We start from the raw sequence: 56,818 nt of genomic DNA, 5'->3' as shown, positions 1-56,818 counted from the left end.
GCGCACGAACCCGTTCGCACCCAGGTCGGCTACACGCCGGCCATGGCACCTGCCGAGAGCGTGAAGGTGGTGAAGCCTGCGCCGATGGCGGCGCGTCCTGCCGCCGCCGAATTGCGCGCCGAAGCAGCGCCACAGCCCGTGCCGGTGGCACAGCCGGCATCGCGCGTCACCACGCAGCGCATTCCGCCCATCGAAGACTTTCCGGTGATCGCGCAGAAGCAGATCGCCGCACAGCAAAGCCGCATCGAGGACATCGCCGAGCATGCGCAGAAGCGCAAGAAGGGCATCTTCGAACGTCTCGCCACGGTTGGCCTTGGCCGCCGCGATGAGACCGCACCTGCGCCCCAGCCGGCACCGCGCCGTGCCGAACCGAAAATGACTCCTGCTGCAGCGGCCCGCACGGCCACGCGCCCGCAGCCGCAGCCTGACCCACATGCCCATGTGGAACCGCCCTACGAGGACGACCAGCTTGCCATTCCGGCGTTCCTGCGCCGCCAGGCCAGCTCGTAATCCTGCCCGGCAATCTTGCCTGTTCACGGAACCCGGCGGTCACACTTCCGCCGGGTTTCGTTTGTCATAAGCAACCTGTACACGACCCTTCACGGCAGGGGTGACACAGGCTAGAACCCCGCAGCACATGACCCACCGTAGCTTTCTTTCCCACACGCGCCATGCGCTTGCCCTTGCCCTGACACTTGTCGTCTTGGGTGGCTGCGCCTCATCGGGTGGTTTCAAGCGCCTGCTGGACCGGGGCGACGGGGACACCGGTACGACCAGCAATGTGGTGCCGCGTGGTGGCGTGATTGCTCCCGACATGGCTTCGGCGGACGAGAAGGCCGTGGCGACACTCTACAACGGCGGCCTCGCCGAGATGCAGGCCGGCAACTACAGCCGCGCCCAGAAGAAATTTGCCGAAGTCGAGCGGCAGCATCCCTATTCCAAGTGGGCCACCAAGGCGATCCTGATGCAGGCCTTCTCGGCCTATCAGCGCCGTTCCTATGATGACGCCGTGAATGCCGCCAAGCGGTTCACCACACTTCATCCCGGCCACAAGGATGCGCCTTACGCCTACTACCTGATTGCACTCTCGGAATATGAGCGCATCGCCGATGTGCGCCGCGACCAGAGGCAGACCGAAAAGGCCGTCGAGGCCCTGGAAGAAATCGCGCGCCGCTATCCCGATACGCCCTATGCCGCCGATGCCAAGCAGAAGGCGAAGCTGGGCTATGACCGACTCGCCGCGAAGGAAATGGATATCGGCCGCTATTACGTGAAGCAGGGCGATTATCTTGCCGGTATCAACCGCTTCAAGAAGGTCATCATCGATTACCAGCAGACGACGCAGACGCCGGAAGCGCTCTATCGTCTCACGGAAGCCTACATGGCACTGGGCATCGTTTCCGAGGCGCAGACCGCTGCGGCTGTATTGGGCCAGAACTACCCCAACAGCGAGTGGTACAAGGATGCCTACCAGCTGGTGACCACCGATGGGAAGCAGCCTGTTGCCAGCGAGTCCTCCTGGATCGTGAAAGCCTTCCGCAGCGTCACGGGCTGAAGTCCGGGCTGACGTTCCCTCTCGCAAGGTTCGCGGAGACTCGGCTATAACACCGGGATGCTGACCGCTCTCTCCATCCGTGACATTGTTCTGATCGAGAAACTGGACCTGACGCTTGAGGCCGGGCTTACCGTGCTGACGGGCGAGACAGGCGCGGGCAAATCCATCCTGCTGGATTCGCTGGGCCTCGCACTGGGCGCGCGGGGCGATTCCTCGCTGGTGCGCGCGGGGCAGGCCAAGGGCATGGTTTCGGCGGCTTTCAATCTGCCGGACGGCCATGCCGTGCGGAGATTGCTGCGCGACAATGACGTGGAATGCGACGGCGAGATCATCGTGCGGCGCATCCAGAATGCGGATGGGCCGAGCCGCGCCACCATCAACGACCAACCCGTCAGCCTCAACCTGTTGCGGCAGGTGGCGGCCGAGCTTGTCGAAATTCATGGCCAGCATGCGGACCGTGCGCTGGTCGACGTGTCGGCGCACCGCCGGCTGCTCGATGCCTTCGGCGGGCTTCAGGCGCAGGTCGAGGCTGTGTCGGGGCTTTGGCGGCAGTGGAGCGGTGCGGCCTCGGCGCTGGAAGACCATCGCGCCCTGATGGCAAAGGCGGAAGCGGAGCGCGACTATCTGGAACATGCCGTAGCCGAGTTGGCCAAGCTCTCGCCCGAGCCCAACGAGGAGCAACAGCTTGCGGAAGCGCGGCAGCTGATGATGCAGTCCGAACAATACATCGGTGCGCTGGATGAGGCTGATACTGCGCTCGCCGGAGATGGCGCGGCGGAATCGAAGATCAACGCGGCGCTGCGGCGGCTTGAGCGGCGCAAGGATAGCGCACACGGACGCCTTGATTCCGTCGTTGCGGTGCTGGACCGGCTGCTCGCTGAATATGCGGAAGCAGGGCGCGTGATCAGCGAGGCGCGCCGGGCCTTCGATTATGATCCGCGCGAACTGGAACAATCGGAAGAACGGCTCTTTGCACTGCGTGCCGCGGCGCGGAAGTATCGATGCACGGTTGACGACCTCGCCACCGTGCGGGGGCGCTTCGAAAACGAGATGCAGGCCCTGACCGACGGTGGCGCGAAGCTGGCGGTGCTGGAGAAGGTCCATGCCGAAGCCAAGCTCGCGTTCGAGGCTGCCGCCGACAAGTTGTCTGCCGCGCGCCGCAAGGCGGCGAAGGCGCTGGACAAGCAGGTTGGGGATGAGCTTCCGGCGCTGAAACTGGAAAAGGCGCGCTTCGAGACGCAAGTCGCCTCTGATGGCGCGCGCCCAGGGGCCCATGGGGTGGACAGGGTGGAATTTGTCGTGGCCACCAATCCCGGCACGCCGCTCTCGCCACTGATGAAGATTGCATCGGGCGGCGAGTTGGCGCGCTTCATGCTGGCCTTGAAAGTGGTGCTGGCGGCCAAGGGTTCGGCACCCGTGCTGATCTTCGACGAAATCGACACGGGGGTGGGCGGCGCGGTGGCGGACGCCATCGGCAAGCGTCTGGCGCGGCTGGCCGGGGGATTGCAGGTGCTCGCCGTCACGCACTCGCCGCAGGTTGCCGCGCGTGCGGCCCAGCATATGCTGATCTCCAAGATGGAAGACGTGAAGGCCAAGCGCATGGTCACGCGCGTGCAGCCGCTCTCGGCGCAAAGCCGCCGCGAGGAGTTGGCGCGCATGCTCTCGGGTGCCATTGTCACGGACGCAGCGCGCGCGCAGGCCGACCAGCTGCTGGCCGGGCAGGGCTGAGAATGGCGAAGAAGCCCGTTGCCGTGGAGGGCTTGTCTCCGCTCGAAGCAGCGGCGGAACATGCCGCGCTGGCGGAAAAGATTGCAGCCCACGACATCGCCTATCACCAGCAGGACGCGCCGACCATTTCGGACGCGGACTACGATGCGTTGCGGCGGCGTCTCGCGGCGATCGAACACAATTTTCCGGATCTTGCCCGCGCGTCGGCAGTCTCGCGCAGTGTGGGGGCAGCGCCTCTCGGCCGTTTCGCCAAGGTCAAGCATCGCGTGCCGATGCTGTCGCTCTCCAATGCCTTCGGCGATGAGGACGTGACCGATTTCCTGGACCGCATCAGGCGCTTTCTCCGTCTGGGGGAAAATGCCGACATTGACGTCACGGCGGAGCCGAAGATCGACGGCCTTTCCATTTCGCTCCGCTACGAGAAGGGCGTGCTGGTGGAGGCCGCCACGCGCGGGGATGGGGCCGAGGGCGAGAACGTCACGGCCAATGTGCGCACCATCGGCGACGTGCCGGAGCGGCTGAAGGGTCACGCACCTGATGTGATCGAAGTGCGCGGCGAAATCTACATGGCTCATGACGATTTCGAGACGTTGAACGCAAAGCAGGAGGCGGCGGGCGAGCGCACCTTTGCCAATCCGCGCAACGCTGCGGCGGGTTCCCTGCGGCAGCAGGATTCAAGCATCACTGCCGCGCGGCCGTTGCGCTTCTTTGCCTACGCCTGGGGCGAGGCGCCCGAGCTTCCCGCCGAGACGCAATGGGGCGTGGTGAAAGCCTTCAAGCAGTGGGGCCTTCCCGTCAATCCGCTGATGAAACTTTGCCATACGGGTGCGGAATTGCTTGCGCACTACAGGCTGATCGAGAGCCAACGCGCCGATCTCGGCTATGACATCGATGGCGTGGTCTACAAGGTGAACGACATCGCCCTGCAACAGCGGCTGGGATTCGTGTCGCGCAGTCCGCGCTGGGCCATCGCGCACAAGTTTTCCGCCGAGCAGGTGAAGACGGTGCTCGAAAGGATCGACATCCAGGTGGGGCGCACGGGTGCACTCACGCCCGTTGCGCGGCTCAAGCCCGTGACGGTGGGCGGCGTGGTCGTGGTCAATGCGACGCTGCACAACGAGGATGAAATTGCGCGGAAGGATATTCGCGTCGGTGATACCGTGGTGGTTCAGCGCGCGGGCGACGTCATTCCGCAGGTGGTCGAGGTCGTGAATGAGAAGCGCCCCGCCCATGCCGAACCCTACGTCTTCCCGCATGTGTGCCCGGTGTGTGGCAGTCACGCCGAACGTGAGGAAAAGGGCGGCAAGGCGGATGCGGTGCGCCGTTGCACGGGAGGTCTCATCTGTGCCGCGCAGCGCAAGGAGCGGCTCAAGCATTTCGTGTCGCGCAATGCCTTCGACATCGAGGGGCTGGGCGACAAGATCATCGAGGAGTTTGCCGATGAGGACTTGCTGAAGGTGCCGCAGGACATCTTCACGCTGGAAGACAAGATCGGCAGCAGCCTGAGATCGCGCGAGGGCTGGGGCGAGACGAGTGCGGCCAATCTCTTTGCGGCCATCAACGCGCGGCGCGACATTGCGCTGGACCGGTTCATCTTTGCCCTCGGCATCCGTCACGTGGGAGAGACGACGGCGCGCGTTCTGGCACGGGCCTATGGTTCGGCGGAACGTCTGCGGGACCAGGCCCGCGAGGCCAAGCCCGGAACGGAAGCCTGGGACGAACTCACATCCCACGACGGCATCGGCGACGTGGTGGCGGAGGCAATTTCGCAGTTCTTCGACGAGCCGCACAATATTGCCGTGGTGGATGCGCTGCTGGGTGAAGTCCGGCCGCAGGCCCTGGCCGCTGTGGCGAGCGGTTCGCCCGTCTCGGGCAAGACGGTGGTGTTCACCGGCGCGCTGGAGCGGATGACGCGCGAGGAGGCCAAGGCCATGGCGGAGCGTCTCGGTGCGAAGGTTTCTGGCTCCGTTTCGAAGAAGACTGATCTGCTGGTCGCCGGTCCCGGCGCGGGTTCCAAGCTCAAGGATGCGCAGAAGCATGGAGTCGAGGTGATCGATGAAGCCGAATGGTTCAACCGCGTGGGTGAGCTCTCGGCATGATGCGTGATTTCTGGCGGGGGTTCGGCGAAGTGTGGCCCATGCTGCTGGCCTATGCGCCCATCGCTGCGCTGTGGGGCGCGGTGGCAGCGGGGCAGGGCTTTTCTCCCCTCGAAGCCGTGCTGGTCAGCAGCATTGTCTATTCCGGCGCGGCGCAGTTTGTTGCTGTTGACCTGGTGAAGGTCGGCACGCCGCTGTCGCTCCTTGTGTTCACCATTGCCACGGTGGGCTTGCGGCATGTGCTCATGTCGGCGTCCATCTCCCGGCATGTGCAGCACTTCCCGAAATTGAAGAGTTCGATCCTGATGTTCTGGCTCACCGACGAGGCCTGGGCCATCCTTGAGCGGCGCGCCCTGCATGAGAAACTGACGCCTGCCTATTTCCTCGGTGCCTCCATGCCGCTGTGGCCGAACTGGATCCTGTTCACGGCGATTGGTGCAATGATCGGCAACAAGCTGGGCGATGGGGCCGCGATCGGACTCGACTTCGCCTTTGCTGCCATGTTCATCGCCGTGCTCGCCGGGTTCTGGAAAGGCCCGCGGACGGGGGCCATCCTCGCGGCCAGTGCGTTTGCCGCGTGCATGGCAAAGCTGTTCGTTCCCGGCGCGTGGTACATCCTCATCGGCGGAGTCGCCGGCATGGCCATGGCGGTGGGATTGCACAGCGAGCGCGAAGCATGACCGTCGATCCGTACTTCTTCCTCGCCATCGTGTTGATGGGACTTGCCACCTATGGCACGCGCCTGTCGGGCTATCTGCTCCTGCGCGGCCTGAAGATCGAGGGCCGGGTGAAGGCAGCGATTGATGCAGTGCCGCCCGCCATTCTCACCGCCGTCATTGCGCCTGCGGTTTTCCTGCAGGGCTGGGCCGAGATGATCGCCGGGGCGGTGACGCTCGGCGTTGCCCTGCTGCGCGCGCCGCTTCTCGTCACCATCGGTGCGGGTGTGGCCAGCGTCGTGGCGCTCCGCCATATCCTCATGTGAGGGGGGCGCAGGCGTCCTTCAGCCAGGCTTGTGTCGCGGCATCCACCTGCGGTGAAATCTGTTCCAGCACGCGGGCATGATAGCCGTTGAGCCAAAGCAGTTCTTCGCGCGTCAGCAGCCGCGCATCGATGAGGGCGCGGTCGATGGGGGCAAAGGTCAGCGTCTCGAAACCCAGCATCGGCCGGTCGCCGCCCTCGATTTCCCCGGCCTCGGTGACAAGCAGCAGGTTTTCGATGCGGATGCCGAAGGCGCCCGCCTTGTAGTAGCCCGGCTCGTTCGACACGATCATGCCAGGTTCGAGGGCCGTGTGTCCGGCCTTGGAAATGCGGGCGGGGCCTTCATGCACCGAGAGATAGCTGCCCACGCCATGGCCGGTGCCATGGTCGAAATCCAGTCCCGCCTTCCACAGCGCGGCCCGCGCCAGCGCATCAATGTGAGCGCCAGTGGTGCCCTTGGGAAAGCGCAGCACGGAAAGTGCAATCATGCCCTTCAGGACGCGGGTGAAGCGGTCTTTCATTTCACCGGTCGGCGTGCCGATCATCAAGGTGCGTGTGACATCGGTGGTGCCGTCGAGATATTGCCCGCCGGAATCGATGAGGTAGATCTCGCCCGCCGCGAGGGGCCGCGCGTCATCGGGTGACAGATGATAGTGCGGGATCGCCGCATTGGGGCCGGAGGCCGAAATCGATTCAAACGAGAGCCCGCGGAGCATGTTCGACTCCGCGCGCATCTCGCGCAGTACCTCCGCCGCCGTCGCTTCGCTGTGACACCCTTTGGTGGCATTCTCGCTCACCCATTTGAGGAAGCGCGTGAGGGCACCGCCATCACGGCGCTGCGCCGCCCGCGCGCCTTGGCGCTCCGTCTCGTTCTTGCGCGCCCTGGGCAACACGCACGGGTCTTGCGCCTCAATGACTTTTGTGCCCGCCTTGACGAGGGCGAGGCGCGCCGCCTCAGGCGCAAGGGCCGGATCGAGTGCCACGGTCTTTCCAGTCAGGGCGGCGAGGCGGGCGGGCAGGTCGCCGGGTGGCTTGCACTGCACGATGTCCTTCAGGGCTTTTCGCGCGTCGGGCGTCAGGCGCGCGATGTCGGCAAAAAGCTCGGCCTTGCCCTTGCGGCGGAGCAGGGCATAAGCGAGCGGAAAGGGCGTGTAGGGCACATCGCTGCCGCGGATATTCAGGGCCCAGCACACCGAGGCGGGATCGGCGAGCAGCACGGCGTCTGCTCCCTGCTTCAGCAGTGTTGCAGCAATGGCGCTGAGCTTCTCCGCTGCCGCGACGCCGGCATGTTCGATGCCATGGGACTCGATCGTGTTGGCGGGGCGGGCGGGTTGGTCTGGCCACACCATGTCGATGGGGTTGCGAGGCAGGGGGACCAGCTTGGCGTGAACGGCTTCGGCGGCGGCGCGCAACTTGCGGGCCTCGGCGACCGGCGTCACCCAGGGATCAAATCCGATTTTCTCGCCCTTTTTCAGGTTCGCCGCAATCCAGTTGACCGGCGGATCCTCCATGAGATGCCGGGGCTCGAACAGCGCGGTATCCGTCTGCTGGCGCACCTGCAGGGTATAGCGGCCATCGACGAAAATCGCCGCCTTGCGCAGACCAACGATGGCCAAGCCCCACGACCCCTTGAAGCCCGTCAGCCATTGCAGGCGCTCCGCATAGGGTGCCACGTACTCGCCCTGGAATTCGTCCTGACGGGGAACGATGACGGCGGCGAGGCCGCGCTGCTTCATCAGTGTGCGGAGCGCTTTGAGGCGGGTGCTGTGTGTGTTCATCTGTTTTCTTGCCGATGCAAATGTATCAATTGGCGATCGATTGTGGTCGGTGGCCACGAATCTCGCAAGTCCTTCGGGACAAAGGCTCTTGCGCAGGGAAGTTGGGTGTATCATAACGTCGCACATCGACGATTGGCCGGACGTTTGGCCGCTCTCGCTTGCCTTCACGCATGCGCTTGCACGACGCCCCTGATTTTCGACTGGTTTGTGAGGCGTCGAAACTTCCAATCAAGCCAACTGCAACGCAACTGAAGGACTTTAACTAATGGCCACCGGCACAGTGAAATGGTTCAACACCCAGAAAGGCTTTGGCTTCATTCAGCCAGACGACGGCGGCAAGGACGTCTTCGTCCACATCTCCGCCGTAGAGCGTGCGGGTCTCAAGGGTTTGAAGGACGGCCAGAAGATCACCTTTGAAATGATTACCGACAAGCGGACGGGGCGCACGTCGGCAGGAAACCTCGTCGTCTCCTAACGGCGCGAGCGATACATTCATTCGGAATGCCCGGCTTTGCCGGGCATTTTCATTTTGCGCCGCAACATTTTTGCCGCAAGTCCTTCCAATCCGTTATGCGGATTCGCCGCATTTCGATGTCCCAAATCCGCCATTTCGTGAAAATGCGACATACGCTGGTGAGATCGCGGCATGCCATCCCTTTCGAAGACTGTAGAAAAACTGCCATATTTCAAGGCTATTTGAGTTTTCGTCGCTGGCCGTGAAGGTTAACCGAGAGTGAACAGAGATATGCGTTGAACGCATATCGAACTGCTGAAAGCAACTCTGGTTGACGGGGGGTCCAACGCATAGATGTGCACTGCAATTGTGCAGCGCACAAAGAATTTGGGCAGGCGCGGAAATGTTGCCGCTGCCGCCGCAATCAGGAGAGAAGACAATGACAACGATTTCGATGGGCCGTGAAACGATCCGCAACCAGGGCTTGGGCGCTGCTCCGGGTCTCATGAACACGGTGAAGGCCTATTTCGCCCGCACCCGCGCCGAGCGTCAGCTCCGCCAGCTCGATGACCGCCTGCTGGCCGACATCGGCCTGAAGCGCGCTGACATCGCCCGCCAGGTTTGGGGCCACTAAGCCCCTTTATCCAAGCTAGGCATCCAGCTCCCAGCCGGGGGCACGGGATGTGATTTGCAGACGTCCGGGTTTTCCGAAACCCGGGCGTTTTGCTTTTGTGCCCGGCCGCCGCATCACCAGGGCCACCCAGTTGCCCATCACGATGGTGCGGGCGTGGACGAGACCCCGCGCGGTGTAGCAGGCCTTGATCCAGCGCAGCTGATCCCGCGTCAGTCCCGACAGGATGAGGTTTCCGCCCGGCGCCAGCAGGGTGGACAGGCCCTGCGCCAGCGCGGCGAGGGGCGGGCGAGGATGTTGGCGAAGACCAGATCATAGGGTGCCGATTGGCGGATTACCGGGTGGTGCAGCCCCGCGGCGGTGCGGGCGCGCGTCAGGGGACCGAGCGCATTGAGCTTTGCGTTGGCGATGGTGACGCGCACGGCCTCGGGATCAATGTCGGTCGCGAGCACCGCTTGCCGTGTGGCGCGCGCGGCGGCGATGGCCAGCACGCCCGTGCCGCAGCCCAGGTCAAACATGCGGCGGGGCGTCTGATGTTTCAGGATACCGTCGAGCGCCAGGAGGCAGCCCGCCGTGGTGCCGTGGTGGCCCGTGCCGAAGGCCGTGCCTGCGTCGATCTCGAAGGATTGTCCGCCGGCGCGGCGGCGGGCGCGGTCGTGGGAGCCGTGCAGGAAGAACCGTCCCGCCGTGACGGGCGCCAGTCCCTCCAATGATTTGCGCACCCAGTCGACGTCCGGCACAGGCGTGATGTCGCCCCCCGCACTCATCACATCGCGGGCGGCGCTGGCACTGGCTTCATCGGGGAAATAGGCCGCCGCACACCACAGGGCTTTCGCTTCGTCCGTCTCGTTGACGGTGACGGCGAGGGCATCAATGGCAATGTGGCCGTCGATCGCATCGGCGAGCGCCTGGGCTTCATCCAGCGAGGCGGACGGGAAGGTGAGGATGAAACGGGCTTCAGTCATGCCCCGCTATGGCGGGACATGGCGTTGCGGGCAAGGGTGTGCGTGACTTACGTCAGCGGCTGGATGGTGATCTCGACGCGGCGGTTGCGGGCCTTGCCTTCGGCGGAAGCGTTGGTGGCAATCGGTTCTTCCTCGCCACGGCCTTCCACGGAGAAGCGGTTGGGATCGAGTTGCTGGGCGGTGAGGTAACGAGCGACCGACGAGGCGCGGCGGCGCGAGAGATCGTCGTTGTAGTCGGCCGAGCCATCGGAGTCCGTGTGGCCGACGACGTCGATCAGCGTCTGGTTATACTCCTGGAAAACGATCGCCACGGAATTGAGCGTGTCATAGAAGGCGGGCTTCACGTCGGACTGGTCGCTGTCGAAGGTGATATTGGACGGCATGTTGAGGACGATCGAGTCGCCCACGCGCGTCACCGAGACGCCGGAGTTGGCGAGGCGCTGGCGCAGCTTGGCTTCCTGGTTGTCCATGTACATTCCGATGCCGCCGCCCGCCAGCGCACCGAGCCCAGCACCCACGAGGGCGGCCTTGCGCGTCTTCAGGGAAGTCGTGTGGCCGAGCAGTGCGCCTGCCGCAGCACCCACGGCGGCACCCGTTCCGGCACCCAGCAGGCCCTTCGAGACCTGCTGCTCGCCCGTGTAGGGATTGGTGGTGCAGGCCGAGAGCAGCAACGCCGCAGCGGTGGCGGAAACAATGGCAAATTTCATGAGTCGGAACCCCCTTCGCATGGGTGGCTGAATGTTGGGGGCATGTGGCGGCATTTAGGTTAACGGGTGGTTATTGCGTGGCGGGGAGGGTCACTTCCCTCAGCCGTCCCATCGTCCCGTCAACCGGGCAGTCATGTTCAGAACGGAATTGCGAGTTGAGCCTTGAGTGACTTCGCAGTCGCGCCGTGGTCGAGGCCAAGGCCGGAAAGTTCTCCCAAGGCGCTGGCCGTCACTCCGCTGGATCCCCGGACATCGAAACCGAGTCCAACACGCGCAGACATCCCGTCCACCAGCGACTCAATCGTGGCGTCACCGCTCGAGAATCGATAGTCGCCGAACCCGGTGATGAAGGGTGATATACTCGCGCCGCCGTCGATGTCGAAGCGATGCATGATCTTCGCCCCTGCCGATACGCGACCGAAGTTGAAGTCCCGCGCGGCATGGGCCACGGCGGCGGAATCCGTATAGCCATCCTGCCACTCCCAAGTGCCAGAAAAGCGTGCTGTGGGTTCAATTGTCAGAGGTCCGGCATCAAGTGCATGCGCAAGCCCCCCGCCTACGATCAGGCGAGTGCCCTCCGTTGCGCCGGTCACGGCACCTGCCGCAATGTCGTAGTCAAGGAATGAGGCATGGGCCTGCGCGTCAAAGCGGAGACCGTTGCCCAATGCGCCGCCCAAATATGCACCGACATTGATGCCTTCGCCCTTGAGAGTGGCGCTCACAGAATCTTCGTAGTCCTGATTCTCGTAACCGGCGGCCAGACCTGCAATGAGGCCGCGATCAAGGAGCACGGACGCACCGATCATTGCGTTGATCTGCTCTCCGTCCAAAGCATTGGAGTCGAATTCGCTGTAACGCAGGCTGCTCCAGATGCGCCATGTGGCCAGGCCTGACTCACCTGATGTGATGTCGGCCGTTGGAGTGATGACCGTTCCCTTGCCCATGCCGGGGGCATAGACAAATCCCACTTTGCCATCAGAGGCCGACACGACTTGAATCTGGCCGGAAATGGCCGATGCGATCTCCTCGGAAACGCTGTCGGTGATGAGGTCCGTCGCCAATTGTGCGGCGACACCGGTGGCAGCCTCCTGCACGTCACTCAACTGCTGGCTCTCGTCTGTGACGGGGCCAGAAGACAAATACGTCACTGTATTGTCTGTGCTCGTGGAGGCCCCGTTCAGGATGCCGCTGCTGGAGGCCTGCGCAACTCCGGCAGTGACGACGGCGATGACATCGCCCGGGCCTGTCATGCCCGTCACTGTCACCGTGTAGGTGTCGCCGGAACCTGCAACTGCGGCAGTTGTCGCGCCCGCCGACCCCGAAAGCGTCAGATCGGATTCCGTAAAACCGGTTACAGGTTCGCTGAAGAGGACCGTGAAGTCCACGGACGGCGTGGTGGTGGGGTCAGGCTGACTGCCGGCCTGGTTGATGGTGACGGACAACGGAGTTGCTGAAAATATTACCGTGTTGTCCGTGCTTGTGGATGCCAAACTCAAATCATTCAACGCAGACTTTGCGACACCTGCGGGAATGGTTGCGACCACGTCACCGGGCCCGGTCATGCCGGTGACTGTTACGGTGTAGCTTGCGTTTGAGCCGGAAACCTGGGCTGTCGTCGCGCCTGCGCTTCCCGACAGAACAACATCTCCCGTCGTGAATTCGGTCACGGACTCGCTGAATGTGACATCGAAGACAATCGAAGGTGTTGTTGTCGGATCTGGCTGGCCGCTGCCTTGTTCAATTGTCACTGTCGGACCGACGGGTTGGGCGATGGCGCCTCCGCTTGTCATCACGAACCCGAAAATCAGGGTCCCGGCCAGACCGATCGACATGCGCGAAAAACGTGTCATCCCAAGCTCCGCTACCTCTGGCCTTGCAATATCACTGACAGGCGTACCTCGCCCGCGTTGCGCCCGTCAATGCAGGTTGAATGAAAGGCGTAGCAACCTCCAAGAAGAGGGCAAATTCAGAGTTGCATTCCTGAGAAGTTTTCCCGATTTGCGAGAGGCGCAGACTCCGAAGACGCGCGTCCTCACTCCGCCGCTTCCGCCGCCTTGATGTCTTCCGGGATGAGAAAGCCGCCGCTTTGCCTCGCCCAGAGGCTCGCGTAGATGCCTTTTTTCCTTTTCAGCAGTTCGGCGTGGGTGCCTTCTTCCACGATGCGGCCCTTGTCCATGACCACGAGGCGGTCCATGGCGGCGATGGTGGAGAGGCGGTGGGCGACGGCGATGACGGTCTTGCCTTCCATCAGCGCGTTGAGGTTTTCCTGGATCGCGGCTTCCACTTCCGAATCCAGCGCCGAGGTGGCCTCGTCGAGGATGAGGATGGGCGCGTTTTTCAGCAACACGCGGGCGATGGCGACGCGCTGGCGCTGGCCGCCGGAGAGTTTCACGCCACGCTCACCCACATGGGCGTCATAACCCTTGCGGCCATTGGGATCGGTGAGGTTGGCGATGAACTCGGAGGCGTGGGCCTTGTCGGCGGCGGCTTCGATCTCCGCCTGCGATGAATCGGGACGGCCATAGCGGATGTTGTCGCGCACCGAACGGTGCAGCAGTGAGGTATCCTGTGTGACGACGCCGATCGCCGCGCGCAGGCTTTCCTGCGTGACGTCAGCGATGTTCTGGCCGTCGATGTCGATGTGGCCTGCACCCACGTCGTAGAAACGCAGCAGCAGGTTGGCGATCGTTGACTTGCCCGCACCGGAGCGGCCCACAAGCCCCACCTTTTCGCCGGGCTTGATGGTGAGGGTGAGACCGGAGATGACTTCGCGCTCATCGCTGACGGGCTTGCCATAATTGAAATGGAGATCACTGATGGTGATCTTGCCATGCGTGACGGCGAGCGGCTTTGCGCCGGGCTTGTCCTTCACCGCATGTTCGCGCGCCACCACGTCCACGCCGTCTTTCACCACGCCGAAATCCTCGAACAATCCGGCGATTTCCCACAGCATCCAGTGGGCCATGCCGAGCATGCGATAGATGAGGCCGACGGAGAAGGCGATGGCGCCCACGGTGATGGCGTTGGTGTACCACAGCCAGGTGGCCAGTGCCGCCGTTGAGGTGAGCAGCAGGCCGTTGATGAGGTTCAGCACCAGGTTCATCATCGTCGAGGCGCGCATGGAAGCGTAGACGCTCTGCAGCATCCAGCTCATGCCTTCGCGTGCGTAGTCGTCTTCGCGGGAGGCGTGGGCGAAGAGTTTGACCGTGGGCATGTTGGTATAGGTATCGACGATGCGGCCGGTGACGACCGAGCGCATGTCTGCCTGCTTCTCCGACAATTTGCCGAGGCGCGGCACGAAATAGCGCATGGTGATGGCATAGAGGACCAGCCAGACGAGCAGGGGAATGCCGAGGCGCGGATCGTAAATGGAGAACGAGGTGATCGCCGTGATGAGATAGACGACCACATAGGAAATGACCTGTGTGAGCTTCATCACGACGTCGCGCACGCCAAGTGCCGCCTGCATCACCTTGGTGGCGACGCGGCCGGCGAACTCGTTGTGGAAGAACTCCATGGACTGGCGCAGCATGTAGCGGTGCGCCATCCAGCGGATGCGCATGGCGTAGTTGCCGCGCAGGCCCTGGTTCTCGATGGCGTCGGTCAATGCCGAGAGCAGGGGTTGGATCAGAAGGGCGAGGGCGCCATAAAACAGCAGGGCGCCCTTGTTGTCGGCCCAGAAGGTGGCACGGTCGGCGCCGGTGAGCGTGTCCACGAGGCTGCCCACAAAGGCGAAGAGCCGGACTTCGATCACGGCAATCACCACGGACAAGGTGAGCCCGGCCACGATCAGCGGCAGGAAGGGCCGCGAGTAATAGCGGATGAAGCCCCACACGCTGGGCGTGGGCTTGTCGGGAAGATCGGTGGGGAAGGAGGGCACGCGGCTCTCCAGCCATGTGAACAGCCAGTTGAACATTCGTATCTCTGTGTGGGGAGCGAGGGCACCGGCGCAACCCGACCGGTGCTGCACCAGTTGGGCCGGTGCAGCCCTCCTTTCTAGCCGAGGCGGCGCATGACAGCAATGCGGGCGGGCGGCATTCGCGGGAATGTGACTGGCGTGTTACAGGAGCGTCCATGTCTTCCACGGCGTCCTTCAATGCGCGAATCCTGCCGCTGGTCATCGCTTCGGCGCTGTTCATGGAGCAGATGGATTCCACCATCATCGCCACCTCGCTGCCGGCCATTGCGGGCGACCTGGGCGTGAGCCCGGTGGCGCTGAAACTCGCCTTCACCACGTATCTGCTCGGCCTCACCGTGGTGCTGCCCGTGAGCGGCTGGCTTGCCGACCGCTACGGCGCCAAGACCGTGTTCCGCACGGCGATCGTGATCTTCACGGCGGGTTCGGCGGCCTGCGGCTTTGCCGAAAACCTGCACTGGCTGGTGGCGGCGCGGGGGCTGCAAGGCGTGGGAGGGGCACTCATGGTGCCTGTGGGGCGCATCATCCTGTTGCGCTCGGTGCAGAAATCGGAACTGCTGGATGCGATTGCCTGGCTGACCATTCCGGCGCTCGTCGGGCCGGTGATCGGACCGCCCATTGGTGGTTATATTACAACAGTTTATGACTGGCGGTGGATCTTCTGGATGAACCTGCCGTTTGGCGTCATTGCCTTCGGGCTGGCGAGTTGGCTGATGCCCAACCTGAAGATGGAGACGCCGCCGCCGCTCGATGTGCGGGGCTTCCTGCTGTCGGGCGGCGGCTTGACGCTCGCGGTGTTCGGGCTGACGGTGGCGGGGCGGGGTCTCTACACCGACACGCAAGTGGTGGTGATGATGCTTGTGGGCGGCTTGCTGCTGGTGGCTTATGGCCTCCACGCGGCGCGCGTGCCCGATCCGATCCTCGATCTCCGGCTGTTCCGCATCCCGAGCTACCGCCATTCTGTGAGCGGCGGAAACCTGTTCCGCATTGCCGTGGGGGCCATGCCCTTCATCGTGCCGCTGATGCTGCAACTGGGCTTCGGCTTTTCCGCCTTTGCCAGCGGCATGATCACCTTCGCATCGGCGCTGGGGGCGGTGTCGATGAAGTTCACGGTGGCACGCCTCGTCCGCCACTTCGGCTACCGCAGCCTGCTCATCGTCAACGGCATCCTGTGTTGCGTGATGTTTGCACTGCAAGCACTGTTCACGCCGCAGACGCCGTACTGGATGATGTTTGGCGTGATCCTGGCGGGCGGTTTCATGCGCTCGCTGCAGTTCTCGTCGCTCAACACGCTGGCCTATGCGGATGTGGAGCACGCCGAGATGGCGAAAGCGAATACGCTTTACACGGTGCTGCAGCAGCTTTTCCTGGCGCTCGGCGTGGCGGCGGCGGCGTTCCTGCTGGATGCGCGCATGTGGTGGTATGGGCGCAACAGCCTGGAGGCGTCGGACTTCTCCTTCGTGATCGTGGTGGTTGCGCTGATTTCCGGATTCTCCGTCATCACCTTCATGAAGCTCGATACGGATGCCGGGGCCAGCATCTCGGGCCGCGAGAGATAACCCCCGCCTTCACGGCAGCTTGAACAGGTGTGAGTGCACTTCCGGTCCGCAAGGGCGTATCTGTTGCATACGGGAGACCAGAACCATGAACCGCCGCACCGCTTTTACCTTCGCCGCCTTGTCGGGCCTGTCACTTGTTGCGCTCGGGGCCGCGCGCCGCAATTCCCGCGCCGAGGAAGGCAGTTTCGAAATCACCAAGACGCCGGAGGAGTGGAAGAAGATCCTTTCACCCGCCGCCTTCGCCGTGATGCGCGAGGAGGACACAGAGCGGCCGTGGACATCCGCGCTTCTCGACGAACATCGCAAGGGCACGTTCAACTGCGCGGGCTGTGCCCTGCCGCTTTATGCCTCCGAGACCAAATTCGATTCCGGCACGGGCTGGCCGAGCTTCTTCGACGTGCTGCCCAGCGCCGTGGGCAAGAAGGACGACAACACGCTGTTCACCACGCGCACCGAAGTGCATTGCCGCCGCTGCGGCGGGCACCTGGGCCATGTGTTCGATGATGGCCCGCAGCCCACCGGCCTCCGCTATTGCATGAACGGCGTGGCACTGGCCTTCGCTCCCGCTGCCGCTTGAGTTGCGCCAGCCACGGAACAGTTGTGCACCCATGGGCGTTGTACCCCGATCAGGAGGAGCAGCGCTTCATGGAACAAGAGATCATCACGCTTGAGCATGCCTTTTGGCAGGCGATCGTCGAGAAGGATACGGCCACGTCCATGTCCATGATGGACGGCCACAGCATTCTCACGGGAGCGCAGGGCGTGAACGTGCTGACGCGCAGCGGCTATGCCCGCATGGCGGCGCACTCCGATTTCACCATCCATGGTTTTGCGCTCGACAACATCCATGTGATCTTCCCCAGCCCGGAGGTGGCAGTGATCGGCTACACGGTGCGGGAAGACGTGACGGTTGGTGGAAAGCGCATGACTCTCAACGCGGCGGATTCGTCTGTCTGGGTGAAGCACGACGGGCGCTGGCTCAACGTGCATCACACCGAGGCAGTGATGGGCGATCCCTTCGCCCGCACGCAGCAGGCGGAGCCGGCGCGCCGCGTGGCAGCGGAGTAGCGGTGCCGGACACGCCCGCTCTTGCGTCCCGCCCGGAGCGTGGCAGACTCACGCCATGAACAGTCGCGCACCCCAGTCCCCACCCGCCGGAAGCACACCGCCGCAACAAGCCCTGTGGTGGCTGAAGCAGGGCGGGTTTTGCATGGGGCCGGAATGGCAGAAGGCCCACATGATCTGCCAGCAAGACGAGGGTGAATTCGCCCATGACCTTGTGCACGCACTCTGCCACTGGATCGAAGGCGACCTCGGCAACCGGGATTACTGGTACCGGAGGGTCGGTCCGGACTGGACGCCCGCTGCAACGATTGCTGCGGAATGGGAGAAGGTGCAGGCGCGGCTGGGGTGAACTATTCCGGCCTGCGGTGTTCAGGCCCCGGCAGGCCAGACCCTATGACCGGAAACATTGTCGTCACACGAGCGCAAAAAAATACGGCCCGCCGAAGCGGGCCGTACATCAATCCGTGATGGATTAGAAGTTCCACCAGGTCACGAAGGCAGCGTGCATCTCGGTTTCGTCGCGGGTCAGGACGCTCGAGTCGATTTCGACCCAGCTGGCCTGTGCACCGATCTTGAGCTGGGACACCGGCGACCAATAGATGCCACCGGCAATCGCCGTGGTGTCGACTTCGTCTGTCGACGCGGCGTTGGTGGTGCCATTCCAGTCAGCGTCATACGACGAGATGCCTGCACCCAGTTCGGCGCTGATCGAGTCGGACAGCGAGGCCACGACGGCACCGCTCAATTCCCAGCCATCGCCAATGTAGGTCCAGCCCACGTTGTCCGAGAACCAGATGTTGTTGCCGATGCTGCCGGCCACCGAGATGTCGAACATGTCCGAGAGCTTGGCGCCGAGGCCGAGGCCGATCTGCGACTGCGTCACCTTGGACGCGGCGACAACCGGGCTAATAGCCGGGTCAGCATCACGCACGAAGCCAGCGATTTCAGCATTGAACATGTCACCCGAGTAGGTCACTTCGGCGGCAACGCCGAGCGGACCACCCGAGACGCCAACCGGCGTATTGCCGCCTTCATCCGTGTGCTCGAGAGCGATGGCAACGCCAACCGGACCCGAGTTGTACGACAGCTGCAACTGCGTCATGTCGCCGCCCTGCACTTCGACGTCGCCGTCGTTGATGTAGGTGTCGGTGACCTTGGCCATTCCGTAGCCGATCGTGGCGAGCGAGCTGTTGTAGCCGCCGGCGAACGTCAGTTCCGGCGTCATCTTCCACCAACCCCAGGCGTAGTCCATGAAGACCGACGCTGAGTTCGACGTGAAGCCGGTACCGCCCGCCATCTTGTTGTTGAAGTCGCCAGCGAACGAAACGCTGGCGCCCACTTCGCCGACAGCCGTGTCGGTCGTGCCCGTCACGGACAGACGGCCGCGTGCCTTCAGGTGCAGCTCGTTGTAGTCGACGAGGCCGCCGGGAGCACCGACGTCGAAGTCATGGTCCGTGTAGGCGATGGCGGCGCGGACGCTGCCTGACCACTGGATGATCGTGGAGGCCGGAACGTCAGCCGTCGGCAGCACGCCGATGGTCGTGGCGGTCGGTGAAACGGCGTTCTTGTCCTTGATCATAAGGCCCGGAACGACGATGGTCGGAGCTTCCGACATCGTGAGGAGCGAATAGCCGGCGGGAACCGACGGGGCGGCCTGGAGGGCGGCGACGTCAGCCTGGAGGGCTTCAATCTGTGCCTTGAGGTCCGAGAGGTTGTCGGCGCGGGCGCTCACCGAAACAGCCGCGAGAGCAGCCGTACCGAGAAGAGCGAGCTTGATAACTTTCATTTGGTTTCTCCCAAATCTGTTTAGGTTCAAAATGCGTGCCCCCAATCCCCTGCAGGAAAATGCGTGCACTCATCCATCGAACTGACAGCCAGTTCGTGAGTGTGGTTCCCACGCGTGTTTGCTTATCGACAAATAAGCGGAAGCAATTCCGCAGGCGGCGTGGGCGCCGGACCGGACACGTTAGCTGCTGTAAAGGCGGGGAAATTTTCAATTGCTCGGCTGAGGAGTCTGGGCCACGCCATGCCGCACCTGTTTGAAAATGAAACCGGTGTTGCGCAATGGCCACACAAAATGAATGGGAAGTAAAAGAATATCCGCCTTCACAGCGGTGCGGATATTGGTTTGCGGGATGAGAAGGTTTCCGAATCGGATCATTGGGTGGCCCGCCTGAAGCGGGCCATGACGGAAACCTGGAAATTGGCCGTCACTCCAATCCCGTTCTCCGCTGTATGTCTTGGCCCGCCTCAGGCGGGACAGTCCAAGCGCTTGCTGGTTGAGATGAGGAACGACGATCACAAAAAAGCGCAGGCAACATTTCTGTTGCCCGCGCTAACACTCAATGCCCGGAAACTTTTGCAGGGGATCGCGGGCTCCAAAGTTTGGGTGTCGTCCCCAGACAAGTTGGTACCCACCTCCCTGAAAGCGACGCCATTCCATCGCTCCAATCGGACCTAAACTGCAAATTACCGGAAACGTCCGTATCCGAGGTTCGGCAATCGCACCGCGACGGTGAGATTTTCCCTACTGAAGTGACATTAGTTCAGGGAAATATTATATCTTGGCTTATCTGTGCTTGATTTATTTGCAGATTAGCATTTTGCTATCCCATATTGATTAAAGAGACTAAATCTCATCGGGGTTGCAATGGGACGGTCGACCAAGTCAACAGGTGGTGCTGGGCTGACGTTGGGGATGATCAGAGCGGTCTCTGAGGCTGTCCGCACGCGCAGCATGACCGAGGCCGCTCTTGTGCTGGGCGTGTCCCAATCCGCTGTCACCCAGCAAGTCAACAAGTTCGAAGTATTGACCGGATTGAAGGTTCTCAGCCGGGTGGGCAACACACTTTTCGTGGAACGTGAAGATGTTGCCAACCTGATGGAGCGGATTTCGGTGCTTAGCGCCCATATGGACCGCATTCTGCAGGATGGCTCGAGAAAGCAGACGCTGGCACTGCCCTATTCGATTTCGGCGCTGATCACCGTCGATCCCGCACTCGCGGCCTGGACGGCAGACCGCTTCCATTGCGAGGCCATGGGGTTTCGCGACCTCGCCCATCATTGCGGCCAGAACGCCTTCAATTTCGTGCTGCGGCCCTTGCGCCCGCGCGAGACGGAATTTGACTACCAGTTCGAGTGCCAGTTCCAGATGCTGAGGCCTCAGCCCGGCGCATTCCATGGCGACAACCACGAAAAGCTGCCTGTGATGCTGCCCGGTGGCGATTGCCCGACGCGGGATGCGGCAATCGATTTCCTGCAACGGAACAATCTGCCGTTCGGTGAAGTCGGCCGCTCGGAAGACCTCACGTCACGGGCCCTCAATCTTACCCTCGGGCTGAGCGCCACATTGCTGCCCAAGGGCTTTGCCGACCACAGCACCCATTTTGCCGGCTTCGCAAACTGCCCGCGCGTGGGCGAACCCTTCGGCGTCCGCTTTGGACTGCAAGGGATCCAGACCGGCTATGGCAGGTCCATGGCTTCCGCATTCTTCGAGGAATTCTGCGGGAAGCTGAACGGTCATGGCGTTGCCATCAACGGCTGATGCCGCACCCGCCTCAACTGCGTTCCACAAAGCTGTCGATCACGCGCTTTTCGCCGGCCTTTTCGAAATCGACCGTCAGCTTGTTGCCTTCCACCATGGTCACGGTGCCGTAGCCGAATTTCTGGTGGAAGACGCGGTCGCCGCTGGCGTAGTGGACTTCGCCGGTGACGACGGTTTCGCCTTCGATGAATTTGGGTGAGGTCTTGAGGCCGGCGCCCTTGGCATACGTGTTCTGGGCGCGCTGCCAGCCGGGCGTCTGGTAAGTGTTGCCGCTGCGGAAAGTGTTGGCGCTGTCGAAGCGGCTCTGGCCGTAGTTGCCGATGCCATAGCCGCCATAGCTGGTGGTCATGGCGACGACCTCCACGTGGTTGGCGGGCAGTTCGTCAATGAAACGCGAGGGGATGGCCGATTGCCAGAGCGCGTGCACGCGGCGGTTCTGGGCGAAGGAGATGGTGGCGCGGCGCTTGGCGCGGGTGATGCCGACATAGGCGAGCCGGCGTTCCTCCTCCAGTCCGGCGCGGCCCTTTTCATCGAGCGAACGCTGGTGCGGAAAAAGGCCTTCCTCCCAGCCGGGCAGGAACACGGTGCCGAACTCCAGGCCCTTGGCGGAGTGCAGGGTCATGATGTTCACACGGTCCTCGGCATCGCCCGCGTCACGGTCCATGACCAGCGAGACGTGCTCGAGGAAGCCGGTGAGGTTTTCGAACTCACCCATGGAGCGCACCAGTTCCTTGAGGTTTTCAAGGCGTCCCTGGGCTTCCGGGCTCTTGTCGTTCTGCCACATCTCGGTGTAGCCGCTTTCGTCGAGCACGATCTCGGCCAGTTCGGTGTGAGGCAGCACGTCGATGTGCTTGCGCCAGCGAATGAAACTCTCCAGCAGAAGCCGCAGCGCCGTGCGGGCCTTGGCCGGCAGGTCGTCGGTCAGCGCCATCTGTTCGGCAGCGCGGAAAAGGGACAGGCCCTGCGAGCGTGCCACGTCGTACATTTTCTTTACTGATGAATCGCCGATGCCGCGTTTGGGTGTGTTGATGATGCGTTCGAAGGCCAGATCATTGTCCGGCGATGCCACGATCTTGAGATAGGCCATGGCGTCCCGGATTTCGGCGCGTTCGTAGAAGCGCGGTCCGCCTACCACGCGGTAGGGGATTCCCAGCGTCAGGAAGCGGTCTTCGAAGGCGCGCATCTGGAAGGAGGCGCGGACGAGGATCGCCATGTCGTTCAGGCGTTCGCCCTTGCGCTGCAGCGTTTCGATGTCGTCGCCGATGGCGCGGGCTTCCTCGTCGCCATCCCAGTGGCCGCGCACGATGATGGGTTCGCTTTCATCGCGGCTTGTGCGCAAGGTCTTGCCGAGGCGCGCTTCGTTCTTGGCGATGAGGCCTGAGGCAGCACCGAGGATGTCCGGCGTCGAGCGGTAGTTCTGTTCCAGGCGGATCACCTTGGCGCCGGGGAAATCCTTCTCGAAGCGCAGGATGTTGTCCACCTCCGCGCCGCGCCAGCCATAGATCGACTGGTCGTCGTCGCCGACGCAGCAGATGTTGTGGTGGCCGCCCGCCAAGAGGCGCAGCCAGAGGTATTGCGCGATGTTGGTGTCCTGGTACTCGTCCACCAGCATGTAGCGGAAGCGCTGCTGGTAGGTCTTCAGCACGTCCGGATGGTTCTGGAACAGGCGCAGGACTTCCAGAAGCAGGTCGCCGAAGTCACAGGCATTCACGGTCTTCAGGCGCTGCTGGTAATCGGCGTAGAGCTTGCCGCCGAGGCCATTGGCGAAGGCGTGGGCTTCACCGGCGGGCACGCGGTCGGGCGTCAGGCCCCGGTTCTTCCAGCCGTCGATCAGGGCGGCGAGCTGGCGCGCGGGCCAGCGCTTCTCGTCGATGTTCTCGGCCTGCAGGAGCTGCTTCAGGAGGCGCACCTGGTCGTCGTCATCAAGGATGGTGAAGCCGCTGCGGAGGCCTGCGAGTTCGTAGTGATTGCGGAGGATCTTCACGCCGATGGAATGGAAGGTGCCGAGCCACGTCATGCCTTCGACCATGCCGCCGATCAGCATGCCAATCCGTTCCTTCATCTCGCGCGCCGCCTTGTTGGTGAAGGTGACGGCGAGGATCTGGTTGGGGAAGGCCTTCCGTGTACTGAGGATATGGGCGAGCCGCGTGGTCAGCACGCGGGTCTTGCCGGTGCCGGCACCCGCAAGCACGAGGAGCGGGCCGTCGATCGAGAGCACCGCGTCGCGCTGTTCGGGGTTCAGGCCCTTGAGATAGGGAGGCTCGGCCCCCGCCATCGCGCGCGCGGCAATGCCGCCCGGCACGACGCCCGTGGGCGTCGCCGGTGCGGCGAGGTCGTCCTCGTTGAAGTTGTCGAGGTCGAGCGGATTTCGTGAGTTGGACATGGGCCGGGCAATGATTCCTTGTCCGGCCTATATAGGGCAGCAGGCCTCAGGCGGCGAGGCAATGTTTCTGCTTTGTACCCGCGATCGATACGGCTTTCACGTGATCCATGGCACGGCGCCAGCGGCCGGCGGTTTCCATGTCTCCGGCGCGCTCGCAGAGTTCCGCATGGCGCGCTGCCTCGGCCAGGGCCTTGTGGCCGTGAACGAAGACGAGGGCGTCCGCGAAATGGGCAAATCCGTTCTGTGTCATCATCAGCCTCCTTTCCGGGTCCGGCTCTCTTGTCCGGCTGAACCCATTATGTCGGCAAAATATGCCCCCAGCTTTACAGCCATGTGACGAGAGTGAGGCAGTTTGCACAATTTGGCGATGCAAATGCACGGCGCGACGCGAAGTGTATCGGAATTGGGGGCCGGGGCATCGTCCCGGCACGTCCGTCACGTCTTCCGCGGAATGCCAATCCTGTGGCCGACCTGAGCCGGAACGGGCAGGGCTTTGTGGGCCAGGGCGATTTCGGCGATTTTCCTGGCCACCTCGGGCGGAAATTCGGAGGTCTTGTGGGTGGTCAGGCTGACGTGGCTTACCATCACCTCGAGCACGCAGGAGACCCAGCCTTCCGTGGCGTGGCGCATCACTTGCACGTAGTGCACGCGCTTGTGGTCGTGGTCCAGAAACTGGATGTCGATCTTCACCGTGTCGGTGGGCGCGAGTTCACGAAGGTAGGAGGTGTGTGTTTCCAGAGTGAAAAATGAATTGCCGGTCTTCACGTAGTCAGGCCCAAGGCCTGCGAGGGCGAAGATCTCGTCCGCGGCGCGATCGAACAGCACGTTGTAGTAGGCCATGTTGAAGTGGCCGTTGTAATCGATCCACTCCGGCTCGATCTTCATTTCGCGGGAGACGTAGGGGGCGGGAAAAGGCATCGCGTTTGGCACTCGCTGTGTTAGCTTCGCGCCATGACTACACCACGTTTGAAGAACAGCACAACGGATGCCATCGGCAAAATCCGTGACCTCCTGGGTGAACGGCTTTCAACGGCGCAGGCAGTGCGCGAGCAGCACGGAAAGGACCAGACGTGGAACGAGGGGGCTGCCCCAGATGCGGTGGCCTTCGTCAGGACGACGGCCGAAGTTTCCGCCATCGTCGGCATCTGCGCGGCCCATCAGGTGCCCGTCATTCCCTTCGGCACCGGCACCTCACTGGAAGGGCACTTCTCCGCTCCCTTCGGTGGAATATCCATTGATCTCAGCGGGATGAATCACATCCTTGAGGTGAATGGTGAAGACCTGGATTGCCGCGTGGAAGCGGGCGTGACGCGCAAGACGTTGAATGCGCATCTGCGGGACCAAGGCCTTTTCTTCCCCATCGATCCGGGTGCCGATGCGAGCCTGGGCGGCATGGCGGCAACGCGTGCCTCGGGAACCAATGCCGTGCGCTACGGCACGATGAAGGAGAATGTGCTGGGCCTCACCGTGGTGATGCCCGACGGCCAGGTGATCCGCACCGGCACGCGCGCGCGCAAGTCGTCGGCCGGATACGACCTCACGCGGCTCATGGTGGGATCGGAGGGCACGCTCGGCGTCATTACCGAGGTGCAGTTGCGGCTCTACGGCATTCCGGAATCGATTGCGGCGGGCGTGTGCGCCTTCCCCTCGGTGGAAGCCTGTTGCAAGACGGCGATCGAGACGATCCAAATGGGCATTCCCGTGGCGCGGATCGAACTGGTCGATGCCGAACACATCAAGGCCATCAACGCCTACTCCAAACTCACGCTGCCCGTGTCACCCACACTGTTCGTCGAATTCCATGGCACCGACGCCTGGACGGAGGAACAGTCGGAACGCTTTGCCGAGATTGCCGCGTCTCAGGGCGGTGGGGCTTTCGACTGGGCCACGAAGGAGGAGGAGCGGGCGCGGCTGTGGCAGGCACGGCACGATGCCTTCTGGGCCACCAAGAACATCAAGGCCGGAAAATCCGAAAGTTTTGCCTCGGACGTGTGCGTGCCGATCTCGCGCCTTGCCGAATGCGTGGAGGAAACGCGCAAGGATCTTGAGGCCAACGACATCTATGGCCCCATGATCGGCCATGTGGGCGACGGCAATTTCCATGTGGTACTGTTTGCCGACGTTGAAGATGCAGCGGAAGTGAAGCGGGTGAAGCTGGCTTATGACCGGCTGATTCACCGGGCGCTGGCGATGGGCGGCACCTGCACCGGGGAACACGGCATCGGCTCCGGCAAGCGGGCCTATCTGGCACTCGAACACGGCCCCGCACTTGCCACCATGCAGGCGATCAAGCGCGCCCTCGACCCCCTCAACATCATGAACCCGGGGAAGAATGCGGCCATTTGAAAACCATGATGCCTGGACTAACGTGGGACAGAGGTCGGCATGAGCGTCTGGAAATCACCGGTTTTCTATTTTGGCGTCCTGCTGCTGGTGGTGGTGGCGGCGTTGCTGGCGGCGCCTTTTGTGGTGAACTGGAATGGCTACAAGGGCAATCTTGAAGCCTATGGCCACCGCATCACGGGCCGCAACGTGCAGATCGGCGGCGATGTGCAGATCCGCCTGTTCCCGTGGCCGAAGCTCACCGCGCACAATGTCGCCATCGGCAATCCGGATGGCATCGAGGGCGCGCCGCTCATCCATGCCGACACGCTGACGCTGTCGCTGCAGCTTGGCGGCCTCCTCAATGGCAATCTCAATGTGGAGAGCGTGGAACTGCTGGAACCGCGGGTCACCCTGATCCGCACCGATGCAGGCGCGGTGAACTGGCTTCTCTCGCCGGATGAAGACCTGCGGCGCTCCAGCCTGCTCGCCAATGTGCGGCTGGACCAGATCCGGTTGTTCAGCGGCACGATCCGCCTGGATGACAGAAAGCAGGGACTCGTCACCGACATCTCCACCATCGATGCGGACATGTCAGCGGATGCAATCGAGGGGCCGTGGCGTCTGCGGGGCACGGGCTATTGGCGGGAAATGCCGATGGCCTTCACCTTCTCGAGTGGTGCCTACACCGACGCCGAGCCCTTCCGCTTCGGCATCAAGGTGACACCGGGGGATCCGTCGCTTCCTGTCGCGGCCCTGGATGGCGGCTGGAAGGATGGCGCCTTCGAGGGCGACCTGAGTGTTTTGGCGCAGGAGGCGGAAGGCCAGAAGGGCAGCGTGGAAGGCGGCCTGCGGCCACTTGCGCTGCGGGCCAAGTTGAAGGCCTCGGCTGAAAGGGCGGAGCTCAGCGAGATCAAGATCACCCCGGCGGATGCGCGGGACTCGGGCACGCTTGTGGAAGGCACGGCGGGCATGGACCTTGGCAACGCTCTCACGGGCAACATCGCTCTGAAGGCTCCGCGCGTGAACCTCGACACCATGCTCGGTGCGGAAACGCTGGCCGCCTGGCGGAGCGGGGGGGTGCTGGCCGTTTCCCATTCGTTGCTGCGAAATCTGCCGGAGAAGCTGGACGTGCGCTTTGGCCTGGATGTGACGGTGCTCACGGCGGGCGGCGAGACCATGAACGACGTGCAACTGGCCGCGCATATCACGCCAGCCGGCATCGACATCGAGAATGCGCGCGCCGGATTGCCAGGCCGTTCCGCCATGCGCCTCACCGAAGGCAAGGTGGCGCGCAAGGATGGTGACACCGAGCTTTCCGGTGTGCTGGCCTTTGAGAGCAGCGACCTCCGCGCCTTCGCGGGCTGGGCCATGCCGTCGCGCAAGTCGGGATTTGACAGCTGGTGGAAGGGCAGCCGGGGCCGCCTGAAACTGCAAGGCGCCCTGGCGTGGTCGCCGTCGCAGATGTCGCTCAAGTCGGTGCGCTATGAACTGGAAGGATTGCCGGGCGAGGGCGAGGCCGTCCTGCGGCAGGGGCAGGTGCCATCGCTGACCACACGCATCACCACGCCGTCGCTGGACCTGGATTCGCTTGTGACGGTGGAGGCAGGCGGCGGCGCGCAGGCTCATGCCTTTGACCTTTTGGCCATTCTCGATCCGCTGCTGCATGGTGCGCAGACGCTGGAGAACCATGTGGTGCTGGATGCGGGCACCGTCCTCCTCAATGGCGTGCGGGCGCAGGATGTGGCGCTTGACGTGGGTACCAGCCAGAGCGGCTTCGAGATCAAGGCCTTCGACATCGGATCGGTGGGAGGAGCGCGCGTCAAGGCGGATGGACTGATCCTGAGCAATGCCGAGGGGCCATCGGGCGATGTGACGGCCACGCTCGTCGCTGATGATCCGCGCGGTTTCCTCCGCCTTCTCGGTCTGACGGACTCGAGCGCGCAATGGACGCGCGCGCTGGGCCAGAGCAATGTGGCGTTCACCTTCAATGCGAAGCCCGATTCAAACGGCCCCATCCTCACCTATGCGCTTACGGGAACGGCGGCACCGTTCACTCTGAAATTCACGGGCGGCATCACGGAACTTGAGCGCGGTGCGGATGCCCGCGTGTCGCTGGAAGGAACTGTCGATGCGCCGGATGCGGCCCGCCTCATGGCGCTCGCCGGTATCGACAGCAAGGCCATGGCCGCCAGTCCCGGCAGCGTGGCGCTGTCGTTCTCCGGATCGAAGAGCGGTGGCTTTGCCAGCAAGATTGAGGCGCGGGGCTATGGCGCGCGGTTGTCATTCGATGGCAGCCTGAAACCCGCCGAACCCTATTCAGCCATGTCTGGCGCGGCGAGCCTCTTTGCCGACGACGTGGGGCCGCTCCTGCGCGCGCTGGGCGTGCCGCAGGTGGAAGGACCGGGCGGACCGGTGCGCCTTGCCTTCAAGGTGACGCCGAAGGACGGCGGGATCGCGGTCACGGATGTGGTGGGAGATCATGCGGGCTTGTCGCTGGCTGGCGAAGCCGCCTTCGACAAGGAGGGCAAGCTCGCTGCGGATTTCAATGTGGGCGATGTGGCGCTGTCGCGCCTGCTGGCGCTGACCTTCATGCCGTGGCGCGGCATCGATGTTGATCTTTCGACATCATTTGCCGGACCCGATGACGGATTGTTCGAGGGCGAGATCTGGCTCCGTCCGCGCACCCTCGCCCTGCCTTTCGGCGAGCAGTTGAAGGAGACGGCCGTGGGCATCGCGCTGGGCAAGACCCGCAAGTTCGATCTTCTGGCACCCACCGTGCCGGAGCTGGAATTCGAAGTCGAGGTGACGGCGAATGAAGGCGTGTTCGATGCCAAAGCCAAGGGCAAGCTGCCGATTGACGTGGGCCAGGTGCTGACCTCCGCAAAGGGTGAACAGCTGGGTTCCGGCCATATCGTGATCAGCGGCGAACTGGCGGGCACGGGCCGCAGTCCTGCTGCGGCGCTGGCAGGGCTGGAAGGCAAGGGGGCTTACACGGGCACCGACCTCGTGTTTGCCAAACTCGCGCCTGAAGCCTTTGCCGCCAAGGTCGCAGGCGTGAAGACGGCGGATGACTTGCGCGCAGCGCTTGCCGCTCTCGAAGGAGACGCCGGCCTCAAGGCGGAATCAGCAGGCGGCAGCTTCGAGGTAAAGAAGGGCATGCTCACCTCCACGCCGACACGGGTGAGCGGCATCGGCACCTTGAGCGAGATTGCGCTCACCGCTGATCTCGCCGACCGCCGCATCGACCTTGCCACGGCCGTGACGCTGACGGAGCGCCCCGAATTGCCGCCGGTGACGATCACCTATTCAGGGCCGCCCGGCGCCTTCGACCGGCGTTCCAGTTCCGCCGCACTGGCCTCCAAGCTCGGCCATGAATTCCTGGCGCGCGATCTTGCTGAGCTGGAACGGTTGAAGACGGAAGAAGAGAAGCTCGCGGTGGCGGAAGAAGAGCAGCGCGTGCAGGACCAGGCGAAGTTCGAAGCCTACCAGGCGCAGCGCGCGGAAATCCGCATGCGCCAGCGCGAATTGAAGGTGCATGCGGCTTCAAGGGCGGCGCGGGCCGCGCAGGACGAGGCGCAGTTCGCGGCCTTCGTTCCGATCGGTGATGCCATGAACAAGATGGACCTTGTGAAGCAAAAATTGGCGGGCGGATTGAAGGCGCAACTTGCGGCCTATGCGGCGGAGAACGCGCGCAAGGCGAAGATCGAGGAAGAGCGCAAGCGTCAGGAAGAGGAAAAGGCCCGGCGCGAGGAAGAAAAGCGTCTCAAGGCGTTGGAGGATGCAAAGGCCAAGGCCGAGGCCGCGCGCCTGAAAGCGCTGGCGGACGAGCAGGCGCGCATCGAAGAGGCCCGGCGCAAGGCTGAGGAAGACGCACAAAAGGCCGCTGCCGCCAAGGCGAAGGCCGATGCGGAAGCAAAGGCGCTGGCCGATGAAGTGGCGCGTCAGGCCGAGCAGAAGCGGCTGGAGCAGGAGGCGCTGCGGAAACTCCTGGAACAGCAGCCGGTGCCCAACATGCTGCCCAAGCCGCCCGTCGATGCGCCACCCGTCCCTGCGCAACCCAAGCCCAAGGGCGGTTGCCTCAACCCGCTTTATTGCTAGCGCGCTTCAACAGCCACACGCGGATCGCCGAAGAGAGGTTGCGCTCGCCCCGCGAGGCATCGATCTCGCCCGCGAGACTGGCGACACTCTTGTTTTCAGACTTTGCCGCTTCTGTCAGCGCCGCCCAGAACTCAGCCTCCAGCGACAGCGAGGTGCGATGTCCGGCAATGGTGAGAGAGCGCTTGAGATCGTGGGGCATCACGTATGGCCTTGCGGCAAAACTTTCGAGGCCGCCTGCGGCAGCACCTCAGGGTGAGGGAGAGATGGATTGTTCCTCATGCTGGGGTGCATTGCGCAGCAATGCATCGAAACATGTCGCTCAATCCTCAATCTTGTGATCATCCAGCTTTCGCTCGGCCAGGTCCTTTTCCGCCTCGCTCAGCTTCTTCTCCGCTTTGGTGCGGCCGTACTTGGCGCGGTTGGCGTCGGCGACCTTGGCGCGCTCTTCGCGGGCCTTCTGCTTTTTGAAGCGGTTGAAGTTGACGACGTCGCCCATGTGTTTACTCAGCCCGGACCGATCATTTTCTCAGGCCGCACGATGGCATCGAAGTCTTCCGCCGGGATGCCGAGCTTCACCGCTTCCTCGCGGAGCGTTGTGCCGTTCTTGTGGGCTGTCTTCGCCACTTTGGCGGCGAGGTCGTAGCCGTATTTTTCCTTGAGCGGCGTCACCAGCATCAGCGAGTTGGCAAGTCCCTGCGCGATGTTGTCGAGGCGGGGCTCGATCCCCACCACGCAATTGTCGGTGAAGCTCACGGCGGCATCGGCCAGCAGGCGCACTGACTGCAGGAAGTTATAGGCCATCACCGGATTGTAGACGTTCAATTCGAAGTGCCCTTGCGACCCTGCAAAGCTCATGGCGGCGTTGTTGCCATGGATCTGCACGGCCACCTGCGTGAGTGCCTCCGACTGGGTGGGGTTCACCTTGCCCGGCATGATGGATGAGCCCGGCTCGTTTTCCGGCAGGGACAACTCGCCAAGGCCGGCGCGGGGGCCGGAGCCGAGGAAGCGGATGTCGTTGGCGATCTTGAAACAGCTCATGGCCACGGTGGTGATGGCACCGTGGGTCATCACCATGGCGTCGTGGGCCGCCAGCGCCTCGAACTTGTTGGGGGCCGAGGTGAACTTCATGTGGGTGATGGCGGCGATCCGTTCCGCCACCCTCTCGGCAAAGCCGATCGGTGAAGCGAGGCCTGTGCCCACCGCCGTGCCACCCTGGGCCAGTTGCATCAGGTCCGGCATGGTCATCTCGATCCGCTTGATTCCCATCTCGATCTGCTGGGTGTAGCCCGAAAATTCCTGGCCCAATGTGACGGGTGTTGCATCCTGCGTGTGGGTGCGCCCGATCTTGATGATGTCCTTCCAGGCATGGGCCTTGTCGTTCAGTGCGTTGCGGAGCTTTTGCAGGGCTGGCAGCAGGCGGTGGTGGATTTCCTCCGCGCAGGCAATGTGCATGGCCGTGGGGAAGGTGTCATTCGACGACTGGCTCATGTTGACGTGGTCGTTGGGGTGCACGGGCTTCTTGGAGCCCATCTCGCCGCCCAGCATTTCGATGGCGCGGTTGGAGATCACCTCATTGGCATTCATGTTCGATTGCGTGCCCGAACCCGTCTGCCAGACGACAAGCGGGAAGTGGGCGTCGAGCTTGCCTTCGATCACCTCCTGCGCGGCGCGGATGATGACTTCGCCCAGCTTCGCATCCATCTTACCGAGGCCCATATTGGCTTCGGCGGCGGCGCGCTTGACGATGCCGAGGGCGCGGATCACCGGCTGCGGCTGCTTCTCCCAGCCGATCTTGAAGTTCTGCAAGCTGCGCTGCGCCTGCGCGCCCCAGTATTTGCTGGCGTCCACTTCGATGGCGCCGAAGGTGTCGGTCTCAGTTCTCGTGTCCGTGCGGGGCGTCTTGCTCATGTCAGGTCTCAAATCGCGGAATGTTGCACCGCAATAGCACGGGGCCGGAGCGAGAGCGAGTCAGTGATAGCGCCAAAAGGCATAGGCCGTGAGCAGGATGGACCAGCTCAGGATGGCGGTGCGGACGATGTGTTGGGGCATGCGGCGGGCGACCTGCGCCATGCCGAAGCCGCCCACGACCGCGCCCATCATCATCACAAGCGAGGGCAGCCAGGGCATGATGCCGCGCGAGGCGAAGACAACGATGCTGATCACCGTCATGAGGGCGATGGTGGCATTGCGCAGCGCCTGGGCGTGATGGATCGTCATGTGGCTGAAGATCGAATAGATGGCGAGCAGGATGATGCCCATGCCGAGCCCGAAATAGCCGCCATAGACATAGACGATGAACTCCAGCAGCAGCGACAGCCACAGCCAGCGGTGCGGGTCGAAACCCTTCTGGCGTTCCAGCCAGTTCTTGATGAGGGGGCCCTTGCCGAAAGACAGGGTGGCGAAGAGCAGGAGCCAGGGAATGGCGACCTTGAAACTGTCGGCCCCCAGCCAGACGAAGAGAAGCGACCCCAGCGTGCCGCCGATGGCGGCGAGGATCAGGCGGAGGGGCAGGTTGCTCCGGACTTCGCCCAGTTCACGGCGATAGACGGCCGTGCCTACGATGTTCGCCGGAATAAGCGCCACGAAGTTTGCGGCATTCGCTTCCATCTCCGAAAGGCCCGTGGCGATGAGCAACGGGAAGGTCATGAATCCGGCACCGCCCGCCATGACGTTGATCATGCCGGCGACAACGCCGCCCGCGAAGAGGAGACAAAAATTGGTGAGGTCCAAAAGAAGTAACTCGTGTTATTCCCGCATGCCATATCATGCCGTCTGCTGACGCGTCAGGGGTGTCATAGGGGGTTGCCATTTCGAAGCGCGCAAAATTGCCGGCCGGCGTGTGGATGCTCGGGTTCGTGTCGCTGTTCATGGACATGTCCAGCGAGATGGCGCACGCGGTGCTGCCCATCTTTCTCACCGTGACGCTTGGCACAAGCGTTGCCACGGTCGGTTTCATCGATGGCGTTGCCGAAGCCGTCGCACAGGTGATGAAACTTGCCAGCGGGTCGCTGAGTGATGCCCTGCAGTCACGCAAATGGCTTGCAGTGCTGGGGTACGGCCTGTCGGCGCTGGCCAAGCCGCTTTTCCCCATTGCCGTGAGCGTTGATGGTGTGCTGGCGGCGCGCATCGTGGACCGGGTGGGCAAGGGGATCCGCGGCAGCCCGCGCGATGCCATGGTGGCCGACATGACTCCGCCTGAGCAGCGGGGTGCCGCCTACGGCCTGCGCCAGTCTCTCGACACGGTGGGCGCGGTGATGGGGCCACTGCTTGCGATCCTGGCGCTTGGACTGTGGCAATGGGATGTGCGCAGCGTCTTGTGGCTGGCGTGCCTGCCGTCTGTCGCTGCGGTGCTCGTGCTGATGTTTGCCGTGGCCGAACCGGAGCGGCGCGTGAGCGGCCCTGCGCAGGACATGGTGCGGACGGGCTGGACGCACCTGGGCAATGGTTTCTGGCTGGTGCTGGCGCTGGCGGCGCTCGTCTCGGCGGCGCGGCTGTCGGAAGCGTTCCTGGTGCTGAAGGCGCAAACCGTGGCGATGCCGTTGTCTCTCGTGCCGGCCGTCATGATCGTGATGAGTGCCGTCTATGCCGCGTCGTCCTATCCCGCCGGTGTCATTGCGGATGCAACGGGGCAGCGCGGGCTGTTCGGCGGGGCACTGGCCGCACTGTTTGCCGCCCATGGACTTCTGGCCCTTGGCAGTGGCGTCGCGGCCGTCATTGCAGGTTCAGCGCTGTGGGGCCTTCACATGGGGTTGTCGCAGGGCCTGTTATCCAAGATGGTCGCGGACACTGCGCCCGTGGCGCTGCGCGGGCGGTGTTTTGGTCTCTACTATTTCGCATCCGGCGCTGCGACGCTGGCCGCTGCCACGGCAGCGGGAATGCTCTGGGACAGATCAGGCCCGGTGCTTGCCTTTGGCTTCGGCGCGGTGCTGACAACATGCGCGCTTGTCGTTCTGTTGTCGCAGCGGCGCGCGGCGTAAGGGCGCGGCGCTCAGCGGATCCAGCACCAGAGTTTGCCCTCGTCGGTGATTTCGACGCGGATCAGCGCGCCCGATCCCCGCACCTTGCGGGCCATGCACATGGCTTTCGCCTTGGGCATCAGGGCGGCCTTCTGAGCGGCTGTCAGCTTGCGCTTGGCCTTGCTTTTCTTGGCCGCGGCGTCCGCGCCCGATGCGCCCGCCAGTGCCAGGCCCGCCATCAGTGCTGCCGCCAGAATTTTTCCTGAAAATGTCATCGCCGCCCCCCGTGAGTAAGCTGTAACCGTAATGCACAGCAAGGCGGTGGCGCAAGCGCAAGCTGTGGCGAAACTTGTCGCAGCGGGAGGCGGGGGTTCGAGACTAGTCGAACCAGATCGGGTTGCTCCAGGCGCGCTTGCCGGCATTGTCGATGGCCGTGACGCGGAACCACGGGCTCTTTTTTTCCAGCAGCCAACCCTTGTCGAGGCTGGACAAGTCGAAGCTCGCCGAAGTGATGGCGCGGCCGTTGGTGATGCAGGTGCGGGAGGTGCCGCACACCACCGTGATGCTATCGACGGGCGACGTGTCGATCTCGATCAACTTGCCGTTCATGCGGATGTCGTTGATCAGGGGGCCTTGTGAGGAATAGTGGTGGCCCGCCTTCAGCGCCGCCAGCAGCGCATCGGGGTCGAGGCTTTCCGCCTTCACATGCACCCAGCCGCCGAAATGGTCGGGAGTCTTGAAGTGCGCGTCGTCGGTGGCGATGGCGGTGAGGCGGTGGCCTTCGTTCAGCATCTGGTCAAGCAGGTAAAAGCCTTCGCCAAGGTCGTTCTCGATGGCACAGCCGTGATTGTAGATTTCTACCGCATGGGCGAATGAGAGCGCGCGGCCATCTTCGATCGTGTAGCGCGACCAGGACGGGTGCGCGATGGCGAGGAAAGCGCCTGCATCGATGGCGCGCTTGGCGATCTCGGGGCCAGTCTCGCCTTTCTTCGCAGCGGGAAAATCCAGCGGAAGTCCTGCGGCGACGATGTGCCAGAGTTCACCGGCCGAGGTCACGGGGGCATGGAGTTCGGCGCCCAGGATGGTGGTGAAGGTGTTGCCGCGCAGGTGCCGCGTGTCGGCGATGGGCCAGTCGAAATGGTCGATGAAGTGCTCCGAGATCAGTACGAAATCATAGCCCACCGCCTTGTAGCGGTTGACCACTTCATCCAGCGGCAGGGCGCCGTCGGAGAGGTCGGAGTGGGTGTGAAGGTTGCCGCGCCAGAAACGGCCGGGGGCGGAGAAGGGGGCGATGGATTTCATGGCCGAACTATATCCATTGGCGATGTGTCACGCCAGTGACCAGCCGAGATCCCTGCCATGGGCCACGCATGGACCCGGAGGTGCAACAGGTGCTATCCGTCCGCCATGCTTGCGACGGCGGCCCTGATCCTGGATTGGCTTGGCATTGTGGTGTTCGCCATCACGGGCGGCCTTGTGGCATCGCGCAAGGAGATGGACATCGTCGGTTTCGCACTGCTCGCCAGTGTGACCGGAATTGGTGGCGGCACCATCCGCGATCTCCTGCTCGGGTTGACGCCCGTGTTCTGGGTCAGGACTCCCGCCTATCTGTTGGTCTGCGTTCTGGCGGGCGTGGTCACGTTCTTTCTTGCCCATCACTTTTCCGCCCGCATGCGCCTGTTGCTGTGGCTGGATGCCGTGGGTCTTGCGGTGTTCACGGTGACGGGGGCCCGGGTCGCCATGGACAGCGGGGCAGGTGCCAGCATTGCCATTGCCATGGGAGTAGCCACGGCAACTTTTGGCGGCGTGATCCGCGACGTGCTGGGGGCGGAGAGCCCGGTGATCCTGCGGCGGGAAATCTACGTGACGGCTGCCCTGGCAGGAGCGATGGCCTATGTCGGACTGCGTTCCTATGCAGGTCTTGGCGATGTGGCGATCGCGATCGGATTTGCCGTGGCGCTTGCCATCCGTGCGGCAGCCCTTGCCTATGACCTCAGCCTGCCGCGCTACCGCGCCACCGGCACCGGTTGATCACACGCTCATCTGCAAGCCGAGTTCCACCACGCGGTCGGGCGGAATGCGGAAGAACTCGATGGCGCGGGCGGACTGGTTCGCCAGCATGATGAAAATGCGCTGCTGCCAGAAAGGCATGGGCGAGCGCGGCGAAAGGCGGATGGTGCGGCGGCCGAGGAAATAGCTGGCCTGACGCGGATCGATCTCCAGGCCCTGATCCTTGCAGGCGCGGAGTGCTGCTGGCACGTCCGGTTGTTCCATGTAGCCGAAGCGGGCCTCGACGATCCAGGCGCCCAGGGCCGTCTGCTTGCAGGTCACGCGGTCGCCCTCGTTGCGCGGCTCGTCGGTCGTTTCCACGGAGATGAAGACGAGAATGTCGTGCAGCACGCGGTTGTGCTTGAGGTTGTGCATGAGCGCCGAGGGGGCGTAGCGGATGTCCGTCTGCATGAAGACGGCCGCCCCCGCAACGCGGGTCGGTGCGCGGCGTTCGAGGGATTGCAGCAGGCCTTCCAGTTCGATCGATTCCTTTTCCAGCTTCTTGGCCAGCAGCATGCGGCCCTTCAGCCACGTCACCATGAGCAGGATGATGGTGGCGCCGATCAGCACCGGCATGTAGCCGCCGTGCACGATCTTGAAGGCATTGGCCATGCCGAAGGTGAGTTCCACGGCAAGGATCAGCACGAGCGCCGGGACGGCGAACCAGCGCGGCAGCGAGCGCGCCTTCCAGAAGAAGATGAGACCGAGGATCGAGTCCACCACCATGGAGGTGTTGACCGCAACGCCGTAGGCCGAGGCGAGATTGGACGATGACTTGAACACCAGAACAAGCAGCATCACGCCGAAGAGAATGAGCCAGTTGATCTGGCCGATGTAGATCTGTCCCTGTTCCTCTTCCGAAGTGTGGGTGATGTTCATGCGCGGCAGGAGGCCGAGCGACATGGCCTGCTGGGCAATCGAGAAGGCGCCCGTGATGACGGCCTGCGAGGCAATGACGGTGACGGCCGTTGCAAGGATGACAAAGGGAATGAGAGCCCATGCCGGAGTCATGAGGAAGAGGGGATTGGAGACAGCGGCAGGATGGGACAGGACGAAGGCGCCCTGGCCCAGATAGTTCAAGATGAGCGACGGCAGCACGACGGAGGCCCAGGCGATGCGGATCGGCGTGCGGCCGAAATGGCCCATGTCGGCATAGAGGGCCTCGCCACCTGTCACCGCCAGGAACACGCCGCCGAAGACGAGCAGCGCCAGCGCCGGCTGTTCCACAAGGATGCGGAAGCCGTACCACGGGTTGAGGGCGAGGAAGATTTCGAAATTGTCGAAGATGTGGATGAAGCCGATGATGCCGAGGATCACGAACCACGCCATCGTGACCGGCGCAAAAAGCGAGGCCACGCCTGCCGTGCCCTTGTACTGGAAGACGAACAGCGAGATCAGGATCGCGAGGGTGAGCGGCACGACGACCGGTTCGAAACCCTTGTTGATGACCGACAGTCCCTCGACGGCCGAGAGCACCGACATGGCGGGCGTGATCATCGCATCGCCGAAGAAGAACGCCGCGCCGATGATGCCGAGGGCGAGAACGATGCCACCCTTCTTGCGCAGCAACGTTTCAACGAGCACCACGAGCGAGAGAATGCCGCCTTCACCGCGGTTGTCGGCACGCATCAGCATGATCACATACTTGAGCGTCACCACGATGAGCAGGGCCCAGATCAAAAGCGAGACGACGCCCAGCACGGCGAGCCGCAAGTCACCGCCGGCGCGCACCACCGGATGCAGCGCTTCGCGCATGGCATAGAGCGGGCTCGTTCCGATGTCGCCGTAGACAACACCGAGCGTGGCGAAGGCAATCTTCAGGCGGTTCGGGCTTGTCTCGCCGCCGGCAGTAGCTGCATGGCTCATGGAACCCACCCCCAGCGGGCCTTCGCAAGTCGCAGTCTGTCACTCGGCTGCGACAACGGCGCGGCATTCAGCAGGTAGGCCCGAGAGAGTCAAGGGCGGCGGCGGCTTGGGCTTCGGCTTGTTGGGATCGACGGGCTTGGGGTCCGGTTTCTTCGGCTTCCACGGCACGTCGCTCATCCAGTAGGCCAGTTCCTCGCCACAACCGGTGCCGTCCTTGGGGTGGGGTGTCCACTGGTCCTTGCAGCCGGCCATGCCTTCCGGGCACTTCATGCGGATGTGGAAGTGATAGTTGTGGCCGTAGAGCGGGCGCACCTTGGCCAGCCAGGAACGGTCGCCCGTCGCCCACTTGCACAGTTCGGCCTTGATGGGCGGGTGCACGAAGATGCGGGCCACGCGGTCATACTTCGCGGCACGCTGGATCAGCTTGGCGTGATTGACGGTCCAGACCTTGGGGTCGATCTCCTTGCGGTTCTTCACCACGATGGTGGCGGAGATGTTCTCGCGTTCCGATTTGCTGAGAATGCGGTCCGGCATTTGCGTCAGCCAGACGTCGGCGTCGAGGCCGATCTGGTGGCTGGCGTGGCCGGAGATCATGGGGCCGCCGCGAGGCTGCGAAATATCGCCGACGAGCAGGCCGTTCCATTCGCCCGCGGCACGGGCTTCCTTGGCGAGGCGCTCCAGGAGCGCAATGAGGTCGGGGTGGCCCCAGTTGCGGTTGCGCGACAGGCGCATCACCTGCCAGGCGTCGCCATTGATGGGAATGGCCTTGCCGCCGGCGAGGCACCCCTTGGCATAGGTGCCGATGGCGCGGGCCTTGAGGTTTGCGGGCAGCTTCTGGCGGCCGAACAGTTTCTTGGCCGGGATCTTGTAGGCGTCGGTAGGCAGGCCGCCAGCCGAGGCAGGCTGCACCTGCTGGCTTGCCATGTTGGCCAGCGCATCCTTGTCGGCGGCACTCTGCGCCAGCGCGCCGGGCAGCAGGGCCAGCATGCCGAGGCCCAGCAGCGCTGCGGGGAAGAGGCTATTTCTTGCGGAACGCATCAAGTGAGACAACCTTCGTGGTTTCGCCAGCAGGTTCAGGGTTCGTCTCGTCTGACTGGTAGCTTGCGGCGGCGGATTTTTGTCCCTCCGCTTCCGCTGCCGGGGTCTCCGCCGGCTGCTCTTCCACCGCGACCACCTCGAACTGCAATCCGAATTGAACCGCAGGATCAAGGAAACCCTTTATCGAATTGTAGGGAATAACCAATTTCTCCGGAATATTGTCGAACGACAGCTCCACCTCGAACCAGGTGTCCATCACCTTGAGGCTCCAATACTGGTGCTGGAGAACGACCGTCATCTCGCGCGGGTAGCGTTCGAGAATCCGGTCGGACAACAATACGCCCGGATAGCGCGTGTTGAAGGCGATGTAGAAATGGTGTTCGCCGGGAAGACCATCGCGCTCGACGCGGCGCAGCGCTTCGCGCACGACTCCGCGCAGGGCCATCTGCGCGAGGTGGTCGTATCGCATCAGGTCTTCAGGCATCTTGTCCTCAGGATTATCAGGCACGCGGAGCTTACTCTCGATTCGAAGGCGCAGAATAGCGGCCAAACCGCCCATCTGCCATGGGAGTTCCATTTCTCATAACCGGGACGGGCTTCTGTCGTGAACGGTACAAAAATGGCGGGAAAATGCCGCAACCAGAACGCTTGATGGCGATGCCCCAGATTGTCAACCGAAACAGCCCTGGGTAGAGTTTTCAGTGTACGGCATCCACCGGATGCTGGCTCTGGCAAGGGGAGCATTGCTCAGGAGACGTACCGTGACAGGGGAAAACATCAGCGTATTTGCGCCCGAACTGAGTGAAAATGCTCTCTGGGAGAGGATGCTCGCCATTTTCGGCGATCGCCTCAAGATCACCAGTGCGATGTATGGTTTTGTGCCCAGCGTCTTCTGGGTCGCTGAGGGCACAATGACCCGGATGCTCACTTACCGGCACAACCATTCCCCCGAGGTCCTGGGAGAGGCCCGGCCGGACGCGCTTCTGGATGACGACCCGTGTGCGCTGCGCTTGAAGGCGGGCGAGCCCTGGTTCCTGTGGCAGGACGCGACGCTCTGGAGTGGCGTGACACCTGCTCAGGTGATCCGGCAAAATTCGGGTGATCCGGCGGCCAATGTCGGCATCACCATCCGCTTCTCCTTTTTCGATGACCGGGCTGTTGCCGGCCTTGGCCTGTGCGCTCGCGGTTCCACGCCGGAGGAATTCAGGGAGCGTTGGCTGGCGGAGGTGGACGGTCATCTGGCCTTGGCGCGGGCCTTTGATGCGGCCATGCGGCCCCGCATGATCGCCAACCGGTTCAAGCTGTCGCAACGGGAAATCTCCGTGGTGAGCCTTCTCGCCAGCGGGCTCTCCGCCAAGCTGGTGGCGGCACAACTGGGACTGCAGACCAAGACGGTATTCAACGTCATGGACAAGGCACGCAAGAGCCTCAACTCCGAGACGACGCTCGAAGCTGTCACGAAAGCCATGGCCTACCGGATCATTTGAGGGAAAGTGCCGGCTTCTGTTGCCAGGTGCCGGCGAACCCCGCCTCAAGCGGCTAAGCCTGAGGGCTTGAATCCCAGTTCTCGCACTGCCTTAAGCAGCGAGAGCGACCGGAGCATAGTTGTCATTGGCAACTATAAAATAGCCCGATAACGCCGGTACAATCGCGGGCAAAAAACCAACCTTTACGCCCTTGTCGATCCTATTTCGCCCCCATCACAGCCACTCGCAATGCGAGCGGCTGTGGTGGAGGCGCCGGGTACTGCCCCCGGGTCCAATGGGTTTATTACGTCAGCCGTTTATCACCATAGTCCGCCTTGCGGTGGACAGGCCGAATATAGGCCCCCGGGCGCCACTTTCAAGCGCGGACTTGGGGTTGGCGGCAACCCAATCCGCTCTTTTGTTTGCAGCCGGAGAGCGCTATAGAGGCGGGCGCATCCACGTCCGGGTGCATTAGATTGGGGGACTACGCAACATGGCTGACTATGCAGCTGATATTCAGAAATACACGTCCAAGGTGAACGCCGCGGCGGTCGAATCGATCGTCAAGTTCTGCGGCATCGCGCTCAAGGGCAAGGATTCGCAGTGGGTGTCGGTGACCGACCCGGCGGAAGTGAAGCGCGTCGTGGACGGCTTCTGCGCCAAGAAGCTCGGCCTTGATGCCAAGACGGCCGAAGCCGCGGTGAAGGCTGTCGGCGAAAAGATGAAGGCCGACAAGACCAAGCATCGCGTCACGGTCTATTATCTTGTTGCCGAGCACACGGGTACGCTGGCCAAGCTCGGCTAAAACGGCGAAACATTTTGCAGAGCGGCGGTGTCTGTGGACGCCGCCGTTTTCATTTGGGCGGACTCGTCACCCCGGGATATGAGGGGCCATGCAGCAATATCTCGATCTCATGCGGCTCGTCCGCACCACGGGCGTGAAGAAGGAAGACCGCACCGGTACCGGCACCCTTTCGGTGTTCGGGCACCAGTCGCGCTACGACCTGTCGGCCGGCTTTCCGCTGGTGACAACGAAGAAGCTGCACTTGCGCTCGATTATCTATGAGCTTCTGTGGTTCATCCGCGGTGAAACCAACATCAAGTATCTGCACGACAACAAGGTCACGATCTGGGACGAATGGGCGGACGCGAATGGCGACCTCGGCCCCGTCTACGGCGCGCAATGGCGCTCGTGGCCCAAGCGCGATGGCGGCACCATCGACCAGCTTGCGGATGTGATCGCGCGCATCAGGAAAAGCCCGGACTCGCGCCGTCTCATGGTAACGGCGTGGAACCCTGCTGACGTGGACAGGATGGCGTTGCCGCCGTGCCACTGCCTGTTCCAGTTCTATGTGGCCAACGGCAAACTGTCGTGCCAGCTCTACCAGCGTTCGGCCGACATTTTCCTGGGCGTGCCCTTCAACATCGCATCCTATGCGCTGCTCACCCACATGGTGGCGCATGTGTGCAAGCTCGACGCGGGTGATTTCGTGCACACCTTGGGTGATGCGCACATCTACCTCAATCATCTCGAGCAGGCCGGACTGCAATTGTCGCGCACGCCGAAAACCCTGCCGAAGCTGGTGATCACGCGCGATGTCGACAGGATTGAGGACTTCCGCTTTGAGGATTTCCGTATTGATGGCTATGAACCGGACGCGGCCATTTCAGCGCCGGTGGCGGTGTAGCGATGGCGCTGTTCGGAGAAGACTTCCGCAAGGCGCGGCACAACTGGCTGTATCAGGCCCGCAACAGCCAGCCGCTGTGGTTCGCGCTGCTGGCGTTTGCGTTGCTCTTCGCCATCAACATGATCTTGCAGGCGGTGGCGGCTGTTTCCATCGCACCATTCATGGAAGGCGGCATCACGGACCCGCATGCGCTGGTGAAGGGAACCATCATCGGCATGCTGCCGGTGGCGGTCGTGACTGCGCTTGCCTGCTATGGGCTGGCCTCGGTCATGGCTGGACATGCGCGCACGTCCACCGCGCTGCGCTGGCCGCATCTCGGCCTGCTTGGCTGGCTTGCCGTCACCCTGGGATTCCTCATCGTGATGTATGCAGTAATCATGGCGATCGTCGCCGGCTTCAACGTCGATCTTGCGCAATACACGCCCGGCGCAAACGGCGAATCTCCCGACACAGGCACGGCGGGGCTGGTGAAGGAGGCGATGTTCGACCTCGCCAACGAGCCGCGCCTCTACTGGATCGCCATCCTCTCGGTGGCGCTGGGGGCGCCACTGGCGGAGGAATTCATGTTCCGCGGGCCGCTGTTCGCGTCTCTTGCGCAAACGCCTCTGGGGCGCTGGGGAACGGTACTTCTCACCAGCGCGGGATGGTCGGGCATGCATCTGACCGAACCCTATTTCTCCATCGCGCTGATCTTCGTCATGGGGCTCGTGCTGGGGGCGTTGCTCCTGCGATTTGGCAGCCTGTGGGTGACGATCGCCTGCCATGGTGTGTGGAACCTGATGTTCTCGATCATCACGCTGGGCGTTGCGGGGCAGTCATGATCACGGTGCGTCCGGCACGGCCCGGTGATGGCGCGGCCTTGTGGCAGACGACGCGGGCGCTGGCGGAGCACCATGACTTCGTGGCGGGCTTCGTCGCCCAGCCGCAGGATTTCGAGCGCGACCTGTTCTGCGACCATCCGGTAATCGGCGCGCTGATCGCCGAGGATGACGGCGCGCTGGCGGGCTCCGCGCTGTGGCACCGCAGCTATTCCACCAACCGGGGCCGCGAGATCATGTATCTCGAAGACGTCGTTGTGCTGCCGGAACATCGCCGCAAGGGTGTGGCGCGGGCGCTGCTCAAGGCGGTGGCGCAGACGGCACTGGCGCGCGGTTACGGCAAGATCTACTGGATGGTGATGGACTGGAATGGGGAAGCCAAGGCGCTCTACGCGTCGCTGGGGGCGGACATTGATCCCGATCACCGCCTGTGTACCATCGACGGCGAGGCGCTGAAGGCGCTGGCGCAATGAGCATCATCTCCTTCGTCGTCGCGGTATCGCGCAATGGGGTCATCGGCCGTGACGGCGGATTGCCCTGGCACATTTCATCCGATCTCAAGCGCTTCAAGGCCATCACCATGGGCAAGCCCGTGATCATGGGGCGCAAGACCTGGGAGAGCCTGCCGAAGAAGCCGCTGCCCGGCCGCCGCAACATCGTGGTCACGCGGCAGGCGGATTTCTCCGCCGAGGGTGCCGTCGTTGTCGGCGACGTGGATGCGGCACTGGCGGTGGCGGCGATGGAAGCGCCTTCGGAAATCTGCGTGATCGGAGGCGGCGACATCTACCGGCAACTCCTGCCGCAGGCCAACCGCATCTATCTCACCGAAGTGCAGGCCGATGTGGAGGGGGATACGCACTTCCCGCCACTCCCCGCCAGTACATGGCGCGAGCTGTCACGCGAGGTCGTGGAGCAGGGTCCGCGGGATACGGCTGGCTTCGTGCTGCGCGTGCTGGAACGGGTATAAGGCGGACCCCGCTCACCTTTCAAAACCGTAAGGTTTGCAGCCGGTTGCCGCACATGGACAATCAGTTCCCTCGTCCCTATATGCCTGAACATTATTGCTTTGAGAGGGTGCAGGATGCCGTGGAACAGGGATGAAGGTGGTGGCGGCGGCGGTGGGCAGGGTCCATGGGGCCAACCACCCGGCGGTGGCAACCGCGACAACAATCCGCGCAACCGCAACAACTGGGGCGGCGGCAACAGGGGCGGTGGACCTGGCAACCTTCCTCCTGAACTGGAAGACATCATCCAGCGCAGCAAGGATCAGTTCAAGAACGCCATGCCGGGTGGCGGGCGTTTTTCATGGCTGCTGCCCATCGCGCTCTTCGGCGCCTTCGTGCTCTACAATTCCGTCTACCAGGTGCAGCCGGATGAGCGCGGCGTTGTGTTGCGCCTTGGCAAGTATTCGCGCACCGTCGATCCGGGCCTGCAATTCGCGCTGTGGCCCGTCGAGAAGATCGAGAAGCCGCGCGTCGGCACCGTGCGCCAGATCAACATCGGCAGCGAGCAGAGCGAAGGCCAGATGCTGACGGGCGACAAGAACATCATCAGCGTGCCGTTCACCGTGCAGTGGTTCATCGCCAACCCGAAGGACTTCCTCTTCAACGTGGCGAACCAGGAAGCGACCATCCGCGCGCTGGCCCAGAGCGCCATGCGTGAAGTGGTGGCGCAGAATTCCGCTCAGGCCGTTCTTACCACCAAGAAGAGCGAGATCGCCACGCAGGTGCGCACCATCACGCAGACACTTCTCGATGAATACAAGGCGGGCGTCACCATCACCGCCCTCAACCTCGGCCAGACGCAGCCGCCGCCGGAAGTGGCCGATGCCTTTGCCGACGTCGTGCGCGCAGAGCAGAACCGCAAGCAGCTTGAGAACGAAGCGCAGCAATACCGCAACCAGAAGAACCAGCAGGCTGATGGTGAAGTGGGCAAGCTGGTGGAAGACGCAACCGGCGACAAGGCCGCGGCTATTGCCGTGGCCAAGGGCGAAACCGCGCGCTTCCTCGCCGTCTATGAGCAATACAAGCTGGCAAAGGACGTGACGCGGCGGCGTCTCTTCCTCGAAACCATGGAGCAGGTCTTGTCGCAATCCAACAAGGTGGTGATCGAGCAGGGGCAGAATGGCTCCGGCGTTGTGCCTTACCTTCCGCTGCCGGCGATCCAGCCGAAGCCGGCGAATTGAGGGGGGACGGAACATGACATCCATTCGCAACATACTCGGCGCCGTCATCGCGGCAATCCTGCTTGTCGCCTACCTCAGCTATTTCGTTGTCGATGAACGCCAGAAGATGATCGTCCAGCGCCTGGGCGAGATCAGCCGCATCGTCGAAGCACCTGGGCTCTATTTCAAGCTGCCCATCATCGAGACCGTGACGCCTATCGAAGACCGCATCATCGTTTGGGAAAAGAACGACAGCTCGGTGCAGGACAAGGCGAGCCAGGTCTATATCGTCGATGCCATCACCTTTGCCCGCATCCAGGACGCGCGTCTCTTCCGCGAAACGCTGGGTGCCGACCTTGAGCAGGCCGAAACCCGCGTGGGTGCCTTGCTCGACGCGGCGCTGCGGCAGACCTACGGTTTGCGCTCCTTCGACGAAGTCTTGTCGTCCGACCGCCAGACCATGATGACGGAAATCAAGAAGAAGGTGGAACAGGAAGCGGCGAGCCTCGGCATCGACATCGTCGACGTCCGCATCCGCCGGACCGACCTTGATGGCGCGGTGCTGCAAGCCACCTACGAGCGCATGCGTTCCGAGCGTAATGCCATCGCCCAGCAGGCGCGGTCCACCGGTGATGCCTTCAAGACCAAGATGAATGCCGAGACCGACCGCCTGTTCATCGAAAAGACGGCGGATGCCCGCCGCCGCGCGGAAGTGATCCGCGGCGAAGGTGATGCCGAGCGCAACCGCATCTATGCGGAAGCCTTCCAGCAGGACCCGGAATTCTTCGCCTTCTACCGGTCGCTGCAGGCCTATGGCAAAGCGCTGGCCAACAAGGACACGACGCTGGTGCTGAACCCGGATTCGGAATTCTTCCGCTACTTTGGCTCAGATGGAAAAGACCGCGAACAGGTACCGGCGTCCAAGGATTAAGGTGCCGCGCGGGATTTCGGGGAACGGGACGTGCTTGACAATGTCGTGATGGCGATCGGCCTTGTGCTGGTGATCGAGGGCCTTCTTTATGCCTTTGTTCCGGGGCATTTGCGCAACATGGCCAGCAAGTTGCGGCACCTCACGGACGAGCAGATCCGCGTGATCGGGATGGCGGCGCTTGCCGCTGGCGTGTTGCTGGTCTGGGTGGCGCGTGTCCTCTTGGCGGGATGACGGCGCGCCAATACGGAAATTCGAGTCGGGGCTTTTGGGAGAAGACAATGATACGGCATGGTTCAGCGGCCCGCCTTTTTTCGGCAGTGGCAATTCCAGCTCTCGTGGCGTTCGGCTTGGGGCTTCCTGCCGTCACCGCACCTGCATCGGCGCAGTCGCTCACAACACTCCCAAATGTTGCCGACCTTGCGGACAAGCTGCTGCCGGCCGTTGTCGAGATTTCAGTGGAGAGCAAGGTGGCTGGCGGTCCGCAGGTGGATGTGCCGCAGCTTCCCGATGACTCGCCCTTCAAGGATTTCTTCGACGACTTCTTCAAGAAGCGCCAGGGTGAGGGCGGTGGCGAGCGCACGGTGAATTCCATGGGCTCGGGTTTCATCATCGACTCCTCGGGTGTGGTCGTGACCAACAACCATGTTGTGGAAGGTGCCGAGAGCATCGAAATCCGCATGCAGGACGGCACGACGATGAAGGCCGAACTGAAGGGGCGTGATCCCAAGACCGATCTCGCCGTGCTTCTGGTGAAGCCGGAAAAGCCGCTGCCCACCGTGAGCTTCGGTGACAGCGATGGCCTTCGCATCGGCGAGTGGGTGATGGCGATCGGCAACCCGTTCGGCCTCGGTGGTTCGGTGTCGCTTGGCATCGTCTCCGCCCGCAACCGCGACATCAATGCCGGGCCCTATGATGATTTCATCCAGACGGACGCCGCCATCAACAAGGGCAACTCCGGTGGCCCGCTCTTCAACATGACGGGGCAGGTCGTCGGCATCAACACCGCCATCTTCTCGCCGACGGGTGGTTCCGTGGGCATCGGCTTCTCCGTCCCGGCCAACACGGCCAAGGGCGTCGTTGACCAGTTGTGGAAGTATGGCGAGACGCGGCGCGGCTGGCTGGGCGTGAAGGTGCAATCAGTGACGGACGACATCGCGGAGAGCATGGGTCTCGGCAAGCCGCATGGCGCGCTGGTGGCTGATGTGACGGAAGGTTCGCCCGGCAAGGCGGCTGGCATCGAGGCGGGTGACGTCATCATCGCCTTCAATGGCAAGCCGATCAATGAAATGAAGGAACTGCCGCGCGCCGTGGCCGAAACCGAGATCGGCAAGGAAGTGACGCTGAAGGCCCTGCGCAAGGGCAAGGAAATCGAACTCAAGGTGGCCATCGGCCGGCTTGAGGATGGCGAGAAGCAGATTGCCCAGGAGGATGCGGGCAAGACGCCGGACGCCGCACCGAAAACCGCAACGTTGCTGGGCATGACGGTCAGCGGCATGACGGATGAACTGCGCACGAAGTACGCGATCGATGAAAAGGTGAGCGGCGTTGTCGTCACCGAAGTCGCCGCGGATGGTCTTGCTGCCGACAAGGGAGTTGCGGCGGGCGATGTGGTCATGGAAGCCGGCGGCAAGCCAGTGACGGCCGCGGCGGATGTCTCGGACGCCATGGCCTCGGCCCAGAAGGCCGGCAAGACGGCGGTTCTGTTGCTGATTTCCAAGGGCGGCAAGGCGGGCGAAACTCGCTTCGTGGCCCTCAAGGTCAAGTAGCAAATCTTCTCGCCGCGGCTGCGGGTACAACCTCCGTATATCATTAACGGGTGGGATGCTTTGCAGCTTAAGCTTTGAAATCGTTCACGATTTATTCGGATGCTGCGACACGGCCTGGCGGGGGAATAACGTCGCTCGGGAAATATTCCCAAGAGTTGTTTTCCCGATGTTAACTCGCGCGTGGCTATGCAGTTGGCTTGCTGGGGAGCAAGTCAGGTGAATGCATGGCGTTGGGTCATGCAAGCGGCCTTCCGCCCTTTTCTCCGTACAGCGCTGCCGGGGGGCAGAACATGGCAGAGGAAATGGTGCCCGGAGGCGAGACGTCATTGGCAGAGGTCGACGACATCAAGAGATCCGGCGGGCTGCCGCTGATGAGCGCGTTGCTGCTTGCGCTCGCCGTGTTCCTTCTCGTCGTCTACGGCGCACCGCGGTTTCACCTGCGGGATTTTTTCATCTTTCCGGGAAATGCCTTCAGCTTCATCGATACTGATGTGTTCCCCATTGCCGTGTTGCTGTCGCTGATTGCCGGAAGTTTTCGTATCGCCGTCTCGGTCGCCAGCCGCCATGCCGCGCTCATGAAGGAGGCCGAACTCAATGTCTCCGCCCGCCGCGACCGCCTCACCGGCCTGCACAGCCATTCCTGGACGGAACACCTCCTGTCGCAGCTTGACCCTGCGGAACTACGCTTCTGCGCCATCATCAACGCCAAGCGCTTCAGCGAGATCAACAACTGCTTCGGCTATGCGGTCGGCGACGACATTCTCAAGGAAATCGCGGGACGACTGCGCAGCACGTTGCCGTCGTCACTGTCGCTTGCGCGCGTGAATTCGGATGTGTTCGTGGCCGTGTCGCATGTCCTGCGCAACGAAGCCGAGGGGCGCTCCATCATCGAGGCGATCCGCATCCGCCTGGCACAGCCGTTCCATGACGAGCACGACATCCAGATCGCCTTCTCCATCGGCGCCACCTTCATCGGCGATGCCACGCTCACCGACCGCGAGATCATGCGCCGTGCCGACATCGCCCTGCACAGCGCGGAAGACGAGCCGGAAACCTCCGTCGTCGTCTACGAAGACAGCATGGCGAAAACCATCCGCCGCCGCCGCCTCGTCGAGATCAACCTGCGCAAGGCCATCAACAATGAGAACGTGGTGCCCTTTCTGCAACCCATCGTGGATGGCAGCAGCGGCACGGTGATCGGTTTTGAGGTGCTCGCACGCTGGAGCGATCCGGACCTCGGCGAAGTCATGCCATTGGAGTTCATCGAAGTGGCCGAACAGAGCGGCCTCATCGGCAAGCTCGGGGAACAGTTGATGACGGTTGCCTGCCGCCGCGCCGCGCTGTGGCCGGGCAAGCTCAAGCTCTCGGTCAATCTCGCGGCGAGCGATCTCAACGATCCGCTGGCAGCACTCCGCATCCTCGCCATTCTCGGTTCAACAGGTTTTCCGTCCACGCGCCTCCAGATCGAGGTGACGGAAAGCGCCCAGCTGCGCCGCAGCGCCACCTCCGATGCCTGCATCGAAGCGTTGCGCAAGTCTGGCGTCACCGTGGTCATCGATGATTTCGGCACGGGCTATTGCAGCTTCGAGCGCCTCGCCGGACACCAGTTCGACGGTTTGAAGATCGACAAGAGTTTCGTGCAGGGCATGGAAGACCATGCCGACATGGCGGCCATCGTGATGGCCTCGCTGCAGATCGGCAAGCAGCTTGGCCTTGCCGTCACGGCCGAAGGCGTCGAGACGGAGTCGCAGTGGAACACCCTGAAGCGCATGGGTTGCGACCTGGCGCAGGGCTACTATTTCGGCAAGCCCATGCCGCTGGGCGACGCCCACCGCCTGGCCATCATGCTGACGTCGGACAAGGCCGTGTCGCTGACGGGCATTGACCAGTTGCTTGAAAGCAGGCCCATCTTCGCTTGAGTTTTTCGCCGGGTGATTGACGGCCTCTTGGCTTGCCGCGCGATGCAGTCCTGTTAGTCTTTCCCCGCAACGAGGGGACTCTCCACACATGCAGACGCGGCTTTCGGTGGCGCAGGCACGCCGGCTCATCTCCGGCGCCTTGACGGGTGCGGGAACATCGGCTGGCAACGCGCGCTACTTCACGGAAGCGATCCTCGACACGGAGCTTTCCGGCCTGGAGGGCCACGGCTTCTACTGGCTCCAATATTATTGCGAACACCTGATCTCCGGAAAGGTGGACGGCAAAGCGAAGCCTGCCCTGAAGATGGTGACGCCCACGGCCATCCGCGTGGATGCGCGCCGGGGCTTTGCCCATCCCGCCATCGAAGCGGGATTCCGCAAGCTCGTTCCGGCGGCGCGGAAATACGGCATCGCAGGTCTCGCCGTGCATGGCTCATACAATGCCGCCACCCTGGGCTATCACACGGGTGTGCTGGCGCGCGAGGGCCTGCTGGCCTTCGGTTTCACCAACGCGACGCCGGCCATTGCGCCGGTGGGCGGCAAGAAGCCGGTGATCGGCACCAATCCGCTGTCCATGGCGGTGCCCGGGCGCAAGGGCAAGGTGGCCTTCCTGGTGGACCAGTCGTCGTCGCATGTACCGTGGACGGCGGTGAAACTCGCGAGTGAAGAGAAGCGCAAGATCCCCCTGGGCTGGGCGCTGGACGCGGACGGCAACCCCACCACCGATCCCGACGCGGGCCTTGCAGGGTCCATGGCGCCCGCAGGTGGGCACAAGGGGTTCGGACAGGGATTGATCGTGGAGATCATGTGCGCGGCCATGACAGGTTCGTGCCTTGGCCCGCAGATGGGTTCGTTCACCGAGAATGACGGCAGGCCGATCGGCTGCGGACAGTTCTTCATGGCGCTGGACCCGCGCAAGTTCTCCGGCGGACTGTTTGATGCGCAGGTGAAGGCGCTGGTCAAATCCATCACGGCACAGGATGGCGCGCGCATGCCGAACAGCCGCCGCGAGGGAAACATCAAGCGGCTGAAGAAAGAGGGCCTGCCGATCGATCGCGCACTTCTGGAAAAGCTCAGGGGCTTCTGCGCATGAGTTCCCGGGCGCCAGACCTGGACAAATCACGACGCGAGGCCATGTCGGCCTTCGTCACCAAACGGAAAGAGGAGGGCGGGGCACCGCTCGATAGAGGATGACACCGAAACACACCGCGATTTTCCAGCCCCTGCAATTGCGCCACAAGACGCTGCGCAACCGGATCGTCTTCGGGGCGCACACGGCGAACATGTCGCACAACGGCTTGCCGGGGGAACGCCACCGTGGCTACTACGAGGAACGGGCGCGGGGCGGCGCGGCGATGATCGTGGTGGAGCCTGTGCCGGTGCATGGCGCGGCGGTGCTCACGCGCGGCAATTTCCTGCATTCGACTGACGAGATCATTCCGCATTTCCGCAAGGTGACGGATGCCGTGCATGCCCACGGCGCGGTGATCTGCCACCAGCTCTATCACGTCGGCCAGCATGGTGATGGCGACAACTCCTACCACGCGGCGTGGTCGCCTTCGGGACTGCCCAGCTTCCACGATTCCGACGGCAGCCATGCCATGAGCGAGGCAGAGATCGAGGAGACGATCGAGAGCTACGTGCAGGCCGCACGGCGCGCCAAGGAGTCCGGTTTCGACGGCATCGAGCTTTTTGCCGCCTACAACGCATTGCCGGACCAGTTCTGGCTGCCCTTCAACAACCGCCGCGACGACAAATGGGGCGGCTCATTCGAAAACCGCATGCGCTTCTCCCGCACGCTTCTCGAGCGTGTGCGCAAGATGGCGGGTGAGGATTTCATCATCGGCATGGCCGTGAACATGGACCCCACATCGGAGGTGTCGCAAACCATCGAACAGTTGCAGGAGGTCGTGGCGTGGCACGACGAACGGCATCTGATGGATTACGTGACTTGCGGCACGGGCAGCTATTTCGATCACACCGGCATCATTCCCACCGTCTTCTTCGCCGACAAGCTGGGCGCACCGCACGCGGAGGCGTTGAAGCAGGTGGTGAAGCATGCGCGCGTGCAATGCGAGGCCCATGTGCGCACGCCCGACAATGCCGAAGAGGTGGTGCGATCCGGCCAGGCCGACATGGTGTCGATCGTGCGCGGGCAGATCGCTGATCCGCATTGGGTGACGAAGGCGCGTGAAGGGCGGCCCGAAGATGTGCGGCCCTGCCTCTCCTGCAACCAGATGTGCTGGGGCAGGCGTTACCGCGATTACTGGATCTCGTGTCTCATCAATCCGTCCGCCGGGCGCGAGTTTGAGTGGGGCGGAGACCGCTTCGTCGCAGCGGCTCAGCCCAAGACCGTTCTGGTCGTGGGCGGCGGTGTGGCGGGCATGGAAGCGGCGCGCGTTGCCGCCGAACGCGGTCACAAGGTCATGTTGGCGGAGGCGAGCGACCGGCTCGGCGGACAGTTCCGCCTCGCAGGCCAACAGCCGCGCCGCCAGCAGATTCTCGACTACATCGATTGGCTGGAGCGCCAGCTCACGAAACTGCAGGTGCAGGTGAAACTCAACGCGCCCATGGATGGCGACGAGGTGAAGGCTTTCGGTGCGGACGAGGTGATCGTCGCCACCGGCTCGCAGCCGGACATGAAGGGATTCCAGCGTGGCCTCCCACAGTTCGATGCGCTGCCGGGCGTGGAACGTGGCAATGTGTGGAGTGCTGAAGACGTGATGGCCAAGCGCGCCAGCGTGGGCAAGCACGTGATCCTGCTCGACGAGACGGCGAACTGGAAAGGCACGGGCACGGCGCTCGCTCTGGCGGAGCAGGGACATGCCGTCACCATCGTCACCGGTGCCGCCACCGTCATGGCCGAAATGGCCCGCACCTCGGCTGACATCCAGGCCCGTGCCCGGTTGCGGCAACTGGGCGCCACACTCCTCACCGAGCATGTCATGCTGGAATGGCACGGCAACAGCGCCGCGGTGAAGGCCAGCGGCGGGCAGGCCTACAAGATCGATGCCGACACCCTGGTCATCGCTGCAACCAACGTGTCCGAACGCTGGGTTGCCGATGATGCGGGCGCCGCCACCATCGGAGACGCGTCCGCCGCCCGCACCGCGGCCATGGCGATCTACGACGGGCGGAAATGGGCGATGGGGGTGTGAAATGCAAATGGCCCGCTTGAAGCGGGCCATTCCGTTCGTCAGGCGTGCGAGAGGCTTTTCACTCCGCCGCGATCTTCGGCAGGTGGGCCAGCGAGTCCTGCAGGGCTTGTTCGTCGTAGGATTTGTCTTCGAGCTTGCCCGATGAGTAGTCCATGTAGGCCTGCATGTCGAAGTGACCGTGGCCGCAGAGTCCGAAGAGGATCGTGGGGCTGGTGCCGTCGCGCTTGGCCCTGAGGGCGGCTTCGATGGCGCCCTTGACCGCGTGGTTTGCTTCCGGCGCGGGCACGATGCCTTCCGTCTTGGCGAAGAGCACGCCGGCGTCGAAACAGGCCACCTGTCCATAGGCTTCCGCCTCGATCAGGCCCAGCTCCTTCAAGTGCGAAACAAGCGGGGCCATGCCGTGATAGCGCAAGCCACCGGCGTGGAAGCCGGGCGGCATGAACTCGGAGCCGAGCGTGTGCATCTTGACGAGAGGCGTCATGTGCGAGGTGTCGCCGAAGTCATAGGCGTACTTGCCGCGGGTGAGCGACGGGCAGGCGGCGGGCTCGGCTGCGATCACCTTCACCTTTTTTCCGCCGCGCAGTTGCGCGCCGATGAAGGGGAAGGTGAGGCCGGCGAAGTTCGATCCGCCGCCGGTGCAGCCCACGATCACGTCCGGATAGGCACCGGCCATGGCCATCTGCTCGATGGCTTCGATGCCGATCACCGTCTGGTGCATCAGCACGTGGTTGAGCACGGAGCCCAGCGCATACTTGGTGTCGGCGTTGGTTGCCGCCACTTCCACAGCTTCCGAGATGGCGATGCCAAGCGAGCCGTTGGAGTTCGGGTCCTTGGCGAGAATGCTGCGGCCGGCGTTGGTTTCCATGGAGGGCGAGGACACGCACTGCGCGCCGTACAATTCCATGATGGCCTTGCGGTAGGGTTTCTGGCGGAACGAGACGCCGACCTGGAAGACCTTGACGTCGATGCCGAACATGGAGCCTGCCATGGCGAGCGATGAGCCCCATTGGCCTGCGCCCGTTTCCGTCACCAATTTCTTGATGCCTGCTTCCTTGTTGTAGAAGGCCTGCGGCACGGCGGTGTTGGGCTTGTGCGAACCTGCGGGCGAGACGCCTTCATATTTGTAGAAGATCTTCGCCGTGGTGCCGAGGGCCTTTTCCAGCGCGGTGGCGCGGTAGAGCGGTGTCGGACGCCACATGCGGTAAATGTCCGTGACGGGCTTCGGGATGTCGATGTAGCGGTCCTGCGCCACTTCCTGCATGATCAGTGCCATGGGGAAGAGAGGGGCGAGGTCGTCCGGCCCCACGGGCTGCAGCGTGCCGGGGTGCAGCGGCGGTGGCAGCGGCACGGGCAGGTCGGCCATGATGTTGTACCAGGCCTTCGGAATGCGCTCCTCGCCCATCTGGATCTTGCGGGTGCCGGCGGGCACGCGGGCGATGGCAACCTTCTTCGGTGCGGACTTGGCTGATTTCCTGGCAGGCTTCTTCGCCGATGCCTTCTTCGGTGCGGCGCGTTTCGCAGCCTTCACCGGTTTTCTGGCGGTTTTCTTTGCGGCTTTCTTCGCGGTCTTCTTGGATGCCTTCTTGGCCATGGATATCTCCCCGATGTTCCGGGCGGGAGATTTGCGCAACTGATGCGCGAACACAAGGCGTCAGAAAGTGGCAGGGTCCATCAGACGGATGGCTCCGCCGCGCCGAGGGGAACGCAGCGGAGCCACCATGCGGTACCGCGGGCTGGGACATTGCACGTAGCAGCCCTGGTCCCGACGCCGTTACGGCATCAGATCACGAACTTGCCGCCGCGGATGGTGATCTTCTGGGTCTTGGCATCGCACTGCTCGCTGAGCTTGCCCATGGAGAGCATGCCGCCCTTCATGCAGTTGATCTTGGCCTCATGGCCGGCGGCGAGGGTGATATGCTTCAGCTTGCCGTGGGCCGGCATGTAGTTGATGCGGTAGGGCGCCTTGTCGGCATTGACGAGGGAGGCGGCGCTGGCCGCACCCGTGGCGAGGGCAAGGGCGGCGGCGATCGAGGCGATGCGGATGATGTTCATGGTTCTCTCCTGTTGAGGAAATGGATCGTGTTGATGAAAGTGAGCTGAGTTCAGATCAGCCGGCGACGAGGTGGCCGGATTTGATGAGGACCTTGGCCGTCTTGGCATCGACGGCGAGGCTCTTGCCGCTGAGTGTCAGGGTGCAGCCCTTGTCACAGGCGACATCGGCGGTGGCCTTGGACTTGACCTCTACCTGTGTGCCGGCGCCGGTCTTGGGCTTCACGGCAACCGTATAGGCAGACATGTCGTCATTCTGCACGGTGAGGGCAAAGGCGGGGGGTGCCAGTGCGGCGAGCGCAAGCAGGCCCGCCATGAAAACACGGGTTTTCATTTGGGTAACTCCAGATCGAATGTTGAAATGTTTCGTGCCTGGCAGAGGGCGGCGGCGGCCGTCATCACGGCCGTCCAGAGCGGGGGGCGTTTGGTTAGTCCGTCACGGCCTCAGCGGCCGTGAGCAGGGGGACTCGCAGGCTTGGTGGCCAACGGTTTCTCGCGCTTGTGCGCCGTGGTCTTCCTGGGGTCCGGCTTCTGGGCCGGGGGTTGTGAATGATGGTCGCTCATGGCGTCCTCCATTGCGCCGGGCGGAATTGCCCGGTGACGTTGAAGCTACGCCTGTGTCGCGCCGGGTTTGAGTTAAATGCCGTTCATGTCGCAAGCCTTATGCCGCAGCGAACGGACGAATTGAAAACACAATCCGGGAGCGTGGCGCGTTGCGCCGCCGGAAATCCGCCGCAAGCGTTACGGCAAGTTCATGACATGGGCACGAAGTGCGAACGCGAGAGGTCAGGCGGCTCCCGCCACGAACTGCGTGCGCCTGTAGCCTTGCAGGTAGAGAAGCGCCGTCAGGTCGGCGTGGTTGATGCGGATGAGGCTCGATTCCTGAACATGGGGCTTCGCATGCAATGCCACGCCCAAGCCCGCTTCCGCCAGCATGGCGAGGTCGTTGGCGCCGTCACCCACGGCGATGCAGTCGGACGACTCGAGTCCGTGCTTGCGGGCCAGTTCCTTGAGGCCATCCACCTTCGCCTGCTGGCCGAGGATGGGGCGGGCAACGGTGCCGGTGAGCTTGCCGTTTTCCATCAGCAGCGTGTTGGCACGGTGCTCGTCGAAACCCAGCGTCTTTGCCACATGGGCGGTGAATGCGGTGAAACCGCCGGAGATGAGGGCGGTGTAGGCGCCGTTGGCCTTCATCGTGGCCAGCAGCGTCGTGCCGCCCGGCATGAAGGTGATGCGGTCGCGGATGAGGGTGTCGATGATTCCCGCGGGCAAGCCCTTGAGCAACCCGACGCGTTCCGTGAGCGCGCCCTCGAAATCCAGTTCGCCGCGCATGGCCTTGGCGGTGATCGCGGCGATGCGTTCGCCCACGCCTGCCATCACGCCCAGTTCGTCGATGCATTCCTGGTGGATCATGGTCGAATCCATGTCGGCCACGAGAAGGCGCTTGCGGCGGTTGTGGATCGAGACAGTGGCGGCATCGATGGCCTGTTTGCGGAGGCCGACGAGGAATTCAGGCACCCGTTCGAAGGCATCCACCTCCAGCGCGTCACCGGGCGAAAGCCAGTGAGGCTCGCCGCCGCCATGATCGCGGAGCGACTCCACCACCGCTGACGTGATTGCGCCCGACCCCGGTGCTGCCATAAGAACGAGGACGGAATCCATCAATGCCCGCAACCTTTCACAAGTCCGCGCTGCTTATCGCAGGCCCCACCGCCAGCGGCAAGTCGGCTTTGGCGCTGAGGCTGGCGCGGGAGCGGAACGGCGTCATCATCAACGCGGATTCGATGCAGGTGTATCGCGAACTGCGCATTCTCTCGGCACGGCCCTCGGCGGAGGAAGAGGCGCAGGCATCACATCACCTGTATGGCCATGTGAGTGGTGGGGATGATTATTCCGCCGGGCGCTGGCTTGGCGATGCCACGGCTGCCATCACTGTAGCGTGGCAGGCGGAGCAGGTGCCCATCATCTGCGGCGGCACGGGGCTCTATTTCATGGCGCTGGAAAATGGATTGTCGCGCATTGCGGCAATCCCGGCGGACATCCGCGAGACGTGGCGGAGCTACGGCGGCGACCTGCATGCCGCATTGCGCCTGCGTGATCCCATCATGGCAGCGCGCCTTGCCACGGGAGACCGGCAGCGGATCATTCGCGCGCTCGAAGTGATGGAG

55 protein-coding genes and 1 other RNA gene (2 of these 56 only partly in view) are annotated in these 56,818 nt (G+C 63.2%); 31 read left to right on the top strand and 25 right to left on the bottom strand.

The annotated features are described in order from the left end of the window. The 6 genes from ftsZ to IPM06_00790 all read left to right on the top strand — a co-directional run. Positions 1-510, top strand: partial view of a cell division protein FtsZ gene (gene ftsZ, locus IPM06_00815; protein MBK8768953.1) — the end only. The gene continues 999 nt to the left of window position 1, outside the view; the window shows 510 of its 1,509 coding nt (coding positions 1,000-1,509); the start codon falls outside the window, past its left edge; it ends in the stop codon at positions 508-510. 127 nt (positions 511-637) lie between these two features. Continuing rightward, entirely contained in the window at positions 638-1,555 is a 918-nt protein-coding gene (locus tag IPM06_00810; protein MBK8768952.1) for an outer membrane protein assembly factor BamD, read from the top strand. A gap of 57 nt (positions 1,556-1,612) precedes the next feature. Then, on the top strand, positions 1,613-3,283 hold the full coding sequence (gene recN, locus IPM06_00805) for a DNA repair protein RecN (GenBank protein ID MBK8768951.1): 1,671 nt from the start codon (positions 1,613-1,615) through the stop codon (positions 3,281-3,283). Positions 3,284-3,285: 2 nt separating this feature from the next. After that, entirely contained in the window at positions 3,286-5,382 is a 2,097-nt protein-coding gene (ligA, locus tag IPM06_00800; protein MBK8768950.1) for an NAD-dependent DNA ligase LigA, read from the top strand. 38 nt (positions 5,383-5,420) lie between these two features. Further along, positions 5,421-6,059, top strand: coding sequence for an AzlC family ABC transporter permease (locus tag IPM06_00795; GenBank protein MBK8768949.1), 639 nt, complete (start codon positions 5,421-5,423; stop codon positions 6,057-6,059). Then, positions 6,056-6,361, top strand: a complete 306-nt coding sequence (locus IPM06_00790; protein ID MBK8768948.1) for an AzlD domain-containing protein — start codon at positions 6,056-6,058, stop codon at positions 6,359-6,361. The genes IPM06_00795 and IPM06_00790 overlap by 4 nt, the downstream gene beginning before the upstream one ends. Here the strand turns inward: IPM06_00790 and IPM06_00785 are convergent. Continuing rightward, on the bottom strand, positions 6,354-8,135 hold the full coding sequence (locus IPM06_00785) for an aminopeptidase P family protein (protein MBK8768947.1): 1,782 nt from the start codon (positions 8,133-8,135) through the stop codon (positions 6,354-6,356). The two genes, IPM06_00790 and IPM06_00785, sit on opposite strands and share 8 nt — an antisense overlap. A 265-nt stretch (positions 8,136-8,400) precedes the next feature. On the opposite strand from IPM06_00785, the gene IPM06_00780 reads away from it, so the two are divergent. Together IPM06_00780 and IPM06_00775 are read left to right on the top strand one after the other, a co-directional pair. Beyond that, positions 8,401-8,610: a cold-shock protein gene (locus IPM06_00780; protein ID MBK8768946.1), complete on the top strand. Its 210-nt coding sequence runs from the start codon at positions 8,401-8,403 to the stop codon at positions 8,608-8,610. 484 nt (positions 8,611-9,094) lie between these two features. Then, complete coding sequence (locus tag IPM06_00775) at positions 9,095-9,223, top strand: DUF1127 domain-containing protein (protein MBK8768945.1); 129 nt, start codon at positions 9,095-9,097, stop codon at positions 9,221-9,223. Positions 9,224-9,238: 15 nt separating this feature from the next. Here the strand turns inward: IPM06_00775 and IPM06_00770 are convergent, their stop codons facing one another. From IPM06_00770 to IPM06_00750, 5 genes are all read right to left on the bottom strand, one after another. Beyond that, a complete protein-coding gene (locus IPM06_00770; protein ID MBK8768944.1) occupies positions 9,239-9,493 on the bottom strand; it encodes a 50S ribosomal protein L11 methyltransferase in 255 nt (84 codons plus the stop codon). Continuing rightward, positions 9,433-10,185: a 50S ribosomal protein L11 methyltransferase gene (locus tag IPM06_00765; protein ID MBK8768943.1), complete on the bottom strand. Its 753-nt coding sequence runs from the start codon at positions 10,183-10,185 to the stop codon at positions 9,433-9,435. Before IPM06_00765 ends, IPM06_00770 begins: the two co-directional genes overlap by 61 nt. Before the next feature lie 47 nt (positions 10,186-10,232). Then, positions 10,233-10,892 carry an OmpA family protein gene (locus IPM06_00760; protein MBK8768942.1) on the bottom strand — a complete coding sequence of 220 codons (660 nt, stop codon included), beginning with the start codon at positions 10,890-10,892 and terminating at the stop codon, positions 10,233-10,235. A gap of 137 nt (positions 10,893-11,029) precedes the next feature. Further along, a complete protein-coding gene (locus IPM06_00755) occupies positions 11,030-12,742 on the bottom strand; it encodes an autotransporter outer membrane beta-barrel domain-containing protein (protein MBK8768941.1) in 1,713 nt (570 codons plus the stop codon). Positions 12,743-12,924: 182 nt separating this feature from the next. Then, positions 12,925-14,808 (bottom strand): ABC transporter ATP-binding protein, encoded by a 1,884-nt coding sequence (locus IPM06_00750; GenBank protein ID MBK8768940.1) that lies wholly within the window; start codon positions 14,806-14,808, stop codon positions 12,925-12,927. A 158-nt stretch (positions 14,809-14,966) separates the two neighbouring features. On the opposite strand from IPM06_00750, the gene IPM06_00745 reads away from it, so the two are divergent. The 4 genes from IPM06_00745 to IPM06_00730 all read left to right on the top strand — a co-directional run bounded on the left by IPM06_00745 (position 14,967) and on the right by IPM06_00730 (position 17,781). Beyond that, entirely contained in the window at positions 14,967-16,367 is a 1,401-nt protein-coding gene (locus IPM06_00745; GenBank protein MBK8768939.1) for an MFS transporter, read from the top strand. A gap of 85 nt (positions 16,368-16,452) precedes the next feature. Continuing rightward, positions 16,453-16,944, top strand: a complete 492-nt coding sequence (gene msrB / locus IPM06_00740) for a peptide-methionine (R)-S-oxide reductase MsrB (protein MBK8768938.1) — start codon at positions 16,453-16,455, stop codon at positions 16,942-16,944. Positions 16,945-17,012: 68 nt separating this feature from the next. Beyond that, positions 17,013-17,435, top strand: a complete 423-nt coding sequence (locus IPM06_00735) for a nuclear transport factor 2 family protein (protein ID MBK8768937.1) — start codon at positions 17,013-17,015, stop codon at positions 17,433-17,435. A gap of 112 nt (positions 17,436-17,547) precedes the next feature. Continuing rightward, positions 17,548-17,781, top strand: coding sequence for a hypothetical protein (locus tag IPM06_00730; protein ID MBK8768936.1), 234 nt, complete (start codon positions 17,548-17,550; stop codon positions 17,779-17,781). Positions 17,782-17,904: 123 nt separating this feature from the next. On the opposite strand, the gene IPM06_00725 is transcribed toward IPM06_00730, so the two are convergent. Together IPM06_00725 and IPM06_00720 are read right to left on the bottom strand one after the other, a co-directional pair. After that, on the bottom strand, positions 17,905-19,218 hold the full coding sequence (locus tag IPM06_00725) for a hypothetical protein (GenBank protein MBK8768935.1): 1,314 nt from the start codon (positions 19,216-19,218) through the stop codon (positions 17,905-17,907). Positions 19,219-19,425: 207 nt separating this feature from the next. After that, positions 19,426-19,734, bottom strand: a complete 309-nt coding sequence (locus tag IPM06_00720) for a hypothetical protein (GenBank protein ID MBK8768934.1) — start codon at positions 19,732-19,734, stop codon at positions 19,426-19,428. 435 nt (positions 19,735-20,169) lie between these two features. Between IPM06_00720 and IPM06_00715 the strand changes: the two genes are divergently transcribed. After that, positions 20,170-20,976, top strand: coding sequence for a LysR family transcriptional regulator (locus IPM06_00715; GenBank protein ID MBK8768933.1), 807 nt, complete (start codon positions 20,170-20,172; stop codon positions 20,974-20,976). 13 nt (positions 20,977-20,989) lie between these two features. On the opposite strand, the gene IPM06_00710 is transcribed toward IPM06_00715, so the two are convergent. From IPM06_00710 to IPM06_00700, 3 genes are all read right to left on the bottom strand, one after another. Next, positions 20,990-23,359, bottom strand: a complete 2,370-nt coding sequence (locus tag IPM06_00710; GenBank protein MBK8768932.1) for a UvrD-helicase domain-containing protein — start codon at positions 23,357-23,359, stop codon at positions 20,990-20,992. A gap of 46 nt (positions 23,360-23,405) precedes the next feature. Next, on the bottom strand, positions 23,406-23,612 hold the full coding sequence (locus tag IPM06_00705) for a hypothetical protein (GenBank protein ID MBK8768931.1): 207 nt from the start codon (positions 23,610-23,612) through the stop codon (positions 23,406-23,408). A 182-nt stretch (positions 23,613-23,794) separates the two neighbouring features. Beyond that, complete coding sequence (locus IPM06_00700) at positions 23,795-24,277, bottom strand: thioesterase family protein (GenBank protein MBK8768930.1); 483 nt, start codon at positions 24,275-24,277, stop codon at positions 23,795-23,797. A 33-nt stretch (positions 24,278-24,310) separates the two neighbouring features. Here IPM06_00700 and IPM06_00695 point away from each other — a divergent pair, with 33 nt between their 5' ends. Both IPM06_00695 and IPM06_00690 read left to right on the top strand, forming a co-directional pair. Then, a complete protein-coding gene (locus IPM06_00695; protein ID MBK8768929.1) occupies positions 24,311-25,705 on the top strand; it encodes an FAD-binding protein in 1,395 nt (464 codons plus the stop codon). A 39-nt stretch (positions 25,706-25,744) separates the two neighbouring features. Further along, a complete protein-coding gene (locus IPM06_00690; protein ID MBK8768928.1) occupies positions 25,745-29,782 on the top strand; it encodes an AsmA family protein in 4,038 nt (1,345 codons plus the stop codon). Here IPM06_00690 and IPM06_00685 read toward each other — a convergent pair. From IPM06_00685 to IPM06_00670, 4 genes are all read right to left on the bottom strand, one after another. Then, positions 29,763-29,981, bottom strand: a complete 219-nt coding sequence (locus tag IPM06_00685; protein ID MBK8768927.1) for a ribbon-helix-helix domain-containing protein — start codon at positions 29,979-29,981, stop codon at positions 29,763-29,765. The two genes, IPM06_00690 and IPM06_00685, sit on opposite strands and share 20 nt — an antisense overlap. 120 nt (positions 29,982-30,101) lie before the next feature. Then, positions 30,102-30,278: a DUF4169 family protein gene (locus tag IPM06_00680; protein MBK8768926.1), complete on the bottom strand. Its 177-nt coding sequence runs from the start codon at positions 30,276-30,278 to the stop codon at positions 30,102-30,104. 8 nt (positions 30,279-30,286) lie between these two features. Then, positions 30,287-31,690: a class II fumarate hydratase gene (gene fumC, locus IPM06_00675; protein ID MBK8768925.1), complete on the bottom strand. Its 1,404-nt coding sequence runs from the start codon at positions 31,688-31,690 to the stop codon at positions 30,287-30,289. Between the two features lie 60 nt (positions 31,691-31,750). After that, positions 31,751-32,512, bottom strand: coding sequence for a sulfite exporter TauE/SafE family protein (locus tag IPM06_00670; GenBank protein ID MBK8768924.1), 762 nt, complete (start codon positions 32,510-32,512; stop codon positions 31,751-31,753). A 113-nt stretch (positions 32,513-32,625) separates the two neighbouring features. Between IPM06_00670 and IPM06_00665 the strand changes: the two genes are divergently transcribed. Next, a complete protein-coding gene (locus IPM06_00665) occupies positions 32,626-33,759 on the top strand; it encodes an MFS transporter (GenBank protein ID MBK8768923.1) in 1,134 nt (377 codons plus the stop codon). Positions 33,760-33,770: 11 nt separating this feature from the next. Here IPM06_00665 and IPM06_00660 read toward each other — a convergent pair whose 3' ends face one another. Next, entirely contained in the window at positions 33,771-34,013 is a 243-nt protein-coding gene (locus tag IPM06_00660; GenBank protein MBK8768922.1) for a hypothetical protein, read from the bottom strand. A 103-nt stretch (positions 34,014-34,116) separates the two neighbouring features. Then, on the bottom strand, positions 34,117-35,040 hold the full coding sequence (locus IPM06_00655) for a PHP domain-containing protein (GenBank protein MBK8768921.1): 924 nt from the start codon (positions 35,038-35,040) through the stop codon (positions 34,117-34,119). A 105-nt stretch (positions 35,041-35,145) separates the two neighbouring features. Here IPM06_00655 and IPM06_00650 point away from each other — a divergent pair, with 105 nt between their 5' ends. Next, a complete protein-coding gene (locus IPM06_00650; GenBank protein MBK8768920.1) occupies positions 35,146-35,769 on the top strand; it encodes a trimeric intracellular cation channel family protein in 624 nt (207 codons plus the stop codon). Here the strand turns inward: IPM06_00650 and IPM06_00645 are convergent, their stop codons facing one another. Genes IPM06_00645 through IPM06_00635 form a run of 3 tightly spaced genes read right to left on the bottom strand, consistent with a single transcriptional unit; the run spans position 35,770 to position 39,175 of the window. Continuing rightward, positions 35,770-37,653 carry a potassium transporter Kup gene (locus IPM06_00645; GenBank protein ID MBK8768919.1) on the bottom strand — a complete coding sequence of 628 codons (1,884 nt, stop codon included), beginning with the start codon at positions 37,651-37,653 and terminating at the stop codon, positions 35,770-35,772. Positions 37,654-37,692: 39 nt separating this feature from the next. Then, positions 37,693-38,691, bottom strand: coding sequence for a penicillin-insensitive murein endopeptidase (gene mepA / locus IPM06_00640; protein ID MBK8768918.1), 999 nt, complete (start codon positions 38,689-38,691; stop codon positions 37,693-37,695). After that, positions 38,672-39,175, bottom strand: coding sequence for a hypothetical protein (locus IPM06_00635; protein ID MBK8768917.1), 504 nt, complete (start codon positions 39,173-39,175; stop codon positions 38,672-38,674). Before IPM06_00635 ends, mepA begins: the two co-directional genes overlap by 20 nt. A 277-nt stretch (positions 39,176-39,452) precedes the next feature. Here IPM06_00635 and IPM06_00630 point away from each other — a divergent pair, with 277 nt between their 5' ends. Next, on the top strand, positions 39,453-40,178 hold the full coding sequence (locus IPM06_00630) for a helix-turn-helix domain-containing protein (GenBank protein ID MBK8768916.1): 726 nt from the start codon (positions 39,453-39,455) through the stop codon (positions 40,176-40,178). A 5-nt stretch (positions 40,179-40,183) separates the two neighbouring features. Here IPM06_00630 and ssrA read toward each other — a convergent pair. Further along, positions 40,184-40,541, bottom strand: a transfer-messenger RNA (tmRNA) gene (gene ssrA, locus IPM06_00625). A 109-nt stretch (positions 40,542-40,650) separates the two neighbouring features. Here ssrA and IPM06_00620 point away from each other — a divergent pair. The 12 genes from IPM06_00620 (at position 40,651) to IPM06_00565 (ending at position 52,601) form a co-directional block, all read left to right on the top strand. Then, positions 40,651-40,962, top strand: coding sequence for a DUF2853 family protein (locus tag IPM06_00620; GenBank protein ID MBK8768915.1), 312 nt, complete (start codon positions 40,651-40,653; stop codon positions 40,960-40,962). Positions 40,963-41,050: 88 nt separating this feature from the next. Continuing rightward, on the top strand, positions 41,051-41,845 hold the full coding sequence (locus IPM06_00615; GenBank protein ID MBK8768914.1) for a thymidylate synthase: 795 nt from the start codon (positions 41,051-41,053) through the stop codon (positions 41,843-41,845). Between the two features lie 2 nt (positions 41,846-41,847). Next, on the top strand, positions 41,848-42,666 hold the full coding sequence (locus IPM06_00610) for a CPBP family intramembrane metalloprotease (GenBank protein ID MBK8768913.1): 819 nt from the start codon (positions 41,848-41,850) through the stop codon (positions 42,664-42,666). Beyond that, complete coding sequence (locus tag IPM06_00605; protein MBK8768912.1) at positions 42,663-43,136, top strand: GNAT family N-acetyltransferase; 474 nt, start codon at positions 42,663-42,665, stop codon at positions 43,134-43,136. Before IPM06_00610 ends, IPM06_00605 begins: the two co-directional genes overlap by 4 nt. Further along, on the top strand, positions 43,133-43,630 hold the full coding sequence (locus IPM06_00600; protein ID MBK8768911.1) for a dihydrofolate reductase: 498 nt from the start codon (positions 43,133-43,135) through the stop codon (positions 43,628-43,630). Before IPM06_00605 ends, IPM06_00600 begins: the two co-directional genes overlap by 4 nt. Positions 43,631-43,744: 114 nt before the next feature. Next, entirely contained in the window at positions 43,745-44,848 is a 1,104-nt protein-coding gene (hflK, locus tag IPM06_00595) for an FtsH protease activity modulator HflK (protein MBK8768910.1), read from the top strand. Between the two features lie 13 nt (positions 44,849-44,861). Then, on the top strand, positions 44,862-45,758 hold the full coding sequence (gene hflC / locus IPM06_00590) for a protease modulator HflC (GenBank protein MBK8768909.1): 897 nt from the start codon (positions 44,862-44,864) through the stop codon (positions 45,756-45,758). Between the two features lie 48 nt (positions 45,759-45,806). Further along, the gene (locus tag IPM06_00585) at positions 45,807-45,989 is read left to right on the top strand and encodes a DUF2065 domain-containing protein (protein ID MBK8768908.1); all 183 of its coding nucleotides are present in this window, start codon (positions 45,807-45,809) and stop codon (positions 45,987-45,989) included. Continuing rightward, entirely contained in the window at positions 45,986-47,524 is a 1,539-nt protein-coding gene (locus IPM06_00580) for a DegQ family serine endoprotease (protein ID MBK8768907.1), read from the top strand. Before IPM06_00585 ends, IPM06_00580 begins: the two co-directional genes overlap by 4 nt. A gap of 290 nt (positions 47,525-47,814) precedes the next feature. Next, positions 47,815-49,443: a bifunctional diguanylate cyclase/phosphodiesterase gene (locus IPM06_00575; protein MBK8768906.1), complete on the top strand. Its 1,629-nt coding sequence runs from the start codon at positions 47,815-47,817 to the stop codon at positions 49,441-49,443. A gap of 88 nt (positions 49,444-49,531) precedes the next feature. Then, positions 49,532-50,536, top strand: coding sequence for an Ldh family oxidoreductase (locus tag IPM06_00570; GenBank protein MBK8768905.1), 1,005 nt, complete (start codon positions 49,532-49,534; stop codon positions 50,534-50,536). Between the two features lie 97 nt (positions 50,537-50,633). Further along, on the top strand, positions 50,634-52,601 hold the full coding sequence (locus tag IPM06_00565) for an FAD-dependent oxidoreductase (protein MBK8768904.1): 1,968 nt from the start codon (positions 50,634-50,636) through the stop codon (positions 52,599-52,601). Between the two features lie 58 nt (positions 52,602-52,659). Here the strand turns inward: IPM06_00565 and IPM06_00560 are convergent, their stop codons facing one another. From IPM06_00560 to serB, 4 genes are all read right to left on the bottom strand, one after another. Next, positions 52,660-54,003: a TrpB-like pyridoxal phosphate-dependent enzyme gene (locus IPM06_00560; protein ID MBK8768903.1), complete on the bottom strand. Its 1,344-nt coding sequence runs from the start codon at positions 54,001-54,003 to the stop codon at positions 52,660-52,662. Positions 54,004-54,380: 377 nt separating this feature from the next. Then, the gene (locus tag IPM06_00555) at positions 54,381-54,653 is read right to left on the bottom strand and encodes a hypothetical protein (protein ID MBK8768902.1); all 273 of its coding nucleotides are present in this window, start codon (positions 54,651-54,653) and stop codon (positions 54,381-54,383) included. A gap of 55 nt (positions 54,654-54,708) precedes the next feature. Beyond that, entirely contained in the window at positions 54,709-54,984 is a 276-nt protein-coding gene (locus IPM06_00550) for a hypothetical protein (GenBank protein MBK8768901.1), read from the bottom strand. Positions 54,985-55,436: 452 nt separating this feature from the next. After that, positions 55,437-56,312, bottom strand: a complete 876-nt coding sequence (gene serB / locus IPM06_00545) for a phosphoserine phosphatase SerB (GenBank protein ID MBK8768900.1) — start codon at positions 56,310-56,312, stop codon at positions 55,437-55,439. A 2-nt stretch (positions 56,313-56,314) separates the two neighbouring features. On the opposite strand from serB, the gene miaA reads away from it, so the two are divergent. Continuing rightward, positions 56,315-56,818 carry the 5' portion of a tRNA (adenosine(37)-N6)-dimethylallyltransferase MiaA gene (miaA, locus tag IPM06_00540; protein ID MBK8768899.1) on the top strand. It continues 372 nt past the right edge of the window, so only the first 504 of its 876 coding nucleotides appear in the window; its start codon is at positions 56,315-56,317; its stop codon lies beyond the right edge, outside the window.

The sequence above is a fragment of the Hyphomicrobiales bacterium genome (genome assembly GCA_016710435.1).
In the GTDB taxonomy this organism is placed as follows: Bacteria; Pseudomonadota; Alphaproteobacteria; order Rhizobiales; family Aestuariivirgaceae; genus Aestuariivirga.
This window is presented reverse-complemented; position numbering and strand designations above follow the sequence as displayed.

Coding starts and splice junctions, on each gene's coding strand:
- IPM06_00810 (MBK8768952.1), top strand. CDS start 638: ATGACCCACCGTAGCTTTCTTTCCCACACGCGCCATGCGCTTGCCCTT.
- recN (MBK8768951.1), top strand. CDS start 1,613: ATGCTGACCGCTCTCTCCATCCGTGACATTGTTCTGATCGAGAAACTG.
- ligA (MBK8768950.1), top strand. CDS start 3,286: ATGGCGAAGAAGCCCGTTGCCGTGGAGGGCTTGTCTCCGCTCGAAGCA.
- IPM06_00795 (MBK8768949.1), top strand. CDS start 5,421: ATGCTGCTGGCCTATGCGCCCATCGCTGCGCTGTGGGGCGCGGTGGCA.
- IPM06_00790 (MBK8768948.1), top strand. CDS start 6,056: ATGACCGTCGATCCGTACTTCTTCCTCGCCATCGTGTTGATGGGACTT.
- IPM06_00785 (MBK8768947.1), bottom strand. CDS start 8,135: ATGAACACACACAGCACCCGCCTCAAAGCGCTCCGCACACTGATGAAG.
- IPM06_00780 (MBK8768946.1), top strand. CDS start 8,401: ATGGCCACCGGCACAGTGAAATGGTTCAACACCCAGAAAGGCTTTGGC.
- IPM06_00775 (MBK8768945.1), top strand. CDS start 9,095: ATGAACACGGTGAAGGCCTATTTCGCCCGCACCCGCGCCGAGCGTCAG.
- IPM06_00765 (MBK8768943.1), bottom strand. CDS start 10,185: ATGACTGAAGCCCGTTTCATCCTCACCTTCCCGTCCGCCTCGCTGGAT.
- IPM06_00760 (MBK8768942.1), bottom strand. CDS start 10,892: ATGAAATTTGCCATTGTTTCCGCCACCGCTGCGGCGTTGCTGCTCTCG.
- IPM06_00755 (MBK8768941.1), bottom strand. CDS start 12,742: ATGACACGTTTTTCGCGCATGTCGATCGGTCTGGCCGGGACCCTGATT.
- IPM06_00750 (MBK8768940.1), bottom strand. CDS start 14,808: ATGTTCAACTGGCTGTTCACATGGCTGGAGAGCCGCGTGCCCTCCTTC.
- IPM06_00745 (MBK8768939.1), top strand. CDS start 14,967: ATGTCTTCCACGGCGTCCTTCAATGCGCGAATCCTGCCGCTGGTCATC.
- msrB (MBK8768938.1), top strand. CDS start 16,453: ATGAACCGCCGCACCGCTTTTACCTTCGCCGCCTTGTCGGGCCTGTCA.
- IPM06_00735 (MBK8768937.1), top strand. CDS start 17,013: ATGGAACAAGAGATCATCACGCTTGAGCATGCCTTTTGGCAGGCGATC.
- IPM06_00725 (MBK8768935.1), bottom strand. CDS start 19,218: ATGAAAGTTATCAAGCTCGCTCTTCTCGGTACGGCTGCTCTCGCGGCT.
- IPM06_00715 (MBK8768933.1), top strand. CDS start 20,170: ATGACCGAGGCCGCTCTTGTGCTGGGCGTGTCCCAATCCGCTGTCACC.
- IPM06_00710 (MBK8768932.1), bottom strand. CDS start 23,359: ATGTCCAACTCACGAAATCCGCTCGACCTCGACAACTTCAACGAGGAC.
- IPM06_00705 (MBK8768931.1), bottom strand. CDS start 23,612: ATGATGACACAGAACGGATTTGCCCATTTCGCGGACGCCCTCGTCTTC.
- IPM06_00700 (MBK8768930.1), bottom strand. CDS start 24,277: ATGCCTTTTCCCGCCCCCTACGTCTCCCGCGAAATGAAGATCGAGCCG.
- IPM06_00695 (MBK8768929.1), top strand. CDS start 24,311: ATGACTACACCACGTTTGAAGAACAGCACAACGGATGCCATCGGCAAA.
- IPM06_00690 (MBK8768928.1), top strand. CDS start 25,745: ATGAGCGTCTGGAAATCACCGGTTTTCTATTTTGGCGTCCTGCTGCTG.
- IPM06_00685 (MBK8768927.1), bottom strand. CDS start 29,981: ATGCCCCACGATCTCAAGCGCTCTCTCACCATTGCCGGACATCGCACC.
- IPM06_00680 (MBK8768926.1), bottom strand. CDS start 30,278: ATGGGCGACGTCGTCAACTTCAACCGCTTCAAAAAGCAGAAGGCCCGC.
- fumC (MBK8768925.1), bottom strand. CDS start 31,690: ATGAGCAAGACGCCCCGCACGGACACGAGAACTGAGACCGACACCTTC.
- IPM06_00665 (MBK8768923.1), top strand. CDS start 32,626: ATGCTCGGGTTCGTGTCGCTGTTCATGGACATGTCCAGCGAGATGGCG.
- IPM06_00660 (MBK8768922.1), bottom strand. CDS start 34,013: ATGACATTTTCAGGAAAAATTCTGGCGGCAGCACTGATGGCGGGCCTG.
- IPM06_00655 (MBK8768921.1), bottom strand. CDS start 35,040: ATGAAATCCATCGCCCCCTTCTCCGCCCCCGGCCGTTTCTGGCGCGGC.
- IPM06_00650 (MBK8768920.1), top strand. CDS start 35,146: ATGCTTGCGACGGCGGCCCTGATCCTGGATTGGCTTGGCATTGTGGTG.
- IPM06_00645 (MBK8768919.1), bottom strand. CDS start 37,653: ATGAGCCATGCAGCTACTGCCGGCGGCGAGACAAGCCCGAACCGCCTG.
- mepA (MBK8768918.1), bottom strand. CDS start 38,691: ATGCGTTCCGCAAGAAATAGCCTCTTCCCCGCAGCGCTGCTGGGCCTC.
- IPM06_00635 (MBK8768917.1), bottom strand. CDS start 39,175: ATGCCTGAAGACCTGATGCGATACGACCACCTCGCGCAGATGGCCCTG.
- IPM06_00620 (MBK8768915.1), top strand. CDS start 40,651: ATGGCTGACTATGCAGCTGATATTCAGAAATACACGTCCAAGGTGAAC.
- IPM06_00615 (MBK8768914.1), top strand. CDS start 41,051: ATGCAGCAATATCTCGATCTCATGCGGCTCGTCCGCACCACGGGCGTG.
- IPM06_00610 (MBK8768913.1), top strand. CDS start 41,848: ATGGCGCTGTTCGGAGAAGACTTCCGCAAGGCGCGGCACAACTGGCTG.
- IPM06_00605 (MBK8768912.1), top strand. CDS start 42,663: ATGATCACGGTGCGTCCGGCACGGCCCGGTGATGGCGCGGCCTTGTGG.
- IPM06_00600 (MBK8768911.1), top strand. CDS start 43,133: ATGAGCATCATCTCCTTCGTCGTCGCGGTATCGCGCAATGGGGTCATC.
- hflK (MBK8768910.1), top strand. CDS start 43,745: ATGCCGTGGAACAGGGATGAAGGTGGTGGCGGCGGCGGTGGGCAGGGT.
- hflC (MBK8768909.1), top strand. CDS start 44,862: ATGACATCCATTCGCAACATACTCGGCGCCGTCATCGCGGCAATCCTG.
- IPM06_00585 (MBK8768908.1), top strand. CDS start 45,807: ATGGCGATCGGCCTTGTGCTGGTGATCGAGGGCCTTCTTTATGCCTTT.
- IPM06_00580 (MBK8768907.1), top strand. CDS start 45,986: ATGACGGCGCGCCAATACGGAAATTCGAGTCGGGGCTTTTGGGAGAAG.
- IPM06_00575 (MBK8768906.1), top strand. CDS start 47,815: ATGGCAGAGGAAATGGTGCCCGGAGGCGAGACGTCATTGGCAGAGGTC.
- IPM06_00570 (MBK8768905.1), top strand. CDS start 49,532: ATGCAGACGCGGCTTTCGGTGGCGCAGGCACGCCGGCTCATCTCCGGC.
- IPM06_00565 (MBK8768904.1), top strand. CDS start 50,634: ATGACACCGAAACACACCGCGATTTTCCAGCCCCTGCAATTGCGCCAC.
- IPM06_00560 (MBK8768903.1), bottom strand. CDS start 54,003: ATGGGCGAGGAGCGCATTCCGAAGGCCTGGTACAACATCATGGCCGAC.
- IPM06_00555 (MBK8768902.1), bottom strand. CDS start 54,653: ATGAACATCATCCGCATCGCCTCGATCGCCGCCGCCCTTGCCCTCGCC.
- IPM06_00550 (MBK8768901.1), bottom strand. CDS start 54,984: ATGAAAACCCGTGTTTTCATGGCGGGCCTGCTTGCGCTCGCCGCACTG.
- serB (MBK8768900.1), bottom strand. CDS start 56,312: ATGGATTCCGTCCTCGTTCTTATGGCAGCACCGGGGTCGGGCGCAATC.